Source organism: Pseudomonas sp., from assembly GCF_028293835.1.
GTDB lineage: Bacteria > Pseudomonadota > Gammaproteobacteria > Pseudomonadales > Pseudomonadaceae > Aquipseudomonas.
In genome coordinates this window covers 1-56,055 of record NZ_JAQGNX010000183.1, presented here as the reverse complement: position 1 = coordinate 56,055, position 56,055 = coordinate 1, and the positions used below count along the sequence as shown (strand labels likewise).

Here is a 56,055-nt window from a genome sequence, read left to right as displayed (position 1 = left end):
GGTATGAATGAAACAGCAATGCAATCAAACGATACGATTAGCAGCAGTGATGCAGGATTACTCAACCATGGCCAGCACCCTGGACATCGATCTTTTACGTACCTTCCATGCCATTGTCCGGTTCGGCCAATTTCTGGCAGCGTCGACGTTTCTCAACCGCAGCCCGTCGGCGGTGAGTCTGCACGTGCGGCGCCTGGAATCCGTGGCGGGTGGGCGGTTGTTCGAGCGGGATAATCAGGCCGTGATCCTGACCCCTCTGGGGCGCCGTTTCGCGTTGCATACTGCGGAGCTGTTAAGGATGCATGACCAGGTGCTGGACAGCTTCAGCAACCCGGCGGCCAGCGGTCGCGTTCGCCTGGGCATTTCCGAGGAGTATGCTGGCGCCTTGCTGCAGTGCACATTGCCATCACTGACCACGCATTTTCCGCACATCGAATTAGAGATCGAGACAGGCTCCAGCGGGCGTTTGCGGACACGCTTGACCCGAGGCCAACTGGATCTGGCGCTGGTCGTCGAGGCCATGGGCATGGCCTCGCCCAACGACCAATCTGCGCGAACGTTCGGTACTACCCAGCCGATATGGGTCGCTGCCCATCAATACCGGGTGGACAGTACCCGCCCCGTTCCTCTGGCGCTGCACGGTAGAGGCTGCCCTTATCGCGCAGTAGCCATTGACGCCCTGGCACAATCCCAAAGGCGATGGCGCACGGTGGTCATGAGTGCGGGGGTCATGGCGCTGGAAATGACCATCAGTGCCGGGCTGGCCGTCGGTATCATTGACCGCGCTCGTCTTGGCAATGACATGCGCGAGCTGGCCAGTGAAGATGGCTTCCCGGAGCTGCCACTGCACGAATTGAAACTGATGAAGGCGCCGGGTTCGGCGAGTGCCGCCGCTGAAGTGATGACTCAGCTGATTAGCGATAATTTTCGACTGTAAAGAACTCAGACAGACCGGGAGGAACAAAACATTAATGCCTGCAACTCATTTACACTGGCGTGAAACCTGCGGAGTCCGCCTGGCATGACCACCCTGCTGATCACTCCATTGACCGACCGACCGCCGCGCGGAGAGCTGAAATGCCGACTTCATTCCTTTCGCGCCTCAAGGCCCGCCGCTTGATCTGGCTACTCATGGCGCTGCTGATCGTCGGCCTACCGGTGAGCTGTGCGTTACTCAAGCATGAAGAACGTAAACTGTTGTTTCAGATTGAGCCTGGCACCGCCAGTTGGTACCACGGCTTGCCGGCAGAGGTTCAGGAGCTTGAACTCAAGACCCCGGCCTTCGGCACCTCACAAAACATTCATGCCTGGTGGTGGCCCGCAGCCCAGGCCGACGCGCCGTCCATCCTGTATCTGCATGGGACGCGCTGGAACCTGACCGGCCAACTGTTCCGCATTGAACAATTGCACGCCATGGGCTTCTCGATATTGGCCATCGACTACCGTGGGTTTGGCCAGAGCCAAGGCGCGTTGCCATCAGAAAGTACCGTTTATGAAGATGCGCGCATTGCGTGGGCGCGCCTGAAAATATTGCAGCCAGACGCTAATAAACGCCTGATCTACGGCCATTCACTGGGCGGCGCAGTGGCGATCGATCTGGCAGCGGAATTGGGCCATGACATGAAAAGCGATGGTAGCGGCAAGCAGGCGCGGGGATTGATTATCGAATCCACTTTTACTTCCCTGGCCGACGTGGCCACCGCAGTGGCCAAAACTTCATTGCCGGTACGCTGGCTGCTGTCACAAAAATTCGACTCAATCGACAAGATCGCCGATATCCATATGCCGGTGCTGATTGTCCACGGCACCGCCGACCCGTTTGTGCCGTCGCGCTTTAGCGAGGAGTTGTACCAGGCCGCACAGGAGCCGAAAAACTTGCTGCTGGTTCCCGGTGGCACCCACAACAACAGCATGAGTCTGGGGCGCGATGCCTATAGCCAGGCAATCAAGGCGCTGTTGAAGTCAGACAATACCGCGGTCCACGCCGTTATCCCGGCGGCCAGACCGGCGCAGCCGGCAGAGAGCAGCGTTTCTGGCTGACAAAGCGAGTGGGCGCGAATTCTTTCGACGCAAGCGGCGCGGTCTGTCTGATGTACCGCGTCCAGTCGTCGGCACTTTGCTGCTGTTGCACAACGCTGTCGATTCGCGTGCCGTTCAAACGACTATGGGTTGAGTTTCATCACATCGAACCCACGGGAGAACGGCCCCATGAACATGCTATCGCTGGAACAGCACGAGATTGTTTCCCAAGAACAATGGCTGGCAGCACGCAAACAGCTTCTTCAGCATGAAAAAGACCTTGATCACCAGCGCGACCGGATCAGCGCCGAGCGCCGGGCCCTGCCGTGGGTCAAGGTGGACAAGGCCTATCGCTTCGAAGGCCCGGATGGCCCGCAAACCCTCGCCGATTTATTCGGTCGCAATAGCCAGCTAGTGATCTATCACTTCATGTTCGGCGCTGGCTGGAAGGAAGGTTGCCCCGGCTGCTCATTCCTTAGCGACCACATCGACGGTGCCGACCTGCATCTGGCCCATCACGACGTTTCGGTGGTTGCCGTTTCCCATGCACCTTTCGCCGACTTTCAAGCATTCAAACGGCGCATGGGCTGGGATTTCCAATGGGTATCGTCAGTGAGCAGCGACTTTAATTATGATTTCAAAGTCTCGGCGAAGCCTGAGCAGATCAAGGCAGGCAAGGTCACTTACAACTACGAACCGAGCAAGGATGCAGGCGAGGAAATGCCTGGCTTGAGCGTGTTCTACAGGAACGAAGCGGGTGAGATTTTTCACACGTATTCGACGTATGCCCGCGGGCTGGATCTGTTGGTGGGCACCAATAACTTCCTGGACCTCACGCCAAAGGGCCGTAATGAGAACGTCATTATGGAATGGGTCCGGCATCACGATCGCTACGAAGATTCGCCGATCAAAGCGTCTTCGAATAACGGTAATCAGACGCCGGAACGTCAATAACCCGAAACCGCGAGCGGGTCAAAAACGCCGGCAAAGCAAAAATGTCACAGGCACTCACAAAGCGTGTTGTACTAATGACATCTTAATTCTTTGCCGGTACATCCGTGGAAACCAAAAAATCCGACCGCATTAAGCTGATTCAGCAGGCGCTGCAAGACCAGAAAGCCATTCACTTACGCGAAATGGCGGCCTTGCTGGGCGTATCAGAGATGACGTTGCGCCGTGACCTGAATCGCCACACCGACGAATTTCGCCTGCTGGGCGGACACATCACACGGGTGTTTGACGCTAACGAAGCCAGTGATTATCGGGTCACCGAACAAGATGCCCGGCACGTCGAAGAAAAACGCCGGATCGGCAAACTGGGGGCGGCGTTCATCCAGCCGGGGGACACGGTATTTTTTGACTGTGGTACCACCATTCCGTTTGTGGTGGATTTTATTCCTGAGGAGCTGGAATTCACCGCAGTGTGCAATTCCCTGAACGTGCTGCTCAAACTCCAGCAAAAACCTAACTGCAACATCGTGCTTTGCGGCGGCACCTTTCACCGCAAAAACCAGGTATTCGAGAGCCATGCAGAAACCGGCATCCTCGACGGCGTGCGGCTGACATGGGCGTTCCTGTCCGCCGCCGGGGTCAGTCAGGAGTTCGGTGTGACGTGTTTTAACCTCAACGAAGTTGAAGTTAAACAGAAGGTATTACGTCAGGCGCAGCAATCCATTTTGCTCGTGGATCACTCCAAGTTCGATGCCGTACGCACCGCACACTTCGCCTCGCTGGGGGATTTCCATTACGTCATCAGTGACAAGAAAATCCCCTCACTTTACCGCGACCTTGTGAGCGCCCAAGGTAAGCAGTTAGTGGTGTGATTGCTAAATGATTTCGCCCGGAATTTTCCGTAGGAGCTGCCGAAGGCTGCGATCGACCGGGCACCGGTCGCTTTCGTTATTCCGGTGAAAGTCGTTCCGACGTTATCGCAGCCTTCGGCAGCTCCTACAAAAGGTTGGCAACACAGTCGAGACTCCGTGTATCAGAACCCCTGCTCAAGCCGTTGCAGTTCAACCCCGGTCAAATACCCGGTAGTCACGCTGAACCGGGCACTCTCCCCTGCCGCCAACGAACGTACGTTGCCCTTGGCGGATTCGGCTTGATAACCCTCGGGCTCGCACGTCGCCGGCAGTATGAACGCTGCCACTTGCTGATCGCTGTTGTGCAGAATCCAGCGTGCGGCGTGTTCGAACTGCTCAGGCTTAAAGCGCGTGTAAAAGGCTGCTCCGTGGGGATGTTTCAACAGGAAATGCGCATTGCCTTGGCTGTCCGCGCGGACGCCGTCGAAGAAACAGACGATTTCCGGGTCGTACAACTCAGGCGTATCCAGAACCTGCAAGCGCGATGGCGCTTCGGTCAATTGCGCCATATAACGCGTCCATGCCGGTGTCGGCCGAACATGCGCCGGTACGCTGCTGCGCACTCGGGTTTGTTCGATGCCCAGCGGCTCGACGAAACGCCCGCCTTCGACGTAGGCGTAATTCATGTGCGCCATGTACATCAAGTCCATGGGCACGCCGGCCAGATTGGTCACCTGCATGGCGATATCGAACAATGCCGAATTCGCACGCAAGGTCACACTGGGACGGGCGCGATAATGATCGCCAAAACCCTGCACGTATTCGTAATCGCCACCGAGCCGCAGGAAAGCGCCCGAGGCATCCTCACCAATTTCCAGCCAGGCGCTGTCCATGGGCGCGCAGGGCATCTCGCCGTGCAGCGGATGGCTGTCTTCCGGACCAGGACAGCCATTTCGCAGCAGCCCACTGTGAAACATAAAACAGCCATAGGTGCCGATCACCGTCGGGCTGGGCCGCGGCTGGCTGAACATGTTGCGCATGGTCAGATCACAACCGTCGAACACCGCCGACCAGACCATTTGTCCCTGATAAGGCAACACTACGACGCGTCCACGGCTGTTTTCCAGCGCCAAAGCCAATACGCCGGACGGATAGGTCCAGGCTGTTACCGTGAAATCAGCCGATGTCAGCAAGGTCTTTTCGGCCGCTGCAAACAGCTGCGGAAACAGCGCAATGGTCGTATTTTTTACTGAGTCGGTCGTCATGAGACCGCCACCGCAGCCACCGGCACGCGCTGGTCGCTGGATTGACGCAAGCAGTGCATGGCATAGCCGACGATGACCAGGAAGCATGCCAACGGCACGCTGTAGGCCAGTTGCATGTTGCCGCCCGTGTAATCGGACAACAGCCCCTGGAAGATTGGAATCACCCCGCCGCCGACGATGCTCATCACCAGTAGCGATCCGCCAACGCTGGTGTCTTCACCCAAGCCATCAATGGCCAAACCATAAATGGTTGGCCAGCACGGACCGAGGAAAATGCTGACGCCCACTGCGGCGTACACCGCAGAGATATTTGGCACCAAAATCGTATAGGCCAGTAGCGCAATACACAGCACCCCATACAACGCCAAGACTTTGGCCGGATGCATTTTGCGCATCAGCAGGTTGGCAATCACCTTGCCGACAAAGTAGGCGGCAAAGGTGGTCAGCAAGAACCACGAAGCGCTGCGCTCGTTCATCCCGCCCATCTGCATTGCTAAACGGATGGTGAAACTCCACACACCGACCTGCGCGCCAACGTACAGAAACTGCGCCAATACGCCAAACAGGAACCGAGGATTACGGCGCAGGCGCGACAGGCTGTCACCGACGCTGCTTTGCGTTACCCTGGCTTTGATGATGCCCTTACAGGCCGGGAATTTGGTGATGGCCACCAGAATGAACATCAGCACCAACACCGCGATCATCCATTTGTACGGCAGCAAGGTCGACTGAATCATCTGCAACTGCTGGACCGCCGCATCCGACGCGCTCATTTGCAAGAGTTGCGCATGACTGGCGTCATTCTCCTTGAACATCACAAAGCTGCCGACGTACACCCCGGCCATGGCGCCGAAGGGGTGAAAGGTCTGGGAAATGTTCAACCGGCGAGTACCGGTTTCCCGTGGCCCCATCAAGGTGGAATAGGTGTTACAGGCTGTCTCAAGGAACGACAAGCCCGCCGCGATCACAAACAGCGCCAACAAAAACATGCCGTATTTGGCGGTGGATGCTGCGGGGAAGAACAGCAGACAGCCGAACATGTACAGCAGCAGACCGACGAGGATGGTGGTTTTGTAGCTGAAGCGCCGTACCACCATCGCTGCTGGAATCGCGACAAAGAAATAACCCAGATAGAACGCCGACTGGACGAAAGCGGTCTGGAAATCGCTGAGCAGAAAAGCTTTTTTGAACTGTGCGATCAGCACGTCGTTCATGCTGGCAGCCGCCGCCCACAGGGCGAAAATACTGCACAGCAGCAGGAAGGCAAACCAGGGCGTTCGGTTCAGGTAGAACCCGTCCGGCGTTTGTTGGAGCGCAGGCTTAGTCATTATTGTTCTCCGTGAAATGCATGGATTGAAACAAGCAGGTCAAGCCTGGTGCTCCAGAACGTGGTTTTGCACAAACTCAGCAAACTTCAGCGTGTCAGGGTAGGAAGTCTGGGTGCCGAGCCCGGTGACCGAGCAGGCGGAATAGGCCACGGCAAGGGTCATGGCGTGTTTGATGTCGCGGGTTTGGGTCCAGTGATGAGCAAAGCAACCAATGAATGCGTCGCCAGCACCGGTAGTGTCCAGCGCGGCCACGATCTGGCCGTTGACGCGGAATTCACCTTCCTCGCCAACGTACAATGCGCCCTTCTCGCCCAAGGTCACGATGACGTGGCGGATGCCATCCTCCACCAATCGCCGCGCGGCGCTTAAGGCTGACTCCGGCGAGGTCACCTGCTGACCGCTGATCAACGCCAGTTCGGTTTCGTTAGGGATCAGAAAGTCGAGCTGTGCCAGGTGCCTACGGCTCAGCCCGGCCAAGGCAGGCGCTGGATTGAGCAGTACCGGGATGCCGTGCAGTTTGCCAAACTCGATGGCGTGGTAGACCGTTTCCAGCTCGATCTCCAACTGCACGACAATCAATGCGCAGTCACGCAGCGCGGCGTCTGCGGCGTCGATATCAGCAGGCTTCAGATGCGCATTGGCGCCTTTGATGATCAGGATGCTGTTGTGAGAGTCGTTTCTGACGAAGATCGGCGCAACGCCGCTGGAAACCCCCGGAACGCGGGTCACGTGCTGGGTGTCAATGCCAAACAACTGAAAATTGGCCAACGTGTTGTTAGCAAACACGTCGTCGCCAACCTTGCTCACCATGACGACTTCTGCGCCCAACTTGGCGGCCGCGACTGCCTGATTGGCCCCCTTGCCGCCGCAGCCCATGGCAAAACCAGGCGCTTCGAGGGTCTCGCCCTGACGAGGCATTCGGTCGATGTAGGTGATTAAGTCCACCATGTTGCTGCCGATAACCGCGATCTTACTCATTGTTCTGGTGACCTCATCTGCACCGAGGACTAACCGCTCGATGCATTGTTGTTTTTTGTTACTTTAATAACATATTTTGTGATTATCCAATCTTTTTTTAGATTTACCCACCAGCGGCTGATGGCGGATTGCCGCTAGACGGGCGTGAAGGGTATGGGTCGAACGGAGAATCAACTGTAAGAGCGGCCGAAGGCTGCGATCTTTCCGGACCTATCGCAGCCTTCGGCAATTCCTACAGAATCCGGGGATGGCTCAGGACTTTAGAGAATATGCCGCAAGGTCGAGCACGGCGTTCAAAACGTCATGGGGCGCTTCTTGAGGGATGTTATGGCCTATCCCGGTCAACAGCCGTCTTTCGTAGAAGCTGGAAAAATGCACGGCATCGTCGTCAATCTCCGGCGCCACGCTGACTCCGTCATTGAGCCCCCAGAACGAAACAGTCGGAACGTCAATGACCGGCTGGGCAGCCAGCATTTTCTCCATGGATTCAAGGGCCGGATCGCCCGCCGCATAGCCGTAACGGTGCTGATACGACTGGATGACGACATCGACAAAGTCTGGGCTCTCGAACGATTGGGCGGTCTGTTCGTAGGTGGCGTCGGAGAACGCCCAGGAAGGCGACCACAGCTCCCATAACAACCGGCAGAACGCTTTGCGGTTGGCCTCAAGGCCTGCTCGTCCACGGGGGGTATGGAAGTAATACTGATACCAATGACGGTATTCGGCCTGGGGGCTTTTGGGCTGGGCGGAACCGGGAATGTCCTGAATGTTGTAGCCATTACCGGTGACCAAAGCGTTTACCCTGGACGGCCAAAGGGCCGCGACAATACACGCCGCGCGGCCTCCCCAGTCGTATCCCACCAAGGTGGCCCTGGCGATACCGAGTGCATCCATCAGTTCCAGGAGGTCGTTACCCAACGCAGCTTGCTGGCCTGATCGCGGGGTTTCGGTTGATAGAAAACGGGTCGGTCCATACCCACGGAGGTACGGCACGATGACGCGATAACCCTGTGCGGCTAACAGCGGAGCAAGCTCTACATAGCTCCGAGGGTCGTAAGGAAAGCCATGGAGCAGGATGGCGACTGCTGCATGCTTGCCTGCCAGGTCTCCGTAAGACTCATAACCCACCTCAAGCGTAGAAGTCCGAATGTACTGAATGCTTGGTATAGACATCGTTGCAGCCCCCTATTGGTCCCGTTGTCGTAAAGTTAAGGGCGGATCTGTAAAGCTCGGGTAAAGCCCATTCCCTTCTCCGGCGATTTGGATTAATTATTATCAATCGCTTTCAGATCCATCCGGAGGACGCCATGAGCAACAGTCAAATCGGTATGTTTGCCTTGTTCGCCATTGCAGTGCTAGGTGCGGTTAATTTCTACCTTGATTTCCTCCGCACCACCAAGGTCAAGAAGCACAAATAACGACAGATTCGAAGCCTTGCCCAGATCTCGGTAGGAGCGCTTGCCCGCGATGGACTGCGAAGCGGTCCCAAACGCCCGAACTCGATTTCATTGCGAAACCGAGCACGCTGGTTCACGACTGCTGGGCAGCCGATCGCGGGCAAACGCCCTTGTACACTGCAAGTAAGTGCCGATTGGGATACTCAACTCAGAAACGGCAGCACCTCAGCCAACAGCAATTCTGGCGCCTCTTCAGGGATGTAATGTCCGGCGGCTATGGCTTTACCCCGCACGTTGGTGGCCACCTGCCGCCATTCTTTGAGCGGGTCGAAGCAGCGACCGACGATCCCCTCCGTTCCCCACAGCACCATCAACGGCAGTTGCAGCTGATTGCCCGCGGCGATATCGGCACGGTCGTACTCAAGATCGATACTGGCGCTGGCGCGGTAGTCTTCGCAGATCCCGCGGGCGGTTCCTGGCAGTGTCAGGCAGCGCAGGTATTCGCTGAAGGCTTCGTCGGTAAACGGCGCCATGCCTGCGCTACGGCTGCCCATGACGCTGCGCAAGAACTGTTCGGGATTGGCCTCGATCAATGTTTCCGGCAGCGGCGCCGGGCGAATCAGGAAAAACCAATGCCAATAAGCGCGGGCGAAGGCTTCGGTGGTTTGGCTGTACATGGACAAGGTTGGCGCGATGTCCAGCAGCACCATACGGTTTACGCTCTGTGGATGATCCAGGGCCAATCTGTGGGCCACTCGCGCGCCTCGGTCATGGGCCAATACCGAAAAATTCGAAAAGCCCAGCTCGTGCATCAACGCTACGTTGTCGCGACCCATCTCGCGCTTGGAGTACAGGCTATGTTCGGCGTCTGCCAACGGCTTACTGCTGTCGCCATAGCCGCGCAGGTCGGCGGCGACCACGGTGAACTGTCTGGCCAGGGTTTGCGCGACTTTGTGCCAGATGACGTGGGTTTGTGGATGACCATGCAACAGCAACAGGCCCGGGCCTGAGCCACCGATACGGTAGGCGATTTCTACGCCGTTGACATGGCGCGTATGCTTTTCGAATCCAGCAAACATGGAAGGCTCCTTGTGATTGTTGACGATAGCCTAAAGTGTTGAGCGTTTACGACAAGGCGTAAAACGTGGCGCCCTCGTTCATGAAATGTGTTTGCTTAAGCAATTACGAATTGGACCCAAGGATTCACCCGGAATTGGCTATTCGAACTTACTGCCGAGGACGCTACTGTAACCCCACGCCAAACTGGGCGATAACGATGGAGACAACGCAATGAACAGCCGAATTCAGTGGGGCAAAGCAGCACCGGAAGCGTTCAAGGCAATGATGGGCATGGAACAGGCCGTGGGTAAATGCGGACTGGAAAGTTCACTGCTGGAACTGGTTCGCCTGCGGGCTTCGCAACTCAATGGCTGCGCATACTGCGTAAACATGCACGCCAACGATGCACGCAAAGCCGGTGAAACTGAAGCGCGCTTGCAAACCCTGTGCGTCTGGGAAGAAACCAAGCTGTTCACGCCCCGTGAACGCGCCGCACTGGCGTGGGTTGAAAGCCTGACGCTGCTGTCGATTCAGCACGCACCCCAGGACCAGTACCAGACCCTGCTGGAACATTTCAGCGAAGCCGAAGTCGTTAACCTGACCCTGGCAATCGCCACCATCAATGCCTGGAATCGTTTCGGTGTTGGCTTCGCAATGACCCCGGAGTAAGGCCGTTATCGCCTGCCGATGGCACGATGGGCGCAGGCGACGCCAAGGACCTTCGTCAACACGCTGCTCAGGGTTCTCTGCGGGTATTGGCTCATACCTTAAGCATTTTGCCGCCCACCGCCACGCCCAGTAGCAGCACGGCAATGCTTAGAAAAGCCAGGTCAAGGCTACTGGCGTGGGCGACGAAGCCGATGGCCGCCGGACCCGCGAGGATCCCGCCGTAACCCAAGGTGGTAATCGCCGGGACAGCGAGGGTTTCCGGCATGACTGTTTGCCGCCCGACCGCGCTGTACAGCACTGGCACAATATTGGAGCAGCCCGCCCCCACCAGCGCGTAACCCAGCAGCGTTGCCTCCCAGGCCGGGATGAGGGTAGCCACGGTCAATCCGACCGAGGCGCACAGGCCGCCGAGGACAATTATTCGATTAGTGCCGACCCGGCGTACGATGGCATCACCGAACAGACGGCCGATGGTCATGGTCAGGGCGAACAGCGCATAACCCAGGCCCGCATACGCCGGATCAACGCTGCGCATGGAGCTTAGGTACACCGCACTCCAGTCCAGCATGGCGCCTTCGGTCAAGAAGACGGTCATGCACAGCAACCCGATAAACAGCACGATGCCATGAGGTATGGCAAACGCTGGGCCCTTGCTTTCGCTACCGGAGGTCAAGAAATGCGGCGAGGCTTTTAGTAGCGCTATGACAATAAATGCCACTACCACCCACATCGCTATCAACGGTGTAGCGCCGACGCTGAGCATACCGGTGACGACGCCTGCTCCGATGATCCCGCCAAGGCTGAACAAGCCATGGAAGCCCGACATCATAGTCTTGCCGCTGGCCCGCTCGACGATAATCGCCTGAATATTCACCGTGCAATCCAAGGCCCCCATGCTTGCGCCGAACACAAACAAAACGGCAATCAGTGGCGGCAAGCTAGAGAGTGTCGCCAATAACGGCAGGCACAGACAGATCACAACACTGGAAACGACTAACACAATCCGACAGCCAAAACGCCCGGCCAGTATTCCCGCCAGCGGCATGGCGATAATCGAGCCAATCCCGAGGGCCAGCAGCAACAGGCCAAGGGTGCCGTCATTCAAGCCGACACGTGCCTTGGCATAGGGCACCAACGGCGCCCATGCCGCGATACTGAAACCGGCAATAAAAAAGGCGATGCGCGTAGAAAGCTGCTCTCGGCGGGCAGAAACATTCGACGCAGCCATGTTAATTGAAGTCATGCAACGTCCTTCTAAACGTCAGAAGCTAGTTCACTTCGTTTTTTTTGGACTTACGGAACAGTCGACGCTTCTCTTCACGCTCTTTCGTGAACGCTTCGCCCATTACACTCTCAAGTACATCCAGGGAGAAAGGCCATTCAGTTTCAGGAATTTTCCAATTCTCGTCGACCACTTCGCCCGTGGCTTTATACGTCAGAGTAACTGCGGGTTCATCATCCGTATGCCCGCAATAAGTCATGCCCCATGCGCGTAGCATCAGCAGAATAGGGTCCAGCGCCCGCCCCTTTGCGGTGGCATGGTACTCGTAGCGTTGAGGTTTTTCGTTATACAGACGACGCTCGATAACCCCGTCTTTCTCCAGACGCTTGAGCCTGGTCGATAGCAGGTACGAGGAAGCGCCCAACTGAGCCTGGATATCGTCGAAACGACGAACACCCAGACTCAGTTCTCTCATGATCAAAAGCGTCCAGCGATCGCCAATGACTGACAGAGACTTCGCAACCGGGCAAACGGTCGATCCCACTTCATCCCAACCCATCTAAAGACACCTCTCTGGCTTTCCATTTTCGCAGACAGGGATCAGCGCTTACAAACGACTGACCGGTCCGACTCGAAAATGAATATACCCGAGAGGCTTTATCTATTAAAGCGTCGATATTACGAGACCGAGATCACGCTGCCCAGGGCGACTTGCGGATGATTTCCACGAAGTTCATCGGTTTGAACGTCGGATCGACATCCACCAGTACATCAGCGTTCACTGTCCCGAATGTAGTGTCGGGCTTGTCTTTAAAGCCATCGGCGAATGCACACAGAATGCACGCTTTGAAACCCTCGCCACGAGGGTGCGCATGCACCACCGCTTCGCGCTGAACGGTGGGGAACGCTGCGTATTCAATACCCAGTACGTCCATCTCGACACCCGCAGTCACCAATGACACGTTCGGACGCAAATGGTGAACGACGTTCGGCGTGGTGTGCAGGGCAATCGACAACCAGACCTGTTCCATATCGCCTTCCGACAATCCAAACGGCTTCATGAACGCACGGGCAGCGTTGGCACTGTCGACTTCAAAACGTTCATCTGCACTGCGATGGCCTTCGACCAGACCCAGGTCATGGAACATGGCGCCGACATACAATTGTTCGGCGTCGTACTTCAGGCCTTTACGCTCACCGCTCAATGCGCCAAACAGAAATACCCGGCGAGAATGGTGATACAACAAATCAGGTTCGTTATCCCGAATGTATTCGGTGGTGGCCTTGGCCAGAGCACTGTCAGGGATTTCAATACCGGCGATGGTGTTGCTCATGGTAGCGTTCCTCAAGGCTATCGCACCTTGATGGCGCGGCTGAAACAAGTCTCTGCCGTCAGAGAATTCGCCACAATCGGCACGAGACTGCGTTTTCTGCCAAACGTCCGCCGTATCCTGCCACGAGAGATCAGCTAGACTGTGTGCCGCTTGCGCCCAGACCAAGACCGCGCGTTGCGGGAAAACCACATCCCTAATAAGAACTGAAAAGACGTGAGGAAGTTGTGTCAAAAGGCATTGTGCTGTCGATTCTGGCCTCGATTCTGTTCGCGGTCATGTATTTCTTTACGTCATTACTCAAGCCCCTGAGCGGCGAAGAAATCTTCGGCTGGCGCATGCTGCTGACGGTGCCTTGCGTGACATTGTTCATGCTTTCCAGTGGCGATTGGCGCCTGGCCCGTGACATCGCAAAGCGTTTGCGGCAAACGCCCATCTTGCTGATCAGCATGCTGCTTTCGTCGTTTCTGCTCGGCGTGCAGCTCTGGTTATTCATGTGGGCACCGTTGCATGGTCGCAGCATGGACGTCTCGTTGGGCTATTTTCTACTGCCGCTGACGATGATCATCACCGGCCGAATGGCCTATGGCGAACACCTGTCTCGTCTGCAAAAAATCGCGGCGTTTTGCGCAGTAGTGGGCGTCCTCAACGAGTTGTACCGAGTGGGCAGCTTTTCCTGGGAAACGCTGCTGGTGGCCTTGGGGTATCCCATTTATTTCGTCCTGCGGCGCAGGCTGGGCACCGATAACCTTGGCGGCTTATGGTTCGACATGGCGCTGATGCTTCCCGTCAGCCTGTGGTTCATCCTCAACGGCGACCCCAGCGCCCTGTCCCACCATCCCCATTTATACGGGCTGATTCCCATACTGGGCATGATCAGCGCGTCGGCATTGTGCAGCTACATCATCGCCAGCCGCCTGCTGCCCTTCAGCCTGTTTGGCTTGCTGAGCTACGTCGAGCCCGTGCTGTTAGTAGGCGTGGCCTTGCTGCTGGGTGAAAGCATCAGTCGCGATGAATGGATGACGTATCTACCGATCTGGCTCGCGGTGCTGGTGCTGGTATTTGAGGGCAGCAAGCATTTGCTTAAAAGCCGAAGCCGGTAAAGACCGTCTTGTTGGCTCTTATCAAACAACGCCTAACTTAGTGACTTAAAAATAATCCTACACGTTTTGTGTTTGCTACGCGGCAGCGCGGCGTCAGAGACGTGGCAGCCCCTTTCTACAGAGAGCGGACCGCAAACCGTTCCAATTGCATCTCCTGCAATCGACTCAAGGTCCGGCGGAACGCGAAGGCCAGGTACCCTTCGGTGTACAACGCTTCGAGCGGTACTTGCGCTTCGATATATAACGGCACTCGGCGGTCGTAGCACTCGTCGACCAATGCGATGAAGCGCCGCACGCCGTCGTCGTGCACCGACAGTTGCGGCAATTCTCGATCACCGGCAACCACCTGTTCCACCGCGTCTTCGGTGCCGCGAGCAATTTTGCCTTCGCGCTGTTTGGCGCTCAACGCCGGTACTTCGCTGAGCAAAATCGTTGAAAAGCGATCACACAAATCGATGAAGTCCATCGCCGCCAGCGGCTGCTCGCACAGATCGCTGTAGCGACACCACAGGACGTTATCGTTGTGGCGGATCGCGTTGACGCTGCGATGACCGAATATTACCGGCTCGCTAGAGCAAGGCTCGCCGGTGCTCAGTTGCTCAAAAACACTGCCCAACGCACTGTGCTTGCCCGGCTGGGTTACCCAATAACGCTGATGCAGTTGTCCGGGATGCAGTCGATGATCTTCGCCGCCGTCGACTGCCACCACCGCCATATAACGATTAATCGCGACGATGGCCGGCTCGAATCGCTCACGGTTGTGACCCTTGGCGTACAGCTGCTCGGGCGGCTGGTTGGAGGTGGCCACAAGCACTACGCCCTCCTTAAACATCACCTGCAGCAAACTACCGAGAATAATCGCGTCGCCAATATCGGTGACAAACAGCTCATCGAAACACAACACCCGTACTTCTTTACTCAACTCCCGAGCCAGCGCCTGTAAGGGATTGGCGGTGCCGGTCAGCTGGAATAGTCGCATGTGAACCCAGCGCATGAAGTGATGAAAATGCTGGCGCCGAGCGGGCACGGTCAAACTGTCATAAAAGCGATCCATCAACCAGGTTTTGCCACGGCCTACCGGCCCCCATAGGTACACACCTTTAATCGGCAGCCGACGCTTGCCTTCCTTCAGCGCCAGAAAACAGTCCTGCAAACGCTGGGCGGCATTCAGCTGTGCAGCGTCGAGGGTAAAACCTTGCTGGTCGATGGCCTGTTGGTAGGCGTCCAGGGGAGAAGCAGCATTCATCTAAAAGGTTACCGGCAGGTTCAGTCCGCAATAATCACATACAGTATTCACACTCAACACGCCTTAATCGTGATGCACACCGGCGCGTTTGAGCAGTCGTCTACAGCGTTCGGACAGGTGAAACACGCGCAAGTGCTTGCCAGCGTTGTCGTAACGTTCACGCAACGTCTTTAGCGCAGTGATCGCCGAGTAGTCGACGAAACTCAGATGGCGGCAGTCCAGCGTCACATGGGCTGGGTCGTTTACGGGATCGAACTGATTGAGAAACGGCGTGGTCGAGGCAAAAAACAACGTGCCGTGCAGGCAGTAAAATTTGCTGCCGTCAGCTTCCAAATGGCTGTCCGCGTAAAGCTCCCGGGCCTGTTGCCAGGCAAAATTGAGCGCGGCAATGATGATTCCGCACAGTACCGCAGTGGCCAGGTCAGTGAACACGGTGATGGCGGTGACCGCGACGATGACCAATACGTCGTTCAACGGTACTTTGTTGAGTACCCGCAACGATGCCCAGGCGAAGGTTTGCTGCGACACCACAAACATCACCCCGACCAACGCCGCCAGCGGGATGTGTTCGATCAGTGGCGAAAGGAATAGCACGAACAGCAGAATCATCACCCCGGCGACCACCCCGGAAAATCGACCACGGCCGCTGGAGCTTAGGTTAATCACCGTCTGGCCGATCATGGCGCAGCCACCCATGCCACCGAACAGACCGGAAACCATGTTCGCCGCCCCCAGCGCCACGCACTCGCGGTCCGGGTAACCACGGCTCTCCGTGATCTCATCGGTCAGGTTCAGCGTCAGCAGGGTTTCCAGAATGCCGACCAACGCCATCAACACCGCGTAGGGAGCCACGATGCGCAAGGTGTCGAGAGTCCAGGGCACCTGCGGCAAGGCAAAATCGGGCAAGCCGCCAGCGATGTGCGCCATGTCTCCCAGGGTGCGAGTCGGCAGGCCCAGCAGGTAGACGGCCAGACCAACGCCAAGGATCGCAACCAGTGCTGGCGGTACGGCAGAGGTCAGACGTGGCAGCAGGTAGACGACAGCCATGGTCACTGCCACCAGCCCGCTCATCACGTAAAGCGCTGAACCGTTCAGCCAGGCGCCCTCGCTTTTAAACTGCTCCAACTGGGCCAAGGCGATGATGATTGCCAGGCCGTTGACGAAACCCAGCATCACCGAGTGCGGCACCATGCGCACCAGTTTGCCTAGCCTAAGCAGACCGAAAGCGATCATGACCAACCCACCCAGCAGCACGGTGGCGAGTAAATATTGCACGCCTTGCTGCACCACCAGCGCAACGATTACCACGGCCATCGACCCAGCGGCGCCGGAAATCATCCCCGGCCGCCCGCCAAACAGCGCGGTCAGGGTGCAGATGATAAACGCGCCATACAGGCCCATCAGCGGGTTGAGGTGAGCGACCAGGGCGAAAGCAATGCATTCAGGCAGCAAGGCGAACGAGGTAGTGAGTCCAGCCAGGGCATCGGCCCGCAGACGTTTAAACTTCATGACGTACCTAAAATGTAGGCCTGCGCAAATCCAGGACACGAAAGCGGGAAAACAGGGTTGCGAATGTTACGGAATTGAACGCAGCCCTGCCAGCCTGCTGCGGTGATCACGGCGAAGTGTACCCGTTATGGCCTTGGCCAAATGCCACATAACCACCCACTGAGATGGGCCTGACTGTGCAGGAAATCGCCCAAAATGCTGGCGCTTCTGCAGACGTATCACGCAGTCCGACGCCGCGCTATCGCGCAGCAAACACATATTCTGTATGACACCCTCAACCGCGCATCAGCGCATCCAGAATTTCAACCGTCGATACCACCGTCGCATATTCACCGTGCAGGTTACCCAGCGACATGGCATGCACTTCTTCGGCAGTGTGCGGGTTACCGAAAAAGTCGGCCTGATCGAAGGTAAAACAGGCGTCATGGGGAACCAATACTTCAAACCCGAGATTACCGCCACTGCGGGCCGTAGACTCAACGGAGTTGTTCGTCACCACACCCACAATAACTAGCTGGGTAATCGAATCCATGCGCAGCCAACTTTCCAATGGGTTTGCGCAAAACGCATCGGGGGTATGCTTTCGCAACTCAGCTTCACCGTCAACGGGCATAAAGTCCGCTTGATAATCGACACCGGATTGTTCCGGCCAAAATACCGAGTCTGGCGAGCGAGAAAAATGCCGGACATGAATAACCGGCCGCTTAGTCGCACGCCAGGCAGCCAGCAGCCTCGCCATCTGAAATTCCGCATGGGGATTGTTACGCCGCCCCAACTTCGGATGATTGATACCGCTCTGCATATCAATCAGCAACAGGGCCGCGTTGGCCTGAATTTTCATTTAATCTTCGTCCTCTAAATGGCGCTGAACAGTTTCGCCAGCTTCTGTTTTGCGAATTGCTCGATCACGAAGTCTACAAATGCACGGGTCTTTCCGGGCAACAGTTTATGTTCGCTGTAGTACAGCGAGATATTACCGTCGTCGACGTACCATTCGGGCAACACCCGCAACAACAAACCATCCCGCACATACGGCGCGGCAAACGGCATGCTCACCAATGCGACGCCTAAGTTCTGGCCCGCCGCAGCGCAGGCAGCTTCTGAATCGCTCATGGTCATACGCACTTTCAAGTTCAATGGGCAATGCTGTTGCGCACGGTTAGTCAGGGGCCAGGAACGCACGCGTCCCGTCTGCGGCGAGCGGATCAGTATTCCGTCGCAGCCGTGTAAATCGTCTGGATTAAGCAGTGGCGGATGGGCAGCGAGATACCCCGGCGATGCCACCAGCACCCGGTGCGCTGGAGCGATTTTGCGCGCCACTACGCCCTGAGGCAGATCGAATCCGCCACCGATGGCGGCGTCAAAGCCCTGGCCAATCAGATCCACCTGGCGATTATCGAAATGCCAGTCCGGGGTGATCGCAGGGAACCGCCGAAGAAACTCTCCCAGCAATGGCACGATATACAGGCGTCCAAACACGGTGCCCATGCTGACCTTCAGCGTGCCGGTGGGCTGACCTTCGGCACTGGCCAAATTGGCCATGGCATTTTGGATGGTGTTCAGGCTGGCGCTGACCTCACCGAGAAATCGCTGCCCCGCTTCCGTCAGTGTCAGGCTTCGAGTACTACGCTGAAACAATCTGACGCCGAGGCGCCCCTCCAGCTTAGCGATACTTTTTCCTACGGCAGCCGGCGTCAAACTAAGACGCCGCGCAGCTTCGGCAAAGCTGCCCACCTCCGCGCTGCGGACAAAACATTCAATACTGCTGAAGTTATCCATGCCGGCCACTCTAAACTTTCGGTTTACACAGACTATAGCGATTACCCGCTACTCAGGTAGCAATCAACTGCAGATACTGAGCACCACGCAACGCACACTGTTTAATTTCAATCCTTACTTCCTCGGAGAATCAAATGTCAGCTCAATCGACTCTCAGCAATAAAGTAGCGCTTGTTCAAGGCGGCTCTCGTGGCATCGGCGCAGCGATCGTTAAACGCTTGGCTGAACAAGGCGCTGCCGTCGCCTTCACTTACGTCACCTCGCAAGCCAAGGCCCAGGAACTGCAGGACAGTATCACCGCACAAGGCGGCAAGGCACTGGCCATAAAAGCCGACAGCGCGGATGCCGATGCGATTCGTCACGCGGTGGCTACCACCGTCGAAACCTTTGGCCAACTGGACATTCTGGTTAACAATGCCGGGATATTGGCTATCGCCCCGTTAGAAGACTTCAGCCTGGAAGACTTCGACAAAACCCTGGCAATCAACGTGCGTAGCGTGTTCATCGCCTCTCAAGAAGCCGCCCGCCATATGAAAGAAGGCGGACGCATCATCAACATCGGCAGCACCAACGCCGACCGCATGCCCTTTGGCGGTGGCGGCCCGTATGCCATGAGTAAGTCTGCGCTGGTCGGTCTGACCAAAGGCCTGGCGCGGGACCTCGGCCCGCGGGGCATCACCATCAACAACGTTCAGCCCGGCCCGGTCGATACCGACATGAACCCAGCCAGCGGTGACTTCGCCGGGTCATTGATCCCGCTAATGGCAGTAGGTCGCTACGGCACCGCAGACGAAATCGCCAGCTTCGTCACCTACCTTGCCGGCCCGGAAGCGGGCTACATCACTGGCGCGAGCTTGACTATCGATGGCGGCTTCGGCGCTTGATCTCGGCGCTAAGCTAACAAATGGCCTGGCCCCGGACTTTAATTACGCCGGGGCAGAGTCGCCTCTGCGTGTTATCCGCTTAACCACATGAAAATTCTAAAAAAAACTTTTGCCTTCGCCGAAGGTTTCGACTACATTAGCGCGCCTCGACAGACCGAATGGTTTGACGAGATACGGTGAGGTGTCCGAGAGGCTTAAGGAGCACGCCTGGAAAGTGTGTATAGAAGAAATTTTATCGAGGGTTCGAATCCCTCCCTCACCGCCACATTGAAACAACACGAAGCCCCTGAATTCATTGACGAATTTCAGGGGCTTCGTGGTTTCTGGTGTCTGGAAAAAGGTGTTGGGGCTGATATGGGAACAATATGGGGATGGAGCTAGAGTTTTAGACTGCCTTCACCGCCACTTCAAACCATCCAGCCAAATACACCCATCCCCCCCGCTGTTCCAACGTTTGCGCGAATAACGGTTACAGTGGGCGGCGACCGTCTTGGTCGACCATTTCAGATAAGGGACATCATGCTCGGCTTCCTTTACTACGCATTCTTGATGGGTGTCGGCGCGACGGTGCTGCTCGACCTTTGGGCGCAGCTGTTGCGGGTCACTTTTGGCATCGCCACACCGCCTTGGCATTTCGTGGGCCGCTGGTTCGCGGGAATGCCTGGGGGTCGTTTTGTGCAGTCGGACGGCATCATGCAATCGCCTGCGGTTGACGGCGAATTGGCCATCGGCTGGGTTATGCATTACGTGATTGGCGTGCTGTTCGCCGCTGCCCTGTTGGCCATCTGGGGAGTGGATTGGGTGCATGCGCCGCGCTTTGCTCCCGCGCTGGTCGTGGGCCTGGTTACCGTGGGCGCCGGCTGGTTCATTCTGCAACCGGGCATGGGCGTCGGTGTCGCCTGTTCCGGAGCCCCCAAGCCCAACGTGGCGCGGCTGTTGAACATCGCCGGGCACGTGGTATTCGCCATCGGACTGTACGGCAGCGCATTGCTGGTTGGCTGATTGCTGCGAAGCGCGCTTTGGTGGCCTCTCACACAACGCATAACATGCTGAGTTAACCCACATTAAAGACGGGGCGCGGCCTCCGGCAGATAATTGACATTCCCCTCATCTGAAAGCGACGCACGGGCCTGGTGACTGGCTTACAGATTGCAAAGACGCTTACGATCACAGGCGAGCGACGTAATTTTGTCGCCGCCAGCGAACGTAAACGTTTAAGACATCAGTCATGCAATTTGTCACCTACCGGGAGGTGGGACGTGTCGACCCTTAATGAAATGGCAGCCAACTACGCAAGAATGGCCAAAGCGCTGGAAGATGCAAAATGCGTGTCTGTCGCGGAGGAGCTGGATGTGCTTGCTCTGGCGATCTTGTCAGAGAAATCCAACGCGTTAAACGAGCAGTTTTCTACTTTCGCCAAAGGTGCCGCTTCAGCCGCCCTCACAGAAAACCTATGCCAGTACGCTTGATGGGCAGTCTGTCTGGTTAAGTGTAAAGCGTTGGTTCATGCACAAAGCCCTGTGACCGCCGGTCTGCCTTTTCGAAGTTCCTTTGAACACCGCGCTTTTCAATCAAGACCAAAGAGATGAACAACCAAATGCGCCTTGGGCGTTTTGCATTGATCACTTTTTGGAGAAACACATGAAAGCGATTATCTACAACGGACCGCGCGACGTCAGCGTGCAGAATGTACCTGACGCCAAAATAGAGAAACCCACCGACGCGCTGGTTCGGATCACTACCACCAATATTTGCGGCTCCGACCTGCACATGTATGAAGGCCGTACCAGCTTTGAAACCGGCAATATCTTCGGCCACGAAAACCTGGGTGAAGTCATCGAAGTCGGCGTGGGCGTTGATCGCGTCAAGGTCGGCGATCTGGTCTGCCTGCCGTTTAATATTGGCTGCGGTTTCTGCGAAAACTGCGAGAAAGGCCTGACCGGCTTCTGCCTCACCGCCAATCCAGGTTCCGCCGGGGCAGCTTATGGTTTCGCCGAAATGGGTCCTTACCAAGGCGGTCAGGCAGAATTGCTGCGCGTGCCCTACGCCGACTTCAACTGCCTGGTGTTACCGGAGGACGCCAAGGAGCGTGAAGACGATTACGTAATGCTCTCCGACATCTTCCCCACAGGCTGGCATGCCACCGAGCTGGCCGGGTTGAAGCCAGGCGAAAGCATTGCAATTTACGGCGCCGGCCCCGTCGGATTGATGGCGGCCCACTCGGCGATGATCAAAGGTGCGTCGCAAGTGTTTGTCGTCGACACCCATCCGGACCGGCTACAACTGGCGGCGCAAATGGGCGCCACGCCGATCAATGCAGTCGAGCAAAAAGCGGTTGATGAGATTCTTAACCTGACCCATGGCAAAGGCACCGACCGAGGCTGCGAGTGCGTCGGTTATCAGTGCTGTGACGCCCATGGCCACGAAGCCAATCACCTGACCATGAACAACCTGGTCGCTTCAACCAAGGCGACAGGCGGGATCGGTGTCGTAGGCGTGTTTGTCCCGGAAGATCCGGGTGCCAAAAATGAACTCGCCAAGGAAGGCAAGATGGCCTTTGACTTCGGCGCGTTCTGGTTCAAAGGCCAACAGATTCGCACCGGTCAAGCCAACGTCAAGGCGTACAACCGACAGTTGGCCGAGTTGATTCATCACGACCGGGCCAAACCGTCGCAGATTATCTCGCACCGTTTGAAGTTATCCGAAGGGCCAGACGCCTATAAGCATTTCGATGACCGTGAAAACGGCTGGACCAAAGTGGTATTGAAGCCTGCGGCTTGATCCGGGAGACGCCTGACATCGCCCAACCATGGGTTTGGGCGGTTTGGGCGGAATTAAAATGCCAGGCTATAACCGATGCATGCCAGCATTACCGCCAGACAGGGACGCAAGATGTCGTCGGATATGCGCCCGGTTAAATGGCTGCCAATGTAGATTCCCGGCAAAGAACCCATCAGCAAAAACCCAAGTACATGCCAATCCATGTTTCCCATACTGGCGTGGCCTAGACCCGCGACCAACGTCAACGGCACAGCGTGGGCGATTTCGGTACCGACCAGGCGTCTCGTCGGCAGAAACGGGTACAAGATAAACAGCGCCACCGTGCCTAACGCACCCGCGCCGATGGAGGTCAACGCCACCATTGCGCCAAGTATCAAGCCAGTAATAACAGTCAATGCATTCAGACGCGAGCCGCTTAAGCCATGGCTGCTATCGGCGCGGCGCAGGGAAAACGCCAGCAACTGCTTTTTGAAAAACACCGCCAGCGCAGTCACTAATAAAACGAAGCCCAGCGCGTGCTTGATGACCGCGTTCATGGTCTGCGGCGCAGTATGTAAACTGCTCAAATACCACAGCGTCAGCGCCACTGCCGGCACGCTGCCGAGGGTCAACCAGCCGGTGACTTTCCAATCGATGTTGTTGTTCTTGCGATGGACCAGCACGCCACCAGACTTGGTGATGGCGGCATACAACAAATCAGTGCCCACCGCCGTCGCCGGATTGATGCCGAACCACAGCAGGATAGGGGTCATTAACGAACCGCCTCCGACGCCCGTCATCCCGACAATAAACCCTACCGTCAAGCCCGCGACTACAAGCCCAAAACTTCCAAAATCCATTATTACGTCCGACCTGTCAGCGCAAGCGCATGAAAAACTGGCCCGCAGCATAGCGGCGTTTATCACGACCGCTTATATCGAAAGGACCTAACCATAGATTATTTTATTTGATGACCTATAGGCGGGCGCCCGTCGTCCAGACGCCGCGCTGTCGCGCAGCAAACACAAAGCCGACAGATATCTATAGACGGTGCTTTGACGCATCCAGACACGCCGCAAAACCGCGTTGCAAATCGTTGATCAACGCGCCGACGTCTTCCAGTCCGATGTGCAGTCTTAGCACCGGGTTAAACGGTTGCCCTGCCCGGCTGTGTTCGGTGACATCCGCCGCCGTGATCAGGCTTTCATAGCCGCCCCACGATGCGCCAAGGCCGAACAACTCCAGGGCTTCGATAAACAATTCCAACTGATGGGGATTTGAGTCGGCCAGTTCAAAAGACAACAAACCATTACTGCCGCCGAAATCTCGCTGCCATAGCGCATGACCGGGGTGTTCGGGCAAGGCGGGGTGAAAGACCTGCCGGACCTGAGCGTGACGTTGCAGCCAGTGCGCTACTTGCAGCGCCTGGCGTTCATGCACCTCCAGCCTGGCCGCCAACGTGCGGGCGCCGCGCAGCACCAAATACGCATCATCCGGGCTCACTGTGGTGCCAAAGCTATCACTCATGCGCGACAACGCCGACCACGCCGCTTCAGTAGTGCAGACGCTGCCCATCACCACATCGCTGTGACCGCATAGGTACTTGGTCAGGGCCATGATCGAAATGTCCGCCCCCAACGTCAGCGGTCGGTACAGGTAACCTGAACCCCAGGTGTTATCCACCGCCAATAGAATCCCGCGGGATTTGCACAGCGTAGCCATCGCTGGCAAGTCGCTCATTTCGTAGAGCAGTGAACCGGGGACTTCGGTGTAGACCATCTTGGTGTTGGACTGCAATCGCGCTTCCAACCCCAGGCCGTCGGCAGCGAAAAAGGTCACCTGGATGCCGAACGGGATAAGGAAATTCTCCGCCAGATGCCGCACCGGGGTGTACACCGCGTCGGTAATCAATACGTGATCACCGGGACGCAAATACGCCAGGAAGGTTTGCGCCACGGCCGCCAGACCGGTGGAAAACAGCCGCGTGCGATGCCCTCCTTCCAGCTCGGTGATCAGGTCTTCCAAGGCAAACGCCGTGGGGTTGCCCCGTGCGCCGTAGCTCAGCACGCGCTCATGATCCCGTCGGGTCCGGGCGTCGCGCATTTGCTGAAGGTTATCGAACAGCACCGTACTCAAGCGCGTGACCGATACGTTGACCGCGCGACCACCGGAGCCTTTCACGGTGCGTGCAGCGTGAACCAGGCGCGTTCGCACATGGGCGTTTTCAGTCTGGCGCTGGGCCTGTTTACCGCTCAAAGGGGTAAGGCTGCTGATCTCGCTGGCAGTCATTTGTCCCAGCAAGCCGACTTCCCATGCCAGGTACTGGCGCGCAGCGTCTTTGTTGCCTGAGTGTCGATCATGGGTAAAAAACAAAAAGTCGATGCATTGCTCGTCGGCAGGGTTGGCCGGATTTTCCAACAACGGTAGACCGGCTCGTTGCCACGCTTTGATCCCGCCCTGAAGCAGGCGAAGTTGCCCACGCTGGACTGCGTTCAACTCTAGAGAAGCCCATTGCGCAACCGCAGGATCATCGGCTATCAGCACCAAAGGGCGAAACTCTTCACTCACCGCCTCTACCAACTGTGAGCGAATCGACCAGCGCGATCCCTCAATTTGTGCCTTGCGAAACACCATGCTTGGGCGCAGGTCGATCAGCGCCACGGTGGCGTCTTTCAAGGCGTCGGCCAAGGATTGGACGTCAATGGTCGCCAACCCTGGAGGCTGTGCGGCGCAAACCGGCGCCAACGCCAGGCCGCTGTCCACGCCATCTTTCAGCACGTAAGCATCGTGCCCCAGTTGTTTTAGCCAACTGGCAACGATAGGTGCGCGAATGCCATCGGCGTCGATCAACACCACCCGTGCCTGACGCACCCCTATGTACAGGTCGGTGGACTGCACCAACTGCCCGCCCGGTGTGTGTTGCGCACCGGGCAAACTGCCGGCCGCAAACTCTTCAGCGGTGCGCACGTCGCACAAGAACAGACTGCGCTGAGGATCATCAGCCCATGCCTGTACGTGGGCCGCATCGACGGTTTTTACCCCGGCGCGTTCCGCCAGTTGCTGTGCACTTGCCCGTTGCTCGGCGAGTGCAAACGACGACACGCTGTCCGGATAGCGTCGGGTGCTGCCGTGTTCAAGGGGCAAGTCAGCCAAAAACCAACCCTGGGTGCCGTTTTCCAGCGCATAGATTGGATTTTTAAGCCCGAGGTTGATCAGGGTTTGCGCGCCAATAATGCTGCGGGTGCGGCCGGCACAGTTGATGACAATCGGGGTTTTATCGTCCTTCACCAAATCGTGTATGCGGTAGCCCAATTCGCCGTTGGGGCAGCAGATCGAACCGGGAACGGTCATTTTGCGGTATTCGTCGAACGGGCGACCGTCAAGCAGCACCAGCGGTTCGCCACGGGCCTGCCAGTCGGCCAGTTCTTGAGCGCTGATGTGCGGGGTCGCGCTGGCCTCTTCGACCAGCTCACCAAAGGCTTTAGACGGAACGTGTACGCCTGCGAACAGCTGCAGACCGGCAGCGGACCAACCCTCTGCCCCGCCCTGCAACACATGGACATGGCGGTAGCCCAGCGCTTTTAGACGAGTCTCTACACGGCTCGCCAGTTCACCGCCATTCTGATCGTAGATCACCAGACGCACCGCAGGATTAGGCGCCAGGCGAGGGACCTCTAGCTCCAGCCGGCTGTAGGGAAGATTGACCCCATGGAACAGATGCGCTTCGCCATATTGGCCATGCTCACGCACATCGAACAGGGCAATTTCCTGCCCGTCGAATAGCCATTGCTGCAGTTGCCCCGGGGTGATGATGGATGTCATGGCAGTTCCGTTAAGTTCGAATAGTCTGGATCGGTGATATATCGCCCCGCTATTGCAGCGCCAGGGACTTCTCGTTGGCCGCGACTTCCCGTCCTTTGGCATACGCCCGTTGCACCGCCGGACGGGCCTTTATGCGTTCACGCCAGGCATTGATGTTGGGGTAAACGGCCAAGTCCTGGCCCTGACGCAGTGGCTGAATCCAGGGAAAAATCGCCATATCGGCAATGGAATACTCCCCCGCCATGTACGTCACTTCGCCCAGGCGCCGTTCCAGCACGCCATACAAGCGGGTTGCTTCGGCATGCAGCAGGTCGAGGGCGAACGGAATCGGCTCTGGCGCCTTCTCTTTGAACACCTGCAACTGGCTGAGGTACGGCGTCACATGCCCGACTTGCCAAAACAGCCATTCCTGCACCCGCTGCCTCTCCACAGACGAGGCCGGTGGCAAGAAGCGTCCGGCTTTGTCCGCCAGGTAATTCAGAATAGCCCCGGATTCGAACAGGCTCAGCGGCTCGCTAAAGGTGCTCGGTGCATGATCGACAATCGCCGGGATCCGTCCGTTGGCGCTGATCCGCTGAAAGTCCGCGTGCTTCTGCTCGCCGGTGCGGATGTTGGTCGGCACGATTCTATAGTCCAGCTCCAGCTCTTCCAGCAGGATGCCGATTTTCAAGCCATTGCCGGTTGGCCAGTAATAGAGATCAATCATGCGTAGGCCTTGATCGAAGGGACCATTTGCGAAGCGTTGTAGTTAAGAATCTTGCCGTCGGTATCAACCCCGTAGCGACCGTTGAGCGATTCCAGTGGCAGGCCGTACAAATGGAAGTGCAACGTTGCCGTCTCGCCTTCAACCCGAATGCCGTGCAAGTCATCGCCAAGGAACGAGATTGAGGTGCCGGGCTGCACGACCACCTCTTTTTTCAGCTGCAAACGAGCCCGTTGCGGGTCGCTGCCATCGTCGCTGCGGCCGTACACGTAGTTGATTTCCTGGCCTTCTACCGCGCTGATCACCGCCCAGGTTTCATGGTTGTGGGCGATGGTGCTTTTACCCGGCAACAGCGAGTTCAGGTACAGCGTCGGCGTGTCGCCGTTGTCGTTCAAACGGTAGCGAAAAGCGCTGCTGCCCTGCCCCGGAATCGGCGCCGGAAAGGCTTGGAAATTAAACAGATCACGGCGTTCACTCAGGGCTTCGAGCAGGCCGACAATTTCAACCAATGCGGCGCGGTCGACGCCACGCTGGTGGATCACACGGATCTCCTTGAGGAACTCTTCAATCACGTCGGCGCGCTGTGCGGTACTCATGGCAGTTGCTCCTTTTGGCGGGCTGGAATAGGGATCAAACGGACAAGCTGTAACGGCTGATATTGCTTAACAAATACGGATCGCCGGATGCGGGCAAACGGCGTCCGCTGTCACCCAGGGCGTGGCGTAGGAATTCCTGAGTGCGTTCACTGGCAGGCCGCTGAAATATTTGTTCGGCGCTGCCCTGTTCGACGATCACGCCGTTTTCAGTGAAATACACGACGTCGCTGATTTCCTCGGCGAAGCGCATTTCATGGGTTACCAGCACGCAAGTCATGCCCTCTTCGGTGAGCTCACGGATGACCGTCAGCACTTCGCCGACGGTTTCAGGGTCCAGCGCCGAGGTCACTTCGTCGAACAGGATCAATTCAGGACGCATCGCCAGTGCCCGAGCGATGGCCACCCGCTGCTGCTGGCCGCCGGACAATTGGCCGGGGTAGGCATCGGCTTTGTGTTCCATGCGGACTTTCGCCAGCAAAGCCCTGGCCTGCTTTTCCGCTTCGGCGCGATCACGGCCCAGCACTTTTCGCGGCGCGATCACCAGGTTTTCCAGAACCGACAAGTGCGGAAACAGGTTGTATTGCTGGAAGACAAACCCCACACGCTTACGCAGCTCGATACGCTCCGCTTCGCGGGTCAGTTCATGCACTTGGGTTTCGCCGACACGGATGCTGCCGCGCTGGGGCTGCAACAAGCCGGTGATGCAGCGCAGGATGGTCGACTTTCCCGAGCCCGACGGGCCAATGATCGAGACGGCCTGGCCGCGCTGCACGTCAAGGTCGATACCTTTGAGCACCGGGTTGTTGGCAAATGACAAATGCACGTCGCGCAGGCTGACCAGCAACGAATCGGCGCCGGTTTCAGTAGAAGGCATAACGTCGCTCCAGGCCTTGGGTCAATCGGGAGATCGGATAGCAATAAGCGAAAAACAACGCCAATACGCTGAAATAAATCAGCACGGTAAAGCCGGTTCGATTGACGGTATTGCTGGCGATTTGCGCAGTGTCGATCAAGTCATGCACCCCCACCAGGGACGCCAGCGCGGTGCCCATGGTGATCACGGCGTAGAGGTTCATCCACGGCGGCAACATGCGCTTGAAGCACTGCGGCAAAATGATCGACCGAAAAATCTGCCCACGGGTAAACGCCAGGGAGCGCGCCGCTTCCCATTGGGTGCTGGGAATCGAGGCAATCGCGCCGCGAAATATCTCGGCGACGTTGGCGCTGGCGGGCAAGGCCAGGCCGACGGTGACCTTCAGCCAATCGGGAAAAGGCAAGTAAGCATTGCCCACATGAATCTCGAACGGAAAGGCATAGGTGGTGAAATAAATCAGCACCAGCCAGGGCGCATTGCGGAACACCTGAACCCAGATTCGCGCGGGCAAGCGTGTGATCCACAGCGGCGACAAGGCCAGTGCGCCCACCAGCAGCCCCAACAGCGAGCCGATGCCAATCGCCAACACACTGATCAAAATGTTTTGACCGAAGCCTACGGCCAGCGCTGGCGACCATTCCAGCAACGCGGCAAACACTAAACTGTTGGGTGCGCCAACCACCAGCCAGGCCACGGCAATAATCAGCGATGACAGTTTGCCCAGGTGCCGACGAGGCCAGGTGGCTGCCGGTTTAGTCATAGCGACCGATGATTCAATGGCCATAGCCGGGCATCCTCAGGTGCGCTTCAAGAAAGCGTCCCACACAGTTGACGACGAAGCTCAGCAGGCCGAAAAACAGCAAAATCAGGATCATCAGCTCCAACACATTATCGCTCTGGGTCCAGATCATGATTGCGGCGTAGGTGATGTCACCCACCGCGATGGCCGAGGCCACGGCGGTCATTTTTACCAGATCAATCAAATTGTTGATCAGCGATGGCAAGGCAAAGCGTATCGCCAGCGGCAGTTGCACGTTCCACAACAATTGACGGCTACTGAACGCCAACGAAGCGGCGGCTTCGAGGGTCACGGCGGGCACGGCTTCAATACCGGCGCGCAGGGCTTCGGCATGAAACGCGCCCTTGTGCAGGGAAATAACGATGACCACCCAGGCAAACGGCGTCAGCGGGTTCGCCGCGCCGACCGCCTGGGTCAATAGCATATTTAGCACCAGAAATGCGCAATACAGCTGCACCAAGGTGGGTGTGTTGCGCGTGACCTCAATGAACATCCGCGCCGGTTTCGCCAGGTAAGGATTGCCCGAGGTCAACATAGCGGCCAGCGTCACCCCCGCCAGCAAACTGCCAATGATTGTGCAGACACACAGCAAAATACTGGTGAGTGCACCATTGACCAACGAGCCACGCTGATACGCATCCAGCAGAAAGCCGTAGTTCAAACCAAACCCGGCCGTCCAATGGACAAACAGCGCCAGCCAATCACTCATAGATCAGCCTCGACCCGCAGCCGCGCGCAGGCATCGGCAATGCGCCGGCCGGCTTCGATGACGCCGCTGGTGGCGGTGGCAATTGACAAGCGAAACCACGGCGACAGGCCGTAAGCACTGCCCGCAACACCGGCGACGCCTTCGTCCAACAGGTAAGCGACCACGTCCGCGTCGTCGTTCAGGCGACGACCGTCTTCACGGTAACGACCCAATAATCCGCCGCAGCGTACAAAGACGAAAAAACCCCCTTCTGGCTGCAGCACTTCAAGGCCTTCCACCGGGCTCAAGGCCGAGACCAGCAGATCGCGCCGCTGGTGATAGGCCGCGACCTGTTCCGGCAGAAAAGCCAGCCCGCCGTTGAACGCAGCTAATGCCGCCGCCTGCCCCACCGAGGAAGCGCCCGAGGTGGATTGCGACTGGACCACGGCCATGGCTGTGGTCAGGCCCTCTGGACCGGCGCCAAAGCCGATGCGCCAACCGGTCATGGCGTAGGTTTTCGACACGCCTCCCACCAGCAGGCAGCGAGGCTGCAAATCAGGCGCAACGTTAAGCAGACTCAACGGGGAACGGTCGTCAAAGCGAATGTGTTCATACAACTCGTCCAGCAGGATCAGCACCTGGGGATGGCGCCGCAATACATCGGCCAACGCCGCCAGTTCGGCCTCGCTGTAGACCGCCCCGCTGGGGTTGCCAGGGCCGTTAAGAATCAGCCAACGGGTGCGGGAAGTGATCTGTGCTTCAAGCTGCGACGGAAGCAGTTTGCAGCCCTGCTCCAGGCCGCATTCGATGAACACCGGTTCACCGCCGTTGAAGCGCACGCTGTCCGGAAACGACGGCCAATAGGGCACCGGCACCAGCACTTCATCGCCGTCATCGAGGGTCGCGGCGAAGGCGTTGAAGATGATCTGCTTGGCGCCGTTGGCAATCACGATGGAAGGCAGCGAATACTCCAGATGATTCTCGCGTTGGAGTTTGCGTTGCACCGCTTCGCGTAAGGCCCGCACACCCGGGGTCGGTGTGTATTTGGTCGCGCCAGCGGCAATGGCTGCGTAGGCCGCCTGCTTGATGTGTTCCGGGGTGTCGAAATCCGGTTCGCCGGTGGTCAGGTCAAGGATGTCCCGGCCGGCTTCTCGCAACGCGGTCACGCCGGATTTGGCGGCAGCGTTGGCGGACAGTGAAACACGCTGCACACGTTTGGACAGACGAAGGCTCATTAGGCGTTTCCTTTCACGTTTTGCGACAACAAGACTTTGCCCGGATTCAGCAGCCCGCGTGGATCAAGCGCCTGCTTGATGCGTTGCATCAGGTCCAGTTCCACCGCGCTTTTGTAACGCGGCAGCATCGCCAGTTTGCGTTGGCCTATGCCGTGCTCGGCGCTGATCGAGCCGCCGTGGGCATGGGCGCTGTCGTGGACCAACAGGCTTAGCGCTTCGTAGTGGGCCATGTGCGCCTCCACCGTCGAGCCAATGGGATGCGCGACGTTGTAGTGCAAATTGCCGTCGCCCAGATGGCCGAAGGTGTAATGCCGCACACCGGGAAAGTGCGCTTGTAACAGCGCGTCGGTGTGCTCGACGAACTCCGCTACCCGGGAAATAGGCACCGAGATGTCGTGCTTCATGTTGCGCCCGGCGCGTTTTTGCGCCTCGCTCATGTTCTCGCGCAACTGCCACAGCGCTTCGCTCTGGGCCAGGCTGTCGGCGATCAAGGCATCGGCCAGCAATTCGGCGTCGAATGCCTCGCCAAGCACGGTTTCGAAAGCGTCGCGGGCATGACTGTCACTGTGGTTATCCGACAGTTCCAGTAGTGCAAACCATGGCTGCGTGGCCTTGATAAAGGGTTGTGGCCCCTGGGGAAAGTGCTCACGCAGCAAGGCCAGGCAATCGGCGGTGAGCAGTTCGAAGGCGGTCAGGCTGGCACCAAAACCGGCCCGCGCGTGGGACAGAAATTCCACCGCTTGCCCCAGCGACTCAAACGCCAGCAGCGCCGTGGCCTGGGCCTTGGGCAGCGGGAACAGTTTCAAGGTCGCTGCGGTAATAATCCCCAGCGTGCCTTCGCTGCCAATAAACAGGTCACGCAGGTCGTAACCGGTGTTGTCTTTGCGTAACCCGCGCAAGCCATTCCATATTTCGCCCTGGGCCGTTACCACTTCCAGGCCCAGGGTCAGTTCTCGCGTGTTGCCATAACGCAACACCGCCGTGCCGCCGGCATTGGTCCCCAGGTTACCGCCCAAGGTGCAACTGCCTTCAGCACCCAGGCTCAAGGGAAATAGCCGGCCCGCATTACGCGCCACGTCTTGCACGCTCTGCAAAATGCAGCCGGCTTCAACCGTCAGCGTGTCGTTGTCGGTATCGACCTCACGCACTCTGTTCATGCGGTCGAGCAACAGTAAAACCGCCGTACCGCTGGCGTCCGGCGTCGCAGCGCCCATCAACCCGGTATTGCCGCCTTGCACGACAATGGGTGCGTTGTGCTGCACGCATAAACGAACCACGGCGGCGACTTCTTGAGTATTGGCCGGGTGCACGGCAGCGAGCACCGCACCGACATAATGGCCCTGTTTATCGGTCAGGTACGGAGCCGCCTGTTCGCAACTCTGCACATGGCTGGCGCCGAGTAATTGCTGCAGCCCTGCAAACAGCTCGCTCATCGGGTGGCCTCCAGTGGCGCGGCGTTGCGGTATTTTTCATGCAAATCCCGCAGCGCTTGTGACGGTGGCATGCCCGTGCGTTCGCCGAGTTCCATCAGCCAGCCACTGCGGTGCCAATCGCGGACGATGGCGTCCAGTTTCGCCTGGATATCGTGCTCGCCCTTGCGCACCCATATCACCGAATCCGAAGGGATCAGATCGCTTAGAGGAGTGTTGTAATCAGCCCATTCTGCATCGCTCAACAGCGCATGCATGGTTGGGCTGACGTGGACTGCCGCTACGCAGCCATTGCCGCGCAACGACAGCAGTGATTCGGATTGGCTTTTGAACGCCTTGATTTCTGCGCCATAGGTCTCTTGCAGCGGCTTGATAAAGTTGCTGCCCTGGGACACGCACACCGGCTTGCCTTTCAGGTCCTCCCAGCGAGTGATGCCGGAGTTTTTGTTCATCAAGGCCGTGCCGCCCACTTGCTCATAGGGGGTCGGGACATAATCGAGAATCTGGCTGCGCTCTTGCGTGAACTGCATGTTGGCGACCAGCAGGTCGACCTTGCCCTGTTGCAGGAATTGCACGCGATTGGGCGCCAGCACCGAGACCGTTTCTACTTCCACGCCCAGGCGTTGCGCGATGCCTTTGGCCAGCTCGACGTTGTACCCCAGTTGCTCACGGGTCTTGGGGTCAATGGTGCCGAACGGCGGCCCGCTGAGGATCACGCCGATGCTTACTTTGTGCCGCTGCTGAATCTTGTCCAGCGTGGCATCGGCCTGGGCCAGTCCGGCGCTCAAGGTCAGCAGCAGCGCCAACAGGGTTTTGCCGGGAAACAACGAATTCATGAGCGACTACCTTGAACGACCTTGAGGTCATGTCAGCGAGCGAAAAATGGTGGTGGAAAGATCAAGCGCCGGCGCTTTGGAATTGCTTCTGTAGCTCGCGCAATGCCGGTGAGACCGGGCTGATGTGGTTGCGTTGCTCGGCCTGAATCAGCCAGCCGCTGCGGTGCCATTCTTTAACGATGGTGTCGAGCCGCGCCTGGGTGTCGGTCTCGCCGCGACGGGTCCAGATCACTGACGGTGCAGGGTTCAATTCCGGGGTAATGGCGCGGTAGTTCGCCCATTCAGCGCTGTCGGCCAACAATGGATTGATCAGCGTGGCGTCGTGCACCGCCGCGACACAGTTGTTGCCGCGCAAGGCCAGCAGCGATTCGGAGGAGCTTTTGAAGGCTTTAATATCAGCGCCAAATTCGCTCAGCGGCTTCACGTAACTGCTGCCTTGTGAGGTACAGACCGGCTGGCCCTTGAGGTCTTCCCAGCGCGTGATTTTGCTGTCTTTGGCCACGGCGGCGGTGCCGCCCACCCGGTAGAACGGCGTTGGCACAAAGCCCAGAATCTGTTCGCGTTCGGGGGTCCATTCCATATTGGCAATCAACAGATCGACCTTGCCTTGCTGCAAGAACTGCACGCGGTTGGCTGGCAGCACCGAAACCAATTCGACCTCAGCCGATAATTGCCGGCCAATGTCGTTGGCCAAATCGACGTTCATCCCTTTGGGCGCTTGGGTGGAAGGATCGATGGAGCCGAACGGCCCGCCCGACAACAACACGCCGACCACCAGACGATGACGTTGCTGGATCTTATCCAGGGTGGCATCAGCCTGTGCGATGCCCATGCCCGCGATTGTCAAAACGGCGCCGAGCATGACGGGTAACAATCGGCGAAGGCGCGGGTGCTGATACGGCATGGATTTCCCCTGATGAGGATCGGCATTTCCCGACCTGTTGGGGGGCATGCTAGGGATAGCCATGGCATAACGGAAATTCAAATATCTAATATTGTTATAACTTTCTGGATACGGTGGGAAATCAAAAGTGTTATATCCCTTGTTTCCGGGGCTTGCCGGCCGAATATTAAAAAACCGCTACACGGATACATAAAAATACGTAATGTATTAGTCATGCCTTTTGATATGAATTCAGCCTCGACGAACCCTCATGCCCGACCTTTTGACCCTTGACCTGGACTTACTGCGCACGTTTATTGCCGTGGTGGATCACCACAGTTTCGCCGAAGCAGGCGTGCACCTGGCACGTACCCAATCTTCAGTGACGCAACACATGCAACGCCTGGAGCAGCAAGTCGGCGTGACATTGTTTCGTAAGCAAGGGCGCCATAAGCAGCTCACTGAAGCGGGCCTGCAACTGGTTCGGCACGCACGGCAGATGCTCTCGCTGAACGACGAAGCCCTCAGCTCGCTGCGTGAAAGCAGCCTCAGCGGCGTGCTGCGCATCGGTTCGCCTCATGACATCGCCGACACCATTTTGCCGCCGATCCTCAGCCACATCGCCCGCTCAGCGCCGCGTTTGCGGTTGGAAATCGACGTCGGCCGCAGCCCGTTTCTAATGGAGGATTTGCACCGTGGCAAGGTGGACATGGTGATCTCCACCCGTGAAGACCCCAGCCTCGAAGGCTTCGCCCTGCGCACCTCGCCGGTGTGGTGGATTTGTTCGGCGCAGTACATTCATGTACCCGGCGAACCGCTGCCGCTGATTTTGGTGGATGAGCCGAGTATCTATCGACGCTATGCGTTGGAGGCGCTGGAGCGCGCAAATATTCCGTGGCGACAGGCTTACCTGGCGTCCAATTTGATTGGCATCAAGGCCGCCACCCGTGCGGGCCTCGGCGTAACCCCGCGCAGCATGGAGATGCTCGGTCCGGACATGCGCGTACTGGGTGAAAACGACGGCCTGCCACGCTTGCCAGATGTTACCTACCACCTGTGGATCAGACCCAACACGGTAAACCCACTGGCACGCAAAGCTTATGATTTGATTCGCGGGAGCCAGGGGTTGAGGGGTGGATTCTAAAGACCGCAACGTGCCCTTCCCGAATTCATTCGGGAAATGGGCGGCGCAGATTGACGCTATCTCACAGGTGCAGCGCATGGCCCAGCGCTCGTAATGCAGCTTCGTGTACGGCTTCGCCCAAGGTCGGGTGGGCGTGGATGGTGCCGGCGATGTCTTCCAGGCGCGCGCCCATTTCCAGGGATTGGGCGAACGCCGTGGATAACTCCGAAACGCCCGCCCCCACTGCCTGCCATCCCACAATCAGGTGGTTATCACGCCGCGCCACGACCCGCACAAAGCCGCTTTTTGACTCCAGGGTCATTGCCCGCCCGTTGGCCGCGAAGGGGAAACTCGCGACCAGACAATCCAGGCCCAACACGTGAGCCTCTTCCGGCGTTTTGCCGACCACCACTAACTCCGGGTCGGTAAAACACACCGCCGCAATGGCCACCGGGGCGAACTCCCGGGCTTTGCCGGCGATCAATTCCGCGACCATTTCGCCTTGGGCCATGGCTCGGTGGGCCAACATTGGCTCGCCAGCCAAATCGCCGATGGCCCAGACATTGCGCATGCTGGTCTGGCAGCGTTCGTCGATTTTCACCGCCGCGCCGTTCATGTCCAGGGCTAGCGCTTCAAGGTTCCAGCCCTGGCTGTTGGGTTTGCGCCCCACCGCTACCAATACTTGATCAGCGCTCAAGGCCAGGCGCTGGCCTTGGGGATCACGCACCTGCAGGGTCTTGGTTTCAGAATCAAAGCCTTCAACGTTGTGTTGCAGGTACAGCTTCACGCCCAAATGCTTCAAGGTGTCGGCAATTGGCTGCGTCAGCTCTTGATCGTAGGCCGGCAAGATTCGGTCACGGGCTTCGACCACACTGACTTCGGCACCTAGTTTGCGATAGGCGATGCCTAATTCCAGACCGATATAACCGGCGCCCACCACGATCAGATGCTGGGGAATCGAATCCGGCGTCAGCGCTTCGGTGGATGAAATAATCGGCCCACCCAAGGGCAGAATGGGCAAGTTTACCGACGTCGAACCCGTGGCCAGCAGCAAGTGTTCACACTGAATATGCAGGCCGTCCACTTCAACGGTTTTACCGTCAATAATCCGCGCCCAGCCGTGAATCACCTGCACTTTGTTTTTCTTCAATAACGCCGCAACGCCGGTGGTCAGGCGGTCAACAATGCCGTTCTTCCAGTTCACGCTCTGGGCAATGTCCAAGGTCGCCGATGGCACGCTGATGCCCAACGCTGAATGTTTGCTGAAGCCATTGGTTTGGTGAAACTGCTCGGCAACATGAATCAACGCCTTGGACGGAATACAGCCGACGTTCAAACAGGTGCCGCCCAACGCCTGGCCTTCCACCAGAACCGTCGGAATGCCCAGTTGACCGGCGCGAATCGCCGCAACGTAACCGCCTGGACCGCCGCCGATGATCAGCAATGTAGTGTTCAAAGTCTGCATGCTCACTCCAGAAACAGCGTGGCGGATTGTTCGAGCAAGCCGCGAATGGCCTGGATGAATTGCGCCGCGTCCATGCCATCGACCACCCGGTGATCGAACGAGCTGGAGAGGTTCATCATCTTCCGAATGACGATCTGGCCGTTGATCACCATCGGCCGCTCAACGATGCGATTGACGCCGACGATGGCCACTTCCGGCAGGTTCAACACTGGCGTGCTGACGATCCCGCCCAACGCGCCGAGGCTGGTCAGGGTGATGGTAGAACCGGACATTTCATCGCGGCTGGCTTTGCCGGTACGCGCGGCGGTGGCCAGTCGCGAGATTTCCTCGGCAGTGGCCCACAGGCTGCGGGTTTCAGCGTGGCGCACCACTGGCACCATCAAACCGTTGTCGCTTTGGGTGGCGATGCCGACATGCACTGCGCCGTGGCGAGTAATGATTTGTGCCTCGTCGTCGTAGCGGGCATTGATCTGCGGGAAGTCACGCAACGCCACGACCATCGCCCGCACCAGGAACGGCAGCAGCGTCAGCTTGCCGCGACTGGCGCCCCACTTATGGTTAAGGTGCACGCGCAACTCTTCCAGCGCAGTGACGTCGATTTCTTCCACATAGCTGAAATGCGCGGCACGCTGGGTGGCGTCCTGCATACGCTGGGCAATTTTGCGACGTAAACCAATGACCGGGATCTGCTTCTCATCGGTGCGCTGGCCGTACGCAGCGGCCGGTGCCGGAGCGGATTGCGGGCTGTGTTCGCGCTGTTCAATATAGGCGTCAAGGTCTTCGTGGCGGATATTTCCGGCAGGACCCCGACCTTGCACCAAACGCAAGGCAATACCCAGATCCAGCGCGCGTTTGCGCACGGCTGGGGATGCCAGTGGACGTTCGTCAGCTTCACGTGGGATATGCGCTTGCACCGAGGAGTTAGCCTGCGCAACGGCTGGCTTCGGTGCGTCCTCAACATTGACCTTCGCCTGACCAGCGGGCGCGGTAGCCCTGGCCTGCGCAGGTTCGGGCTCAGGCTGAGGCTCAGGCTTAGCGACAACCGCCGACTCCCTGTGATTGCCCTCGCCCTCCACTTCAATCCGGATCAGCTCGCTGCCCACGGCCATGACTTCGCCGGGCTGTCCGCCCAGGGCGATAACAATGCCAGACACCGGCGACGGAATATCCACCGTGGCCTTGTCGGTCATCACGTCGGCCACCACCTGATCTTCAATCACCCGGTCGCCAACTTTGACGAACCATTCGACCAATTCCACTTGTGCGATGCCTTCACCAATGTCCGGCATTTTAATAACGTGCGTGCCCATTCAGACCTCCATAACCCGTTTCAAGGCCGCACCCACCCGGGCGGGACCAGGGAAATACGCCCACTCTTGCGCATGGGGATACGGTGTATCCCAACCAGTAACGCGCTCAATGGGTGATTCCAGGTAGTGGAAGCAATGCTCTTGAATCAACGCCACCAACTCGGCGCCAAACCCACAGGTACGCGTGGCTTCATGCACCACCACACAGCGGCGGGTTTTCTTGACTGAGTTGACGATGGTTTCCAGGTCCAGCGGCCACAGGCTGCGCAGGTCGATGACTTCGGCGTCGACGCCGGTTTCTTCCGCAGCGACTTGCGACACATACACCGTGGTTCCGTACGTCAGCACGGTAACGTCGTTGCCGGGACGGGCAATCGCCGCCACGTCCAGCGGCACTTTGTAATAACCGTCAGGCACAGCGCTGGCTGGGTGTTTCGACCATGGCGTCACCGGACGGTCGTGATGACCGTCGAATGGGCCGTTGTACAGGCGTTTCGGTTCAAGAAAGATCACCGGGTCATCGCATTCGATGGAAGCGATTAACAGCCCTTTGGCGTCATAGGGATTGGACGGCATGACCGTGCGCAAACCACAGACCTGGGTAAACATCGCTTCGATGCTCTGGCTGTGGGTCTGGCCGCCGTAGATTCCGCCACCGCAGGGCATGCGCAGGGTCATGGGGGCAGTGAACTCGCCCGCCGAGCGATAGCGCAAGCGTGCGGCTTCGGAAATGATCTGATCCGACGCGGGGTAAACGTAATCGGCGAACTGAATCTCCACCACAGGTCGCAGACCGTAGGCGCCCATCCCCACCGCGACGCCGACGATCCCGCTTTCGGAGATCGGCGCGTCAAACACCCGGGAAGTGCCGTATTTGTTTTGCAGCCCTTCGGTACATCGAAAAACCCCGCCGAAGTAGCCTACGTCCTGACCGAATACCACCACGTCGTTGTCGCGTTCGAGCATCACGTCCATGGCCGAGCGCAGCGCCTGGATCATGGTCATGTTGGTGGTGGTCATGGCGGTGTCCAACTGGATGTCGTTGTTAAGATCGTTCATGTCAAATCCCCAGTTCCTGACGTTGGCGACGGAGGTGTTCGGGCATCTCTTTATAAACGTCGTCGAACATCGTCGCGGCGCTAGGCGTTTGCCCGCCCGCCAGGGTGCCGTAGCGCTCGGCCTCTTTTTGCGCGGCAATAATCTCGGCTTCGAGCTCAGCGCTAGTGGCGGCGTGCTCTTCCTCAGACCATTGGCCGATATGAATCAAATGCTGCTTCAAGCGCAGGATCGGGTCGCCCAACGGGAAATGACTCCAGTCATCGGCCGGGCGGTATTTGGACGGGTCATCGGAGGTCGAATGCGGACCGGCACGGTAGGTCACCCACTCAATCAACGTCGGCCCCAAGTTGCGCCGCGCACGTTCGGCAGCCCATGCGGACGCCGCGTATACCGCGACAAAATCGTTGCCATCGACGCGCAATGACGCAATACCGCAGCCGACGCCACGGCCGGCAAAGGTCGTAGCCTCGCCGCCTGCAATCGCCTGGAACGTGGAGATTGCCCATTGATTGTTGACCACGTTAAGAATCACCGGCGCGCGGTAAACGTGGGCAAATGTGAGAGCGGTGTGGAAATCGGATTCAGCGGTGGCGCCGTCGCCGATCCAGCCCGACGCGATTTTGTTGTCGCCTTTGATCGCCGAGGCCATGCCCCAGCCCACCGCCTGCACAAATTGGGTGGCGAGATTGCCGGAAATGGTGAAGAAGCCAAAGTCACGCACTGAGTACATGATGGGTAACTGACGGCCTTTGAGCGGGTCGCGTTCGTTGGACAGCAGTTGGCAGATCAGGTCCACCAACGGCACCTCGCGGGCCATTAAAATACTTTGCTGGCGGTAGGTCGGGAAGCACATGTCGGTGACGTTCAAGGCCAGGGCCTGGGCGCTGCCGATGGCTTCTTCGCCGAGACTTTGCATGTAGAACGACATTTTTTTCTGACGCTGGGCGACCACCATGCGGTTGTCGAAGATTCGCGTCTTGAGCATGGCGCGCATGCCTCTGCGCAGAACCTCGACGGGCACGCCTTCAGCCCATGGTCCAAGTGCTTGACCCTGATCGTCAAGGACGCGGATCAACCCTTTGGCGAGGTCGGCGGTGTCAGCGGGTTCGACATCGACGGGCGGCTTGCGCACCACGCCGGCGCCGGTCAATCGCAGGTAGGAAAAATCGGTTTTACAGCCTGGACGGCCGGAAGGTTCAGGAACGTGCAGGCGCAGGGGTTCGTATTCGTTCATGGCTATTCTCTACGCTCGCTCTTGTCATATATTTTTTATTGGGCGTTAGGTTGGGCGTTGGAGCGGTATCAATGTGTTGGACAAACCTTGGTGTCTCTTGTCCTACACAAATCATATTCCTGAGCGTGGAGAATATTTTTCTCATGTTGGTTGCGCGAAAGGTCATTTAGGGACAATTATTCCTCATAACTAAAACAAACAGGCGTATTTGTCTCATGCGGAAGCTGGATCGGACTGATATAGGGATTCTCAACAGCCTTCAGGAGAATGCCCGCATCACCAATGCGGACCTGGCACGCTCGGTCAATCTTTCCCCTACCCCGTGTTTCAACCGGGTCAAGGCCATGGAAGAACTGGGGCTGATTCGCCAACAAGTCACCTTGCTCGACCCCGAATTGCTGGGATTGCACGTCAATGTGTTCATCCATGTCAGCCTAGAAAAGCAGATTGAAGAAGCCCTGCATGTGTTCGAGGCCGCCATCGCCGACCGCCCCGAAGTCATGGAGTGCTATTTGATGGCGGGCGATCCGGATTACCTGTTGCGGGTGCTGGTGCCGACTATTCAATCCTTAGAGCGGTTCCTGCTGGACTTCCTGACCAAAGTGCCGGGCGTGGCGAACATTCGTTCGAGCTTTGCATTGAAACAGGTGCGTTATAAAACTGCGCTGCCGCTGCCCGCCAATGGTTTAACGCTTGGTAACTAGGTCCGATTGAACCGATGAAATACTCCCGACTTTCACGACTTCCGTGGCTGCTGCGCAAATTGCTGCGACCCCTGCTGGACCCCTATCGCCGTTACCGGCATGCCCGAGTAATTCACTCGGTACGCGTGTCGCTGGGCTTGCTGGCGTCGATTTTGCTGACTACTGGCATCAACCTTCCCCACGGCGAATGGGCTTCGATCACCATGCTGGTGGTGATTGGCGGCCTGCAGCACCACGGCAATATCGGCAAAAAAGCCGCGGAACGGGCATACGGCACGCTGATCGGGGCCGCAGTCGGGCTGTTGTTTATTGCCCAGTTCGCGTTTTTCGGCAGCCAGATTCTCACCTACCTGGGCATCTCGGTGGTGTGCGGATTTTTTGCCTATCACGCGATTGGCAAAGGCGGTTACACGGCGCTGCTGTCGGCCATTACCGTGTTCATTGTGGCTGGCCATGGCGACAATCCTGTGGCCGATGGCCTGTGGCGAACGGTGGATATTTTGATCGGCATCGTGCTGGCCCTGGCGTTTTCATTCGCCTTGCCGCTGTACGCGGTGTTTTCCTGGCGCTACAACCTGGCGAGTGCCTTGCGTGATTGCGCGGCGATCCATAGCCGCATCATTAACGGCCAATCGGTGACCGATGACGAGTACCTGAAGCTGATGAACCGTTTGAACAGCGCCATGGTGCAACTACGGTCGTTGATGCCGTCGGTGTCCAAGGAAGTGAAGATTTCGGCCAATCAACTGGATGCAATCCAGCGCAACCTGCGGATGTGCATCAGCACCTTGGAGATTCTCGCCAACACCCGACCTGCCGCTACCGAGGAGCAGGCCATGGCCTCGCTGCAACATTCACTGAAAGCAGAAAACCGTCAGATACGCGTCCAGTTGGTGGGCATGGCCCGCGCCCTGCAAACCGGTAATGCCGAGCGGCTCGAACGTCCGGTGACGGGCGTGGACAAAGAACCTATGACCCACACCCCGGTGTACTCGGCGCTGGACGGCTATCGGCTGTTGACCCTGCAATTGGCCGCCAACATCGATGACATGCGCCAACGCCTGGCCAAGGTTTCCAGGCAATGGAAGATTTGATTCGCACGCGTAGTCAGGCAGTGCTGGACAGATCCCGCGCTGCGTTGGAAAGTAAATCGTAATTTTTCGTTACGGATTCATTAGGGGATAGCGCCATGATCACCGACAACGTTCTCGATAACCTGTTTCCCACCGCTGCCGACATTCCGGAAGCTTATCGCCTCAACGGTCAAATCGAACAGCGCGAGTACTTGGTGGATGGCGTGCTGCAGATCTGGCCAGGACCGCTGGCACCCGTGCACAGCCCGGTTCACCTGAGCACCGACCACGGTGACGAACAGATTATGCTCGGCAGCACGCCGTTGCTGGATGCCGCCACTGCATTGACTGCCCTGGATGCCGCCGTCCACGCCTACGACAGAGGCCAGGGCGTTTGGCCGACCATGCGCGTCGCCGAACGTATTCAGCACGTCGAAGCCTTCCTGTTGCGCATGCGGGAGCAACGTACGGCGGTGGTTAACTTACTGATGTGGGAAATCGGTAAAACCCTAAAGGATTCCGAGAAAGAGTTCGACCGCACTTGCGATTACATTGTCGAAACCATCACTGCCCTCAAGGAACTGGATCGTCGCTCCAGCCGTTTCGAGCTGGAACAGGACACCTTGGGCCAGATTCGCCGCGTGCCCATGGGCGTGGCGTTGTGCATGGGCCCTTATAACTATCCGCTGAACGAAACCTTCACCACCCTGATTCCGGCGTTGATAATGGGTAACACGGTTGTGTTCAAGCCAGCGAAATTGGGCGTACTGCTGATTCGCCCTCTACTCGAAGCGTTCCGCGACAGCTTCCCCGCCGGTGTAATCAACGTTATCTACGGCAGCGGGCGGGAAACCGTCAGCGCCCTGATGGCCAGTGGCAAGGTGGATATCTTTGCCTTTATCGGCACCAACAAAGCCGCCAGCGCCTTGAAAAGGCTGCACCCGAAACCACACCGTTTGCGTGCCGCGTTAGGCCTGGACGCGAAAAACCCAGGCATCGTGCTGCCCAGCGTTGACCTGGACAACGCCGTCAGCGAGTGCCTGACCGGCTCGTTGTCGTTCAACGGCCAACGCTGCACCGCACTGAAAATTCTGTTCGTCCACGAAGACGTGGTCGACAGCTTCATCGAAAAATTCAATCGCAAGCTTGAGACACTCAAACCCGGCATGCCGTGGGAGCCAGGCGTTTCCCTGACCCCGCTGCCAGAACTGGGCAAGACCGACTATTTGAGCTCGCTGGTGGCAGACGCCATCAGCAAAGGCGCGAAAGTGGTCAACGCCAAAGGCGGCGAGATTCGTAGTTCATTCTTCTACCCGGCGGTGCTGTACCCGGTCACCACCGACATGCGTGTCTACGCCGAAGAACAATTTGGCCCGGTGATACCCATTGTCCCCTACCGCAATCTGGACGCGGTTATTGATTACGTGCTCGAGTCCGACTTCGGTCAGCAACTGAGTATCTTCGGCAACGACTCCGCCGAAGTCGGGCGCCTGGTTGATACGTTCGCCAACCAGGTAGGGCGCATCAATATCAACGCCCAATGCCAACGCGGCCCGGACACTTTCCCGTTCAACGGCCGCAAAAACTCAGCCGAAGGAACGTTATCGGTACACGATGCGTTACGAGTGTTCTCGATTCGGACACTGGTCGCGACCAAGTTTCAGGACGGCAACAAAGCGCTGATTAGCGAGATTATTCATAACCACGAATCCAATTTCCTGACCACTGACTATATTTTCTGATCGCTTTGACATCGATACATCCGAGCGCACTCGCAACAGGGTGCGCTGATTGGAGGTAATCACGGCCCGACGTTGGCGTTTCAGCCAGCGCTGGCTTGGGTGGCGTTCAATCTCATCTCCCTTAGGGTAAAACAGCGGGCAGAGATATAGCTGGCCTGGTTTTCCTTTGCAGGAATTTTTACTTTTTTACCTGTTCACCCTTTCAGCCCGGAACCCACATGCTCAGTTACACAGGCGGACTCATCCTTTTTGCCGCCCTGCTCCACGCGAGCTGGAACGCTATGCTGCATGGCAACTCCGATCGGTTCTTGTCCATGACGTGGATGAGCATTGTGATCGCGGCAGTCGCTACGCTTGTCATCTTCTTCACACCGTGGCCGGCGAACGCAGCCTGGCCGTACATCATCGCATCGGGGCTGGTGCATATCGTCTACAACATGAGCCTCGTTTGGGCATACCGCCGCAGCGATCTGGGGGAGGCGTATCCGATTGCGCGAGGTTCGTCTCCGCTGCTGGTCACCCTCGGCGCGGCACTTTTCGCCCATGAGGTGATCGGCCCGCTGCATGCTTTGGGGATTGTGATGATCTCGAGCGGCATCATCGCGCTCGCGTTGCAGGGCCGTCGGCTGACGGGCGGGGGCGTGCTGGCCGCGTTGACCACCGGCGCGACAATTGCTCTGTATACCGTGATCGACGGGATGGGTGTGCGGTTATCCGGCGACCAGGCCCTCGCCTACACCGCATGGATGTTCCTGTTTTATTGGCTGATGCCGGTGCTGTTCGTCGCAATGCGTGGGCTCGCCGCGCTGTGGATACCAGTGCGCACGGCACCGGCCGTAGTCGGCTCGTCACTTGTCGGCGGGCTGGTGTCTATCGCAGCGTATGGCATCGTGATCTGGGCGTTGCAAGCCGGCGCGATGGGCGCGGTGTCGGCACTACGCGAGACCAGCGTGGTGTTTGCGGTACTGATCGGGCGAGTGTTTCTGGGGGAGTCGGTCAGCGGAAAACGCTGGCTCGCTTGCGTGATCGTCGCGGCCGGGGCGATGTGTCTGGGGCTCTGACCCGGCGCGGTTTCGACTGCCCATCAGGGCAGGTAAATAAGGAATTTGGCCCCTCCCAACTTGCCACCGTTAGCGAGTTCGATGTGCCCGCGCACGCCGCTACGCTCGTGTCGTTCGGCAATGCGCGCAGCGAAATAGAGGCCCAGGCCGGTACTTCCGCTGTTTTGATTGATGCCTTGCACAAAGTCTGATTGACGCTCAAGCATCTGCTCGGGGTACCCTGGCCCGTCGTCATTTATCGTCAATACGAGCTGCCCCGCTTCTTTGTGAGCGCTGATCAATAGAGCGTGGCGCGCATAGCGGATAGCGTTGATGATGATGTTTGCCACCACCGAACCGATCAAATCACGGTCAAAAAAGCCAAGCTCATTAAACCCGTCGACTTCATAGGTCGCGACCAGGCCATGACTGTGCAAGACGTCCTGGTGGAAGGCCAACAGCGCGCCAATAAAATCATCCAGGTCTTGATAATCGGGGCGTAGCGGTAACTGATTGACGCCGAGTTTGTATAACCCGAGCAGTTGCACCAGCATTCCGTTGAGGTGGGCAAATTCATATTCGATGGCCCCGTGCTCGGGAATGCCTTGCTGGGCTGCGGGCAGTTGCGTCAGCCACTGGTTATGAGCATTCATCAACGTCGACAGGGAATTTTTCATGTCATGTACGACGGAGGCGATCACCATGGAGAAGTCTAACCCCTCATCGTTATCCTTCATGCGCCAAACGCCCGGACTTGCAATTTTTTATAACGCTCAAAGCGAGGATCGGTGTCAGGCATCAGGCCGATCATTTCCAGGCAAACTCGACATTCTTCAAGGCCCGCAGCGCTTGGCGGCGCACCCTTCACATAAAGCAACGCTTGCACCAGGTTCAGCGCGATACTGATGTTCTTCGATTGCAACGCCAATGCACTGCGGAAGAAGCCCTGCGCTTCGGCAAGATTACCGGCCTTGTAGCTACGGACACCCTGAAGGTTGAGATCGGCAGCGGCCTTGCCCGCCCCGAGGATAACCGGATCATCGGTCAGGAGGGCGATGCTTTGCATGATAGCCGGGTCGTCACCGTATATTTCTACGCAACTTTTCAGCAGCCCGGCGCCAGCCTCTTCTTGGCCTAACTGCTGGAGCTGAGTCGCAACCAATAGCGCCGCGTCAGAACCCAGAAAATTATCCATGCTCTGAAGAAGGGCCAATGACTGCGCAGTCAATTTCGCCGCAGCTTCCGGGTCCGAGTGCTTCAAGCTGGTTGCTTTCATCAAGCCAGTGCGCAATTGCAGCCCTTGATCGTTTGCATACTCCTTGGTGACATCGCCCAATGTCTGGTTGATCTCCACCCGGGAGCGCGCATCCAGTCCGTTGTCGCCATTCTTGCTGATTAATGCGTGCGCCAGGCCCAGGTTGCTCTCTGGGTCCTTGAAGCGAGAATACTTGCCTTGAGACACTGCGTGGCGATAGGCCTTAGAGGCACTTTCAAAATCGTCGTTACCCAACGCCAGCTTGCCGAGCAATCTTTGCCGACGTACCGCTAACGGCGATAGTCGTACAGCAGCTTCGAGCACGCTTTGAGCGCGCTTGACCTCTCCACGAACTACCAATACATCGGCCAGGCCATCATAAAGTGTCGGAATCATCGGGAAGGCCACGATTGCCCGCTCATAAACGGTCTGCGCCTCACTGGCCTTACCCGTTTTGAGCAACAAGGTGCCCAGCGCGGCGTAAGCCCAAGGTGTAGCGCGGTCAGCCAAAATTGTCTTGAGCAAGCTTTCCAGCTCATCAAGCTGATTCAGATCGCGCAGGGCATAGGCCTTGTAACGTAAGCACAGAGGCGCGTAGCGCTCATCTTTTTTGGCCAGGCTGGCGCAGGCGGCTAACACTTCAGCAGGCTTATTGCGGTCAAGCGCTTGTAGAATCGGCTTGAGCAAGGTTTTGCGCTGCACGAGCTTTTCCAGACGTTGGGCCAAACCGGCGCGGTTGAACGGTTTGGTCAAGTAGGCATCTGGCTCCCACTCCAGGGCACTCATTACCATGGCCTGGCTATTTTCGGCAGTGACCATGATGAAAATGGATTCATGGCTCGTCAGCTTGTCGACCATCAGGTCTTCAAGCACCTGCTGGCCATTTTTCTTACCGTCACCAAAATTGAAATCATGCAGGATAACGTCGTAGCGCTTCAGCGCACACATGGCCAGTGCCTGCTCACCCGTATCGGCGGTATCGACGATCATCGCACCGAGTTCGCGCAGCATGGACCTGACCGAGCTACGAAAGTCGGAAAAATCATCGGCGATGAGAAAGCTTGTTTTGGTGTACACCAGCATGGAGATTCCAGTCATGGAGGTAATAGGGGTAGCCCAGGCAAATATCCATGCAAGGCCGAATTCAGCGCCGCTGAACCCCCACTATCGCTCTATCGCGCCAGCGGGCACTCAGTCATATGATGCTTTTACCGCATTTGTAAGAAAAAGACAGCACCGCGGTACGCGCGGCATCGCTTTACTGAGCGTCTTTCAAATAATCCCCGAGCGCGGTTAACGGAGCATCAAGCGCCTCCATCGTTTCAACGCGACCGAATTCGCTCGAAAGTTTATGAAGCTCCTTACCCAGCGGCGTGTTGGCACCGCCTAAAGCGTCTAGCGCCAATTCAAGACACTCGTCCATTTTAAGCTGAATAGCCTTGACATCGCCTCTGCGAACCAACAAGCCGAAAACGTCTTTCTGGTAATCATCCATCACCGCGTCTTTGCGCCGAATCGGACTTCCACCCTCCTCCTCATAAGCCAGTTTGAGGAAAAAAAGGGCAACGGTTTCCAGTGATGATTCCAACGGATGAATCCTTGTAGGGGGTTGACTGGCGCGGTCCATGGCGACCAATCGATAGGTGCAGTACGCCAAGCCTGTCAGGGTAACCATGCCAACAAGTGAATCTATATCTGTATCGGCCTGTGCAAAGAAAACAAAAGCATTTTTCAGGCATTACGGCGATTCACGCAATAAAACGGCCGCCGACGTTATCGCAATGCCACACGTATATTAAACGCCAGAACTGAAAACGGGGAGCCTCTGTTAAGAAGTCTCCCCATTTTGATGCCCGCGCCGCTGTCAGCACTTAAGCTGACGGTCCAATCCGCCAGAGCGGGGACAAATATTCCAGCGAACTTTGGTAATGCCCTGACCCTCTGCCGTTGTGATTGCCACCGTTAGAAAACGAGCGACCGGAAGTATCTGCTGCGGCAGTCCGCATTCGATTGCAGCCAGGATCCACGCATCGAAATCCGTCATCTGCTCAGCGTGATGAAGAATAACTTTCTTCACCCCATGATGCAGGTAGTGAATTTCGTAAACCTTCAAGCCGTCCATTGCCAGCTCCGAATCGTCATTCAGTGTTGGTGATGAGGTCACCGTTATACTACCTCTTCGACCATTCAACACTGGCTATCCCGCGAAGTTCGGCTTGGGGCACGCTGAGCTTGGGTACTTGGTCTGAGCGGTATTTGGGGATCTGGGCGATACCCGCATCTACCGTCGCCCAATGCCACGCCTCGGCTTTGTCCATGTGCGGGGCACTAATGTAAAACGTCTTGTAGCTACCGTTTAGCAGGTAATCAATTCGATAGTGTGCGTGCTGGGCCATAGGTCAGTCCGTACGTTGTTAGCGATCAACAAATGATTCCTACGGCGAGCAAAAATTCCTTTTTTTCGCCGCTACCATTTGCTCCCCCCGAATATCGACTAAGCGCCTTGACCTAGAGCGGCTTCTCTTCATTGGCCGTTATGCAAAAACCGAGTTCAATCGGCCCTTTATTCTAGACAGGCATATGTTTTATGCCTGCGACCGGCGTTCTCGGCATCTGCGACGGAGGGGACACTCTCAGGCCTCACCAAGGGGCAAGCGACTCAACACACCGCCTGCCCTCCTTCGCATCCTTCCGAGAGTACTCTTCATGAACCGGCTTAAAGGCAAAATTGCAGTCATCACCGGTGGTAGCAGCGGCATTGGCCTCGCAACCGCTCAACGTTTCGTGAACGAAGGCGCATACGTCTTTATCACTGGCCGTCGCCAGGCAGAACTGGACAAAGCGGTAGCCCTCATTGGTCAAAACGTCACAGCGGTTCAGGGTGATGTGTCCAGTCAAGAAGATTTGGACCGGCTGTATGCGGTGGTACAAACCGAAAAAGGCGCCATTGACATACTGTTCGCCAACTCCGGCATCGTCGACTCCATAGGCATCGACGAGATCAGCGCTGAACACTACGACAAGACTTTCGACGTTAATGTCAAAGGCCTGTTGTTTACCGTACAGAAAGCCCTTCCGCTGATGCGCAACGGTGGGTCGATCATCTTGACTGCGTCAATCGCCTCAACCAAAGGCATTCCCGGTTACAGCACCTACAGCGCGACCAAAGCCGCCGTACGTTCATTCGCCCGCACCTGGACCCTGGAACTCAAAGATCGCGGCATTCGCGTCAATACGCTTAGCCCTGGCCCCGTCGATACCCCGATCATGGAAAGCCAGGCCAGCACCCGGGCCGAAGCTGATCAGTTGAAAGCCAGGTTCGCTCAGGCCATTCCGCTGGGTCGTTTGGGTCGCCCGGATGAATTGGCCTCGGCGGCACTGTTCCTGGCCTCCGACGAAAGCAGCTTCGTAGCCGGCATCGACTTGTGCGTTGACGGTGGCATGGCTCAGGTGTGACCCTCTGACCCGACCCGTCTGTTTCTGAACCTCATCTAGCGAGAACACTTTATGTATTTTTTGAACTTCAGTTTCACTAAAACGCCCGCCGAAGCTGCACCCGTTAGCCCCCTTCACGGCGCATGGGTAAAGAAGTACCTGGATGAGGGAATTTTCCTCATGGCGGGCGCCAAGACCAGTGGTTTGGGCGGCATGATTGTTGTCAGGAGCATCGAGAAAAAGCACCTGCGGGAGCTTTTGGCTGAAGACCCTTACCTGTTGCAAGACATTGGGGAGTATCAGATCAGCGAGATCAACATCGCGCTGACCCAGCCTGAATTCGAGGCGTTTAAAAGCCTATGATTTGAGAGGCTAAACTGCAGAAGAGGTGTCGCGCAGGCTTGTCGCCAGGGCCGAGGCAAAAGACGTCAGCATTGCGGTGCTGCTGCCCCGGCCATCCTGGACATTCAGGAGACTAACGGCTAGCGACAAACTCGTCGTAGAAAGCCCATGCGGCCAGGTTCTTATCCTTCGCTTCAATCATGACGTCGAAGCGGTCCAAAAACTTCAGCACGTATTCGTTGGTCCAACGATTCCACATTTGTGCGCTGTGACCGTATAAATCTCGTTTGGGCATCAAACCAAGCAGCCTATTCATTTCTAATTTCTGGTCGGCACTAAAACCTAATTGCTGCAGACGCTCCTGTGGCTGTGAGTAGTGCATGGTTGGCCGAACCCCTCGCCAACTTTCGATGATTCGCTGCACGCGCGGGTCATCAGGTGCAATGTAATCTTCCTCGTTGATCCAGCAGTGATGGACATCCAGTACAACCGGCGCCAAGTCAGAGAGTTGCAGACAAGCGTCGACGCCGTAAATCTTTTCCTCATTTTCAAACGTGATGCAGTTATGCGATACCGAGGATAACCGCGGCCAGATTGACCGGATACCCTCCCCGCCCAGCCGACCCGCTATATGCACATTGCATTTGAAATCCTGAAAACGGGCGCCGTAGCCCATCATTCGAATCATGTCGGCGTGGTATTCAAATTCGGCAATACTGTTTTCAACCACCGTAGGCTTGTCTGAACCCAACACGCAATATTGCCCTGGATGAAATGACAAGCGAATATCAGCCCCCCGCGCCAGCGTGCCGATGGCGCAAAAGCGCTCACCTAACCAACTTTGAATATTAGGCTCCTGGTAAAACGCGCTTACCTTCGAGTGGCTATAGAACGGCAATAAATCGCTGCTAAGCCGCAGCATACGTAATGTGGGTGGTAGCTCGGCAACATACGCAATCAAGCGCAGCTGAGCCTCAAGATTGTGTGTGACGACTTCGACCAGCTTGTCCCGAGCCAACTGCGGGGCCACACCTTCCATCCAGCGTAACGTGGTAGTACGAGGATTGAATGCGCTTTCGATCAGCTTCAACTCACCAATTGAAAGGTCGCGGAAAGAATGGCGGTACTGGCACGCAAAGCCAATTCGAGAGTGAGTCATGCCGATGGTTTTCAACCTGTACGGTGCGCGGATAAATAGCGTCTTTATTGCAAACGTAAAATAATGATTTGATGAGTTTCAAAAAATTCAGCGCAATGATGCTTGCCTGGACAAATGGTCGTCTCCGACGCAACCCCCGTCCCAACTGATGATCTATGCAACTTGAAGGCAGCAGAAAAACGACAAGGCCAACGTATCACTACGTCGGCCTTGTCGTTTGTATCGTATCCAGAGAGGCACATCACTCGATCAACCGCGACGACCGTCCAAGCTAAAACGGCCAGCACCGAAGGCGATTACTTGCAGCAAGCCACCGGTCATGGCGATGTTCTTGAAGAAATGAATGAATTGGTTCTGGTCAGCCAGGTTGTTGTGGAAGGCAAACGCAGTAGCCAGAGTGAACAGGGCCATGATGGTTGCGACAACTTTGGTGCGGTAACCAAGGACCAGCGCAATGCCGCCACCCACTTCAACCAGAATCGCCAGACCCAGTGCCACCGCTGGCAGCGGCAAGCCGACCGACTGGATGTATCCGATCATCATCGCTGGGGCGGTAATTTTCGAGAAGCCCGAGAGCAGAAAGATGGCGGCGAGGAAGATCCGCCCTACCAACGCCACACTGGCTTGGGTAGTGGATGCATCGAAACCAGTCGAGTTCGAGGTAGTAACGGCGGATTGCGACATGAGTTTTATCACCTGATTGAGTCAGCACAACCGGCATGGCTTGCTGCGATGGGGCGGATTCTGGCACTCCATAACTAATCGCAATAGCCGGTTAATTTCGACGTTTATATTCTAAATTTTGGAACATAGGGTTTTGATCGAGGTAGAGTGGCGCCTACGTTCGAAGAAACCACGTTTAAGGAACAAGCATGAGTTCCGCCCCAGGCACACCGACCCTTGACCAACTACGGGTTTTTCTGACGGTGGTCGAAGCAGGCAGTTTTGCGGGGGCTGCGCGCAAGCTGTATCGCGCCACGTCGGTGATCAGCTATTCAATTGCCAACCTGGAATCGCAATTGGGCGTGCAGTTGTTTGACCGCAAGACCACGCGCAAGCCGCAGCTCACTGTGGCCGGTCGTACGGTACTGATCGAAGCCCGTACAGTGTTCAATGGCATCGATGGGTTGCGGGCCAAGGTCAAGGGACTGGTGCAAGGACTGGAGGCCGAAGTGCATCTGGCGCTGGACGTGATGCTGCCAGCTTACCGGGTAGTGGATGCGCTCAAAGCGTTTCGCAGCGAGTTTCCCACCGTGTCCTTGCATTTACGGATCGAGGCCTTGGGGGCGGTGACTCAACTGGTACTCGACCATGATTCGACCTTGGGCGTTAGTGGCCCCTTGCACATGGGTTTTGGCGGCATCGAACGTATTGGCATTGGCGGAGTTGAGTTGATCCCGGTCGCAGCTCCCGGCCATCCTCTGGCACTGGGCAACCCAAATCCACCCGGTGCTGCACGTGAGCATGTACAACTCGTGTTGTCGGACCGTTCACCGCTGACCCGGGATAAAGAGTTCGCGGTTGTCAGTCCTCGCACGTGGAGACTGGCGGATCTGGGCGCAAAACATATGTTGCTGCGCGAGGGCATAGGCTGGGGCAACATGCCGACCCACATGGTCGAAGAAGACCTCGCCAGCGGTCGTCTGGTTCAGCTCGACCTGCCTGAGTACCGTAGCGGCCCATACAATTTCGATGTGATTTACCGCACCGACTCGCCGCCTGGGCCAGCGGCCGACTGGTTGATAGCGCGGTTTGTTGGACAGAGCAATGGCGCGCTGAAGGCCGCGAATTGCACGTAGTGCCGCCGGTTTGCGAAGGCGATCTGCCTAAGGACGCCTTACCAATCGTGCACCCAGAGTAAAAATAATGGCAACCCAACCACCAGAGATATAAATCGTTCCGAGGAGGAACAGGATGGACCGGCTGTCGGCGATGGAAACCTTCGTGTATGTAGTAGAGTCAGGGTCGTTCTCAGCGGCGGCCAGACGCCTGAAGATCGGTCAGCCTGCGGTTTCTAAAATCATCGCTCAGCTTGAAGACCGCTTGGCTGTACGACTCCTGCTGCGATCCACCCGTGGCCTCACGCCAACCGAGGCAGGTGCAGCGTTTTTTGAACGGGCCAAAAGAGCCATCGAAGAAGCCAACGAAGCAGACCTTGCGGCCCGTGGAGCGGGAACCGGACTCACAGGTACTTTACGTATCTGCGCAGCCGTCACCTTCGCTCGGCTGCACATTCTCCCTCGCCTGGGCGAGTTCCTGGACATGCACCCTGGCCTGGCCGTCGACGTGGTTCTGGACGATCACAACGTCAACCTTGTTGAAGAGGGAATAGATGTTGCGTTGCGAATGGGCACAATGACTGATTCAGGTTTGACAGCGCGTAAAATCGCCGAATGTCGTCGCATGGTTTTGGGCACGCCTGCCTACTTCGAACGCTTTGGGGAGCCAATGTCACCCGTGGAGTTGATGAACCACCAGGCGGTGATCTACTCGCAAAATGGCGGGGGAACCCACTGGCTGTTCAAACAAGGCAGCGCCGAGCAGTCGATAACGGTATCGGGACGAGTTCGCGTCACCGCGGCAGAAGGCGTACGCATCGCGGTGCTGACGAACCTTGGTCTGACGCTGTCTTCAGAATGGATGTTTGCACCGGAACTCGCTAGCGGCGAAGTCCAACAGGTACTCCAGGACTGGCAGCTCCCAGGTATGGACTTGTGGGCAGTCTTTCCGACCGGGCGTATGGCTAGCGCCAAAGCCCGAGCTTTTGTGTCGTATGTAGAGTTATTGCTAGCAAAAAATGGATCTCCAGGCGTCTGAATTAACTGACGCGCTTCCAAAAAGCCGCTACTGCCGCAGCGGCTTGACCCGACTGGCCTTAGCCACGCAGCGCTGGCAACAGCTCTGAAGGGTCTGGACGCGAGGTGTAATCCGGGTTTACTTCTGCGTAAGTGATGATGCCGTCTTGACCGATCACGAAGCGGCCTGGCATTGGCAAGGTCCAGCTTGGGTCATCATTGAACGCTGGCAGGTCGTTACCGAACGCTTTGTACAAATCGACCAGGTAGTCCGGCAGCTCAAAACGCAGGCCGAATGCAGCGGCGACCTCATTTCTGGTGTCGCTGAGGATCGGGAAAGTCAGGTGGTTTTGACGAACCGATTTTCGGCTATTGGCTTTGATCTGCGGCGAGATCGCAACCAGGCTGGCGCCCAGCGCAACGAACATAGGCAGGGCTTCTTCAAGCGCTTGCAGCTCCATGTTGCAGTATGGACACCACACGCCACGGTAGAAACTTACAACCAGTGGACCTTTGGTCAACAGTTCAGCAGAGGACACTGGGTTGCCGTCTGGATCGTTCAACGTAAAAACGGGAGCTTTGTCGCCAACTTTCAAAGCACGCTCGGCTTGGCCGGTGGCGATCAACTCCTCGGTAGCGCGTTTCATCACCACGTGAACTTCAGGCGGTGCGTTGTAAGGAGGTTTGCCGCCTACGAAGTCGGCTTTGAATGCGTCGAGCTTTGCTTGAAGAGTCATGATCGTTACCTGGATGAGTGAATGAAGTAAGTTCAATTGCCAGGTAATAATCACAGGCCGTCTGTGCCGTCGGTAGGGAGGCCACGGGCATAGCATTTATTCTTTGCAGGAATGTCAACGGCGGTACAACTGACGCTCGTCAACATCAGCGCAACCGTTAGCCAGACGACCCCAGAAGATTGTACGTGGCTACGTTGATATGGCTGCGCATTTCCCGCTCAGCCCGTGCCGAGTCGCGGTCGATAATGGCTTCGACAATTGCTTCATGCCCGCGAATGTAAACCTGCATGCTCTCAGGGCTCAACGATGACTCCTTCAATCGGCCCCAGATTTTACCAGCGCGTACCGCGTCAATGCTCTGATAGAGAGCGGTCAGTAGCCCGTTACGAGCGGCCTGCACCAGCACGCGGTGAAAGGTGGCGTCCCATTTTTCGAACGTCTCGTAAGAATCGGCATCGCGTCCCTTTTGAATCGCCTGCTGCAAAGATTCGATGTCGCTGGCGTTAGCACGTTGAGCCGCCAGTCGAGCGATCTGAGGCTCCAATATCAGGCGGGTCTCAAGTACCTCGCCCGGATAAGTCGTGGCCATATGTGAGATGAGCGGGGTATCGGCGCAGAGCGCAGCGCTGGCGCCGTAGGCGATGAAGGTCCCTCGACCGACCTGGCGGATCAATATGCCTTGGTTTTCCAACTGCGATAACTGACGACGTAGCGCTGTTCGGGCGATCCCCAAGCGCAACGCCAGATCCCTTTCCGGCGGCAACCGATCTCCGGGGGAGAAATCCTCTTCCCGGATATACGCCTGCAGGTTCGAAAATGTTTGGGCGTGGGTCATAGACTGAGTTCCATATTTCTGATGGTGCGCAGTATAAACGAAATTGGTTTTATTTTGAAAACCAATTTGACACCGGTTTGATTATTGGTTTTAACTTGTCCGGCCAACACACCTTCCTGCCCCCTACGCTTAGGGCGGTGGTGGACACCACTTCTCGCCCATTAAGCGGATCGCCATGCGACAACGACACTCCTGTCCCAAATCCTTCAAAGTCCAGGTCGTCCAAAATGTTGGCAGCCTGGTGCACCCATAGCAAGCGTTGCGCTGGGCGACGGCATCAACGCCAATCTGATGCGCAAATGGATACCGCTTTACCGCGACCTGGGCGGTAAAAACCTGCTAGCTTTCATTACTTTGACGTTAGAGCCGAACGCCCAAAGGTGTGCCGATCCCACGATTAAAATTGACGTGCCGTGCTGTCATAGACAGTTTGTCGTGAGCTGGCCTGTTAACGATCCTGAGGGTTGCGCGCGATTCGTCCGGGAACCTGTAAAATGCTCGTTCGCCTACTGCGTACGACCAAGGCGACC

General features: G+C 57.2%; 55 protein-coding genes and 1 tRNA gene. 20 read left to right on the top strand and 36 right to left on the bottom strand.

Going from position 1 to position 56,055, the window contains the following annotated elements:
- The first annotated feature begins 67 nt into the window (after positions 1-67).
- From JWR17_RS25835 to deoR, 4 genes are all read left to right on the top strand, one after another.
- A complete protein-coding gene (locus JWR17_RS25835) occupies positions 68-937 on the top strand; it encodes a LysR substrate-binding domain-containing protein (RefSeq protein WP_299836151.1) in 870 nt (289 codons plus the stop codon).
- Between the two features lie 140 nt (positions 938-1,077).
- Positions 1,078-2,040, top strand: a complete 963-nt coding sequence (locus JWR17_RS25830) for an alpha/beta hydrolase (RefSeq protein WP_299836149.1) — start codon at positions 1,078-1,080, stop codon at positions 2,038-2,040.
- Between the two features lie 174 nt (positions 2,041-2,214).
- Positions 2,215-2,973 carry a thioredoxin family protein gene (locus tag JWR17_RS25825; RefSeq protein ID WP_299836175.1) on the top strand — a complete coding sequence of 253 codons (759 nt, stop codon included), beginning with the start codon at positions 2,215-2,217 and terminating at the stop codon, positions 2,971-2,973.
- A 104-nt stretch (positions 2,974-3,077) separates the two neighbouring features.
- The gene (deoR, locus tag JWR17_RS25820) at positions 3,078-3,842 is read left to right on the top strand and encodes a DNA-binding transcriptional repressor DeoR (RefSeq protein WP_299836147.1); all 765 of its coding nucleotides are present in this window, start codon (positions 3,078-3,080) and stop codon (positions 3,840-3,842) included.
- Between the two features lie 161 nt (positions 3,843-4,003).
- Here deoR and JWR17_RS25815 read toward each other — a convergent pair whose 3' ends face one another.
- The 5 genes from JWR17_RS25815 to JWR17_RS25795 form a co-directional block, all read right to left on the bottom strand.
- Complete coding sequence (locus JWR17_RS25815) at positions 4,004-5,086, bottom strand: aldose 1-epimerase family protein (RefSeq protein ID WP_299836145.1); 1,083 nt, start codon at positions 5,084-5,086, stop codon at positions 4,004-4,006.
- Entirely contained in the window at positions 5,083-6,414 is a 1,332-nt protein-coding gene (gene fucP, locus JWR17_RS25810) for an L-fucose:H+ symporter permease (RefSeq protein WP_299836143.1), read from the bottom strand. The genes JWR17_RS25815 and fucP overlap by 4 nt, the downstream gene beginning before the upstream one ends.
- Positions 6,415-6,453: 39 nt before the next feature.
- Positions 6,454-7,392, bottom strand: a complete 939-nt coding sequence (gene rbsK / locus JWR17_RS25805) for a ribokinase (protein WP_299836141.1) — start codon at positions 7,390-7,392, stop codon at positions 6,454-6,456.
- Positions 7,393-7,644: 252 nt separating this feature from the next.
- Complete coding sequence (locus JWR17_RS25800; protein ID WP_299836139.1) at positions 7,645-8,565, bottom strand: alpha/beta hydrolase; 921 nt, start codon at positions 8,563-8,565, stop codon at positions 7,645-7,647.
- A gap of 427 nt (positions 8,566-8,992) precedes the next feature.
- A complete protein-coding gene (locus JWR17_RS25795; protein WP_299836137.1) occupies positions 8,993-9,868 on the bottom strand; it encodes an alpha/beta hydrolase in 876 nt (291 codons plus the stop codon).
- Positions 9,869-10,079: 211 nt separating this feature from the next.
- Between JWR17_RS25795 and JWR17_RS25790 the strand changes: the two genes are divergently transcribed.
- Positions 10,080-10,517 carry a carboxymuconolactone decarboxylase family protein gene (locus JWR17_RS25790; protein WP_299836135.1) on the top strand — a complete coding sequence of 146 codons (438 nt, stop codon included), beginning with the start codon at positions 10,080-10,082 and terminating at the stop codon, positions 10,515-10,517.
- Between the two features lie 91 nt (positions 10,518-10,608).
- Here JWR17_RS25790 and JWR17_RS25785 read toward each other — a convergent pair whose 3' ends face one another.
- The 3 genes from JWR17_RS25785 to JWR17_RS25775 form a co-directional block, all read right to left on the bottom strand.
- Complete coding sequence (locus JWR17_RS25785) at positions 10,609-11,760, bottom strand: MFS transporter (protein WP_299836133.1); 1,152 nt, start codon at positions 11,758-11,760, stop codon at positions 10,609-10,611.
- Positions 11,761-11,785: 25 nt separating this feature from the next.
- A complete protein-coding gene (locus tag JWR17_RS25780; RefSeq protein ID WP_299836131.1) occupies positions 11,786-12,298 on the bottom strand; it encodes a helix-turn-helix domain-containing protein in 513 nt (170 codons plus the stop codon).
- A 133-nt stretch (positions 12,299-12,431) separates the two neighbouring features.
- Positions 12,432-13,073 (bottom strand): HD domain-containing protein, encoded by a 642-nt coding sequence (locus JWR17_RS25775; RefSeq protein ID WP_299836129.1) that lies wholly within the window; start codon positions 13,071-13,073, stop codon positions 12,432-12,434.
- A 224-nt stretch (positions 13,074-13,297) separates the two neighbouring features.
- Between JWR17_RS25775 and rarD the strand changes: the two genes are divergently transcribed.
- On the top strand, positions 13,298-14,173 hold the full coding sequence (rarD, locus tag JWR17_RS25770; RefSeq protein ID WP_299836127.1) for an EamA family transporter RarD: 876 nt from the start codon (positions 13,298-13,300) through the stop codon (positions 14,171-14,173).
- A gap of 115 nt (positions 14,174-14,288) precedes the next feature.
- Here rarD and zapE read toward each other — a convergent pair whose 3' ends face one another.
- The 4 genes from zapE to JWR17_RS25750 form a co-directional block, all read right to left on the bottom strand.
- Entirely contained in the window at positions 14,289-15,419 is a 1,131-nt protein-coding gene (gene zapE, locus JWR17_RS25765; protein ID WP_299836125.1) for a cell division protein ZapE, read from the bottom strand.
- A 63-nt stretch (positions 15,420-15,482) separates the two neighbouring features.
- The gene (locus tag JWR17_RS25760) at positions 15,483-16,928 is read right to left on the bottom strand and encodes a SulP family inorganic anion transporter (RefSeq protein ID WP_299836123.1); all 1,446 of its coding nucleotides are present in this window, start codon (positions 16,926-16,928) and stop codon (positions 15,483-15,485) included.
- Between the two features lie 274 nt (positions 16,929-17,202).
- Positions 17,203-17,769, bottom strand: a complete 567-nt coding sequence (locus JWR17_RS25755) for a cysteine hydrolase family protein (protein ID WP_299836121.1) — start codon at positions 17,767-17,769, stop codon at positions 17,203-17,205.
- Positions 17,770-17,783: 14 nt separating this feature from the next.
- The gene (locus JWR17_RS25750; protein ID WP_299836119.1) at positions 17,784-18,707 is read right to left on the bottom strand and encodes a LysR family transcriptional regulator; all 924 of its coding nucleotides are present in this window, start codon (positions 18,705-18,707) and stop codon (positions 17,784-17,786) included.
- 134 nt (positions 18,708-18,841) lie between these two features.
- On the opposite strand from JWR17_RS25750, the gene JWR17_RS25745 reads away from it, so the two are divergent.
- From JWR17_RS25745 to JWR17_RS25725, 5 genes are all read left to right on the top strand, one after another.
- Positions 18,842-19,591, top strand: coding sequence for a 3-oxoacyl-ACP reductase family protein (locus tag JWR17_RS25745; RefSeq protein WP_299836117.1), 750 nt, complete (start codon positions 18,842-18,844; stop codon positions 19,589-19,591).
- A gap of 175 nt (positions 19,592-19,766) precedes the next feature.
- Positions 19,767-19,856 (top strand) — tRNA-Ser (locus tag JWR17_RS25740).
- A 254-nt stretch (positions 19,857-20,110) separates the two neighbouring features.
- The gene (locus JWR17_RS25735) at positions 20,111-20,593 is read left to right on the top strand and encodes a DUF2938 domain-containing protein (RefSeq protein ID WP_299836115.1); all 483 of its coding nucleotides are present in this window, start codon (positions 20,111-20,113) and stop codon (positions 20,591-20,593) included.
- Between the two features lie 257 nt (positions 20,594-20,850).
- Positions 20,851-21,060, top strand: a complete 210-nt coding sequence (locus JWR17_RS25730) for a hypothetical protein (protein ID WP_299836113.1) — start codon at positions 20,851-20,853, stop codon at positions 21,058-21,060.
- A gap of 172 nt (positions 21,061-21,232) precedes the next feature.
- Entirely contained in the window at positions 21,233-22,372 is a 1,140-nt protein-coding gene (locus JWR17_RS25725; RefSeq protein WP_299836111.1) for a glutathione-independent formaldehyde dehydrogenase, read from the top strand.
- Between the two features lie 53 nt (positions 22,373-22,425).
- On the opposite strand, the gene JWR17_RS25720 is transcribed toward JWR17_RS25725, so the two are convergent.
- The 11 genes from JWR17_RS25720 to JWR17_RS25670 all read right to left on the bottom strand — a co-directional run bounded on the left by JWR17_RS25720 (position 22,426) and on the right by JWR17_RS25670 (position 34,238).
- Entirely contained in the window at positions 22,426-23,211 is a 786-nt protein-coding gene (locus JWR17_RS25720) for a sulfite exporter TauE/SafE family protein (RefSeq protein ID WP_299836109.1), read from the bottom strand.
- Between the two features lie 181 nt (positions 23,212-23,392).
- Positions 23,393-26,173 (bottom strand): cystathionine beta-lyase, encoded by a 2,781-nt coding sequence (gene metC / locus JWR17_RS25715; protein WP_299836107.1) that lies wholly within the window; start codon positions 26,171-26,173, stop codon positions 23,393-23,395.
- Positions 26,174-26,222: 49 nt separating this feature from the next.
- Complete coding sequence (locus tag JWR17_RS25710) at positions 26,223-26,879, bottom strand: glutathione S-transferase N-terminal domain-containing protein (protein WP_299836105.1); 657 nt, start codon at positions 26,877-26,879, stop codon at positions 26,223-26,225.
- The gene (locus tag JWR17_RS25705; RefSeq protein ID WP_299836103.1) at positions 26,876-27,472 is read right to left on the bottom strand and encodes a cysteine dioxygenase; all 597 of its coding nucleotides are present in this window, start codon (positions 27,470-27,472) and stop codon (positions 26,876-26,878) included. Before JWR17_RS25705 ends, JWR17_RS25710 begins: the two co-directional genes overlap by 4 nt.
- A gap of 34 nt (positions 27,473-27,506) precedes the next feature.
- Positions 27,507-28,346, bottom strand: coding sequence for an amino acid ABC transporter ATP-binding protein (locus tag JWR17_RS25700; protein ID WP_299836101.1), 840 nt, complete (start codon positions 28,344-28,346; stop codon positions 27,507-27,509).
- On the bottom strand, positions 28,333-29,130 hold the full coding sequence (locus JWR17_RS25695) for an amino acid ABC transporter permease (RefSeq protein ID WP_299836099.1): 798 nt from the start codon (positions 29,128-29,130) through the stop codon (positions 28,333-28,335). The genes JWR17_RS25700 and JWR17_RS25695 overlap by 14 nt, the downstream gene beginning before the upstream one ends.
- Positions 29,120-29,854 (bottom strand): amino acid ABC transporter permease, encoded by a 735-nt coding sequence (locus JWR17_RS25690; RefSeq protein WP_299836097.1) that lies wholly within the window; start codon positions 29,852-29,854, stop codon positions 29,120-29,122. The genes JWR17_RS25695 and JWR17_RS25690 overlap by 11 nt, the downstream gene beginning before the upstream one ends.
- Complete coding sequence (locus JWR17_RS25685) at positions 29,851-31,068, bottom strand: aminotransferase class I/II-fold pyridoxal phosphate-dependent enzyme (RefSeq protein ID WP_299836095.1); 1,218 nt, start codon at positions 31,066-31,068, stop codon at positions 29,851-29,853. The genes JWR17_RS25690 and JWR17_RS25685 overlap by 4 nt, the downstream gene beginning before the upstream one ends.
- Positions 31,068-32,501 (bottom strand): FAD-binding oxidoreductase, encoded by a 1,434-nt coding sequence (locus JWR17_RS25680; protein ID WP_299836094.1) that lies wholly within the window; start codon positions 32,499-32,501, stop codon positions 31,068-31,070. The genes JWR17_RS25685 and JWR17_RS25680 overlap by 1 nt, the downstream gene beginning before the upstream one ends.
- Positions 32,498-33,334, bottom strand: a complete 837-nt coding sequence (locus tag JWR17_RS25675; RefSeq protein ID WP_299836093.1) for a transporter substrate-binding domain-containing protein — start codon at positions 33,332-33,334, stop codon at positions 32,498-32,500. Before JWR17_RS25675 ends, JWR17_RS25680 begins: the two co-directional genes overlap by 4 nt.
- 61 nt (positions 33,335-33,395) lie before the next feature.
- A complete protein-coding gene (locus JWR17_RS25670) occupies positions 33,396-34,238 on the bottom strand; it encodes a transporter substrate-binding domain-containing protein (RefSeq protein ID WP_299836091.1) in 843 nt (280 codons plus the stop codon).
- A gap of 250 nt (positions 34,239-34,488) precedes the next feature.
- On the opposite strand from JWR17_RS25670, the gene JWR17_RS25665 reads away from it, so the two are divergent.
- Positions 34,489-35,361, top strand: coding sequence for a LysR substrate-binding domain-containing protein (locus tag JWR17_RS25665; RefSeq protein ID WP_299836089.1), 873 nt, complete (start codon positions 34,489-34,491; stop codon positions 35,359-35,361).
- Between the two features lie 61 nt (positions 35,362-35,422).
- Here the strand turns inward: JWR17_RS25665 and lpdA are convergent, their stop codons facing one another.
- Genes lpdA through JWR17_RS25645 form a run of 4 tightly spaced genes read right to left on the bottom strand, consistent with a single transcriptional unit; the run spans position 35,423 to position 40,408 of the window.
- Positions 35,423-36,805, bottom strand: coding sequence for a dihydrolipoyl dehydrogenase (gene lpdA, locus JWR17_RS25660; RefSeq protein ID WP_299836087.1), 1,383 nt, complete (start codon positions 36,803-36,805; stop codon positions 35,423-35,425).
- Between the two features lie 2 nt (positions 36,806-36,807).
- Positions 36,808-38,115, bottom strand: coding sequence for a dihydrolipoamide acetyltransferase family protein (locus JWR17_RS25655; RefSeq protein ID WP_299836085.1), 1,308 nt, complete (start codon positions 38,113-38,115; stop codon positions 36,808-36,810).
- A complete protein-coding gene (locus JWR17_RS25650) occupies positions 38,116-39,174 on the bottom strand; it encodes an alpha-ketoacid dehydrogenase subunit beta (RefSeq protein ID WP_299836083.1) in 1,059 nt (352 codons plus the stop codon).
- Position 39,175: 1 nt separating this feature from the next.
- Positions 39,176-40,408 carry a 3-methyl-2-oxobutanoate dehydrogenase (2-methylpropanoyl-transferring) subunit alpha gene (locus tag JWR17_RS25645; protein WP_299836081.1) on the bottom strand — a complete coding sequence of 411 codons (1,233 nt, stop codon included), beginning with the start codon at positions 40,406-40,408 and terminating at the stop codon, positions 39,176-39,178.
- Positions 40,409-40,623: 215 nt separating this feature from the next.
- Between JWR17_RS25645 and bkdR the strand changes: the two genes are divergently transcribed.
- The 4 genes from bkdR (at position 40,624) to JWR17_RS25625 (ending at position 44,988) form a co-directional block, all read left to right on the top strand.
- Entirely contained in the window at positions 40,624-41,112 is a 489-nt protein-coding gene (gene bkdR, locus JWR17_RS25640) for a Bkd operon transcriptional regulator BkdR (protein WP_299836079.1), read from the top strand.
- Between the two features lie 14 nt (positions 41,113-41,126).
- Positions 41,127-42,206 (top strand): FUSC family protein, encoded by a 1,080-nt coding sequence (locus JWR17_RS25635; RefSeq protein ID WP_299836077.1) that lies wholly within the window; start codon positions 41,127-41,129, stop codon positions 42,204-42,206.
- 95 nt (positions 42,207-42,301) lie between these two features.
- Positions 42,302-43,927, top strand: coding sequence for an NADP-dependent glyceraldehyde-3-phosphate dehydrogenase (locus JWR17_RS25630; RefSeq protein ID WP_299836075.1), 1,626 nt, complete (start codon positions 42,302-42,304; stop codon positions 43,925-43,927).
- A 218-nt stretch (positions 43,928-44,145) separates the two neighbouring features.
- Entirely contained in the window at positions 44,146-44,988 is an 843-nt protein-coding gene (locus JWR17_RS25625; protein WP_299836073.1) for a DMT family transporter, read from the top strand.
- A 23-nt stretch (positions 44,989-45,011) separates the two neighbouring features.
- Here the strand turns inward: JWR17_RS25625 and JWR17_RS25620 are convergent, their stop codons facing one another.
- The 5 genes from JWR17_RS25620 to JWR17_RS25600 form a co-directional block, all read right to left on the bottom strand.
- Positions 45,012-45,704 carry a HAMP domain-containing sensor histidine kinase gene (locus tag JWR17_RS25620; RefSeq protein ID WP_299836071.1) on the bottom strand — a complete coding sequence of 231 codons (693 nt, stop codon included), beginning with the start codon at positions 45,702-45,704 and terminating at the stop codon, positions 45,012-45,014.
- Positions 45,701-47,305 carry a tetratricopeptide repeat-containing response regulator gene (locus JWR17_RS25615; RefSeq protein WP_299836070.1) on the bottom strand — a complete coding sequence of 535 codons (1,605 nt, stop codon included), beginning with the start codon at positions 47,303-47,305 and terminating at the stop codon, positions 45,701-45,703. The genes JWR17_RS25620 and JWR17_RS25615 overlap by 4 nt, the downstream gene beginning before the upstream one ends.
- A gap of 175 nt (positions 47,306-47,480) precedes the next feature.
- Positions 47,481-47,810: a hypothetical protein gene (locus tag JWR17_RS25610; protein ID WP_299836068.1), complete on the bottom strand. Its 330-nt coding sequence runs from the start codon at positions 47,808-47,810 to the stop codon at positions 47,481-47,483.
- Positions 47,811-48,086: 276 nt separating this feature from the next.
- Positions 48,087-48,344 carry a DUF6555 family protein gene (locus JWR17_RS25605; protein WP_299836067.1) on the bottom strand — a complete coding sequence of 86 codons (258 nt, stop codon included), beginning with the start codon at positions 48,342-48,344 and terminating at the stop codon, positions 48,087-48,089.
- Positions 48,345-48,393: 49 nt separating this feature from the next.
- A complete protein-coding gene (locus JWR17_RS25600) occupies positions 48,394-48,618 on the bottom strand; it encodes a DUF6555 family protein (RefSeq protein WP_299836065.1) in 225 nt (74 codons plus the stop codon).
- 310 nt (positions 48,619-48,928) lie between these two features.
- Here JWR17_RS25600 and JWR17_RS25595 point away from each other — a divergent pair, with 310 nt between their 5' ends.
- Positions 48,929-49,678: a glucose 1-dehydrogenase gene (locus JWR17_RS25595; protein ID WP_299836064.1), complete on the top strand. Its 750-nt coding sequence runs from the start codon at positions 48,929-48,931 to the stop codon at positions 49,676-49,678.
- A 51-nt stretch (positions 49,679-49,729) separates the two neighbouring features.
- Positions 49,730-50,020 (top strand): YciI family protein, encoded by a 291-nt coding sequence (locus JWR17_RS25590; protein ID WP_299836062.1) that lies wholly within the window; start codon positions 49,730-49,732, stop codon positions 50,018-50,020.
- A 112-nt stretch (positions 50,021-50,132) separates the two neighbouring features.
- Here JWR17_RS25590 and JWR17_RS25585 read toward each other — a convergent pair whose 3' ends face one another.
- Both JWR17_RS25585 and JWR17_RS25580 read right to left on the bottom strand, forming a co-directional pair.
- Complete coding sequence (locus tag JWR17_RS25585; RefSeq protein ID WP_299836173.1) at positions 50,133-51,158, bottom strand: UV damage endonuclease UvsE; 1,026 nt, start codon at positions 51,156-51,158, stop codon at positions 50,133-50,135.
- A gap of 249 nt (positions 51,159-51,407) precedes the next feature.
- A complete protein-coding gene (locus JWR17_RS25580) occupies positions 51,408-51,842 on the bottom strand; it encodes a DoxX family protein (protein WP_299836061.1) in 435 nt (144 codons plus the stop codon).
- A gap of 188 nt (positions 51,843-52,030) precedes the next feature.
- Here JWR17_RS25580 and JWR17_RS25575 point away from each other — a divergent pair, with 188 nt between their 5' ends.
- Both JWR17_RS25575 and JWR17_RS25570 read left to right on the top strand, forming a co-directional pair.
- A complete protein-coding gene (locus JWR17_RS25575) occupies positions 52,031-52,957 on the top strand; it encodes a LysR family transcriptional regulator (protein ID WP_299836060.1) in 927 nt (308 codons plus the stop codon).
- A gap of 115 nt (positions 52,958-53,072) precedes the next feature.
- Entirely contained in the window at positions 53,073-53,975 is a 903-nt protein-coding gene (locus JWR17_RS25570) for a LysR family transcriptional regulator (protein WP_299836058.1), read from the top strand.
- Between the two features lie 58 nt (positions 53,976-54,033).
- Here the strand turns inward: JWR17_RS25570 and JWR17_RS25565 are convergent, their stop codons facing one another.
- Positions 54,034-54,690 carry a peroxiredoxin-like family protein gene (locus JWR17_RS25565; protein ID WP_299836057.1) on the bottom strand — a complete coding sequence of 219 codons (657 nt, stop codon included), beginning with the start codon at positions 54,688-54,690 and terminating at the stop codon, positions 54,034-54,036.
- A gap of 157 nt (positions 54,691-54,847) precedes the next feature.
- Positions 54,848-55,525, bottom strand: a complete 678-nt coding sequence (locus JWR17_RS25560; RefSeq protein ID WP_299836055.1) for a FadR/GntR family transcriptional regulator — start codon at positions 55,523-55,525, stop codon at positions 54,848-54,850.
- Between the last annotated feature and the right edge of the window lie 530 nt (positions 55,526-56,055).

Bases quoted from the DNA above. Each gene is read 5' to 3' on its own strand.
- rbsK (WP_299836141.1), bottom strand. From the start codon at position 7,392: ATGAGTAAGATCGCGGTTATCGGCAGCAACATGGTGGACTTAATCACC.
- JWR17_RS25650 (WP_299836083.1), bottom strand. From the start codon at position 39,174: ATGAACGATCTTAACAACGACATCCAGTTGGACACCGCCATGACCACC.
- JWR17_RS25630 (WP_299836075.1), top strand. From the start codon at position 42,302: ATGATCACCGACAACGTTCTCGATAACCTGTTTCCCACCGCTGCCGAC.
- JWR17_RS25725 (WP_299836111.1), top strand. From the start codon at position 21,233: ATGAAAGCGATTATCTACAACGGACCGCGCGACGTCAGCGTGCAGAAT.
- JWR17_RS25600 (WP_299836065.1), bottom strand. From the start codon at position 48,618: ATGGCCCAGCACGCACACTATCGAATTGATTACCTGCTAAACGGTAGC.
- JWR17_RS25695 (WP_299836099.1), bottom strand. From the start codon at position 29,130: ATGGCCATTGAATCATCGGTCGCTATGACTAAACCGGCAGCCACCTGG.
- JWR17_RS25570 (WP_299836058.1), top strand. From the start codon at position 53,073: ATGGACCGGCTGTCGGCGATGGAAACCTTCGTGTATGTAGTAGAGTCA.
- JWR17_RS25580 (WP_299836061.1), bottom strand. From the start codon at position 51,842: ATGTCGCAATCCGCCGTTACTACCTCGAACTCGACTGGTTTCGATGCA.
- JWR17_RS25605 (WP_299836067.1), bottom strand. From the start codon at position 48,344: ATGGACGGCTTGAAGGTTTACGAAATTCACTACCTGCATCATGGGGTG.
- JWR17_RS25720 (WP_299836109.1), bottom strand. From the start codon at position 23,211: ATGGATTTTGGAAGTTTTGGGCTTGTAGTCGCGGGCTTGACGGTAGGG.
- JWR17_RS25635 (WP_299836077.1), top strand. From the start codon at position 41,127: ATGAAATACTCCCGACTTTCACGACTTCCGTGGCTGCTGCGCAAATTG.
- JWR17_RS25585 (WP_299836173.1), bottom strand. From the start codon at position 51,158: ATGACTCACTCTCGAATTGGCTTTGCGTGCCAGTACCGCCATTCTTTC.
- JWR17_RS25800 (WP_299836139.1), bottom strand. From the start codon at position 8,565: ATGTCTATACCAAGCATTCAGTACATTCGGACTTCTACGCTTGAGGTG.
- JWR17_RS25705 (WP_299836103.1), bottom strand. From the start codon at position 27,472: ATGAGTACCGCACAGCGCGCCGACGTGATTGAAGAGTTCCTCAAGGAG.
- JWR17_RS25785 (WP_299836133.1), bottom strand. From the start codon at position 11,760: ATGACTTCAATTAACATGGCTGCGTCGAATGTTTCTGCCCGCCGAGAG.
- JWR17_RS25780 (WP_299836131.1), bottom strand. From the start codon at position 12,298: ATGGGTTGGGATGAAGTGGGATCGACCGTTTGCCCGGTTGCGAAGTCT.
- JWR17_RS25835 (WP_299836151.1), top strand. From the start codon at position 68: ATGGCCAGCACCCTGGACATCGATCTTTTACGTACCTTCCATGCCATT.
- bkdR (WP_299836079.1), top strand. From the start codon at position 40,624: ATGCGGAAGCTGGATCGGACTGATATAGGGATTCTCAACAGCCTTCAG.
- JWR17_RS25795 (WP_299836137.1), bottom strand. From the start codon at position 9,868: ATGTTTGCTGGATTCGAAAAGCATACGCGCCATGTCAACGGCGTAGAA.
- JWR17_RS25620 (WP_299836071.1), bottom strand. From the start codon at position 45,704: ATGAAGGATAACGATGAGGGGTTAGACTTCTCCATGGTGATCGCCTCC.
- JWR17_RS25830 (WP_299836149.1), top strand. From the start codon at position 1,078: ATGCCGACTTCATTCCTTTCGCGCCTCAAGGCCCGCCGCTTGATCTGG.
- JWR17_RS25825 (WP_299836175.1), top strand. From the start codon at position 2,215: ATGCTATCGCTGGAACAGCACGAGATTGTTTCCCAAGAACAATGGCTG.
- metC (WP_299836107.1), bottom strand. From the start codon at position 26,173: ATGACATCCATCATCACCCCGGGGCAACTGCAGCAATGGCTATTCGAC.
- JWR17_RS25700 (WP_299836101.1), bottom strand. From the start codon at position 28,346: ATGCCTTCTACTGAAACCGGCGCCGATTCGTTGCTGGTCAGCCTGCGC.
- JWR17_RS25680 (WP_299836094.1), bottom strand. From the start codon at position 32,501: ATGAGCGAGCTGTTTGCAGGGCTGCAGCAATTACTCGGCGCCAGCCAT.
- JWR17_RS25675 (WP_299836093.1), bottom strand. From the start codon at position 33,334: ATGAATTCGTTGTTTCCCGGCAAAACCCTGTTGGCGCTGCTGCTGACC.
- JWR17_RS25760 (WP_299836123.1), bottom strand. From the start codon at position 16,928: ATGAAGTTTAAACGTCTGCGGGCCGATGCCCTGGCTGGACTCACTACC.
- JWR17_RS25815 (WP_299836145.1), bottom strand. From the start codon at position 5,086: ATGACGACCGACTCAGTAAAAAATACGACCATTGCGCTGTTTCCGCAG.
- JWR17_RS25775 (WP_299836129.1), bottom strand. From the start codon at position 13,073: ATGAGCAACACCATCGCCGGTATTGAAATCCCTGACAGTGCTCTGGCC.
- JWR17_RS25575 (WP_299836060.1), top strand. From the start codon at position 52,031: ATGAGTTCCGCCCCAGGCACACCGACCCTTGACCAACTACGGGTTTTT.
- JWR17_RS25750 (WP_299836119.1), bottom strand. From the start codon at position 18,707: ATGGATAACTTCAGCAGTATTGAATGTTTTGTCCGCAGCGCGGAGGTG.
- fucP (WP_299836143.1), bottom strand. From the start codon at position 6,414: ATGACTAAGCCTGCGCTCCAACAAACGCCGGACGGGTTCTACCTGAAC.
- JWR17_RS25690 (WP_299836097.1), bottom strand. From the start codon at position 29,854: ATGAGTGATTGGCTGGCGCTGTTTGTCCATTGGACGGCCGGGTTTGGT.
- JWR17_RS25565 (WP_299836057.1), bottom strand. From the start codon at position 54,690: ATGACTCTTCAAGCAAAGCTCGACGCATTCAAAGCCGACTTCGTAGGC.
- JWR17_RS25670 (WP_299836091.1), bottom strand. From the start codon at position 34,238: ATGCCGTATCAGCACCCGCGCCTTCGCCGATTGTTACCCGTCATGCTC.
- JWR17_RS25590 (WP_299836062.1), top strand. From the start codon at position 49,730: ATGTATTTTTTGAACTTCAGTTTCACTAAAACGCCCGCCGAAGCTGCA.
- JWR17_RS25790 (WP_299836135.1), top strand. From the start codon at position 10,080: ATGAACAGCCGAATTCAGTGGGGCAAAGCAGCACCGGAAGCGTTCAAG.
- JWR17_RS25755 (WP_299836121.1), bottom strand. From the start codon at position 17,769: ATGAAAATTCAGGCCAACGCGGCCCTGTTGCTGATTGATATGCAGAGC.
- lpdA (WP_299836087.1), bottom strand. From the start codon at position 36,805: ATGCAGACTTTGAACACTACATTGCTGATCATCGGCGGCGGTCCAGGC.
- JWR17_RS25685 (WP_299836095.1), bottom strand. From the start codon at position 31,068: ATGAGCCTTCGTCTGTCCAAACGTGTGCAGCGTGTTTCACTGTCCGCC.
- JWR17_RS25615 (WP_299836070.1), bottom strand. From the start codon at position 47,305: ATGCTGGTGTACACCAAAACAAGCTTTCTCATCGCCGATGATTTTTCC.
- JWR17_RS25595 (WP_299836064.1), top strand. From the start codon at position 48,929: ATGAACCGGCTTAAAGGCAAAATTGCAGTCATCACCGGTGGTAGCAGC.
- JWR17_RS25735 (WP_299836115.1), top strand. From the start codon at position 20,111: ATGCTCGGCTTCCTTTACTACGCATTCTTGATGGGTGTCGGCGCGACG.
- JWR17_RS25710 (WP_299836105.1), bottom strand. From the start codon at position 26,879: ATGATTGATCTCTATTACTGGCCAACCGGCAATGGCTTGAAAATCGGC.
- JWR17_RS25655 (WP_299836085.1), bottom strand. From the start codon at position 38,115: ATGGGCACGCACGTTATTAAAATGCCGGACATTGGTGAAGGCATCGCA.
- JWR17_RS25645 (WP_299836081.1), bottom strand. From the start codon at position 40,408: ATGAACGAATACGAACCCCTGCGCCTGCACGTTCCTGAACCTTCCGGC.
- JWR17_RS25560 (WP_299836055.1), bottom strand. From the start codon at position 55,525: ATGACCCACGCCCAAACATTTTCGAACCTGCAGGCGTATATCCGGGAA.
- JWR17_RS25625 (WP_299836073.1), top strand. From the start codon at position 44,146: ATGCTCAGTTACACAGGCGGACTCATCCTTTTTGCCGCCCTGCTCCAC.
- zapE (WP_299836125.1), bottom strand. From the start codon at position 15,419: ATGAATGCTGCTTCTCCCCTGGACGCCTACCAACAGGCCATCGACCAG.
- JWR17_RS25745 (WP_299836117.1), top strand. From the start codon at position 18,842: ATGTCAGCTCAATCGACTCTCAGCAATAAAGTAGCGCTTGTTCAAGGC.
- JWR17_RS25665 (WP_299836089.1), top strand. From the start codon at position 34,489: ATGCCCGACCTTTTGACCCTTGACCTGGACTTACTGCGCACGTTTATT.